This is a genomic window from Pelomonas sp. Root1217 (assembly GCF_001425705.1).
GTDB lineage: Bacteria > Pseudomonadota > Gammaproteobacteria > Burkholderiales > Burkholderiaceae_C > Pelomonas.
The window spans coordinates 1,276,719-1,333,809 of sequence record NZ_LMDC01000001.1; the positions used below are offsets into that span (position 1 = coordinate 1,276,719).

Genomic DNA, 57,091 nt, shown 5'->3' on the forward strand with positions numbered 1-57,091 from the left:
GCAGACCTCGAAGCCGTCCATGCCGGGCAGCTCGACGTCGAGCAGGACCAGGTCGGGGCGGTGCGCCTCAGCCAGGCGCAGCGCATCTTCGCCATTGGTCGCGAAGCTGATCTGCGCGAAGCCCTTGAGCAACTGGTCCAGATATTCGATGGCCGCTACGTCATCGTCGACAACGAGCAGATGGATGAGGCCGGCACGCTCGGCCGGCGTGCGGGCCGTGGCGGCGGCTGGGCCCCAGATCAGGTGCCGTTGGGGTAACTGGCGCGCGCCGCGGGGGCTCACCGTGGTGGTATTCATCATGTTCTCTCCCTGAGAATCAATCGAATCAGCGGCCGCCGTGCCGGGCAAGCGCATCGGCCAGGCGGCCGGCGAGCTCAAGGATGTCCAGCGGCTTGGTCCAGTAGTCGTCGAAGCCGGCCTGCATGGCCCGCTCGATCTGGCCCGGCGTCGCGTCGGCGGACAGCGCGATGCACAGCGTGCCGGCCAGGGCGGCGTCCGCGCGCAGCTCCCGGACGACGTCCAGGCCCGACAGGCCCGGCAGGTTGATGTCGGTCAACACGACCACGGGTTTCTGGGTCTTGGCCAGGGCCAGGCCGGCGCGGCCGTCGCCAGCGTGCAGCACGCGCCAGTCGGGGCGGTCGCGCAAGGCCTCCTGCACCAGCAAGGTGTTGAGTGGCTCGTCCTCGATATAGAGCAGGGTGAAGGCATCGTCGGCCTCGGCGCCCGCGTCGAAGCGGCTGGGGCGACCGGGCTCGGCGCGGTCGACGTCCAGCAGGCCGTCAACGAGCTGGTGCAGGCGCTTGGCGGAGTCCAGCACCCATTCGATGCGCTCCTGCTGGCGCGGCGTCAAGGGCTCTTCATGACTGAGCAGCAGCAACTGGCTGAAGCCGATGACGGCATTCAGCGGCGTGCGCAGCTCATGGCTGGCGCGCGACAGGAAAGCGCTCTTGGCGGCGCTGGCCTGTTCAGCGGCGAATTTGTCGCGGCGCAGGTTCTCGATCTCGATGTGCTCGTCGACATCGGCGATGAAGCCATGCCAGAGCACGCCGCCATCGGCCTGCAGCGAGGGGCTGGCGCGGCCGGAACGCCAGGCCGGCCGCTCGGCATCGGGCAGGCAGACGCGAAACAGCCGCTGCCAGGCCTGCTGGTCGGCTTCGGCCTCACGCATGGTTCGCAGCAGCCCAGGCAGGTCCTCGGGGTGCACGCGCTCGGCGAAGGCACGCAGGCCTTGGAGCTGCAGCGGCGCCATGGGGCCGAAGACGTGCTCGGCCTGGCCGCTGATGAAGCCGAGTTCGCCACCGTAGCCGGGTGCGCTGCGGTACTGGAACAGCATGCCGGGCGTCTCGCTGCTGAGGCGGCCGAGCAACTCGGCCTGTGCCTGCAGATGGGTGCGGCTGGCGAGCAGGTCGACATGCTCGCGGCGGTGGGCGAACCACGCGCCGACCGCGTTGGCGATGTCGGCCAGCAGCGTGGCCTGCACGGCGTCCAGGCGGCGCGGCACGGTGTCGCCCACGCACAGGGCTCCCAGCGTCAGGTTGCCCAGGCGGATGGGCAGGCCGGCATAGCTGCGCAGGCGGGTTGCACCGATCACCCAGGGGCTGGTGGCGAAGCGAGGATCGGTCGTGGCGTCGGGCACCTCGAACAGCGTCTCGCCGAGGATGGTGTGGGCGCAGAAGGAGGCCTCGCGCTCGCAGTCGACCACCTCGGTGCCGTAGCGGGCCTTGAACCACATGCGGCGCTCGCCGACGAGGCTGATCAGCGCGATGGGATAGCCGAGCAGGTGAGCGGCGCAGCGCACCAGGCCGTCGAGCACGGCGTCGGGCTCGGGCTGGGCGGGCGGCTGGCTCAGGCCCAGCTCGGCCAGGCACTGCAGGCGCTCGGCCTCGTTGGCGGGGAGTTCATGCGCCCGCATGGACGGCCTGTGAACATGGAGAAACGGGCATCTGGGACTTTCGCCGACCGAGGGCCGGTGACTGTCAATCTAGGTGCCCCGACCCGGCGGCGCTGCCGGGAGTTCTGGATGCCGGTCGCCGGGACGCCCGGGTTGGCGCCGCTCAGGCGTCGTTGCTGATCAGACCGTGACGTATTGCCAGCTTGACCAGGGCCGTCACGTCGGACGCGCCGAGCTTGGCCATCAGCCGGCTGCGGTAGCTGTCCACCGTCTTGGGCGACAAATGCAGAGCGGTGCCGATCTCGTTGCTGGAATGGCCGTCGACGACCATGGTGACGACCTGGCGCTCACGCACCGACAGCGCCGCGAAGGGGTCGTCGCCCGCGCCTTCAGCCAGCGCCCGCGCGGCAAGCTCGCCCACGCCCTGACCAAGATGGCGGCGGCCACTGCGCAGGGCCTCGATGGCCTGCAGCAGTTCCTCCGATGGCGAGCCCTTCAGCACATAGCCGCTGGCGCCCAGCTTGAGGGCCATGCCGACGTGGCGGGGCTGGGCCGACATGGTCAGCACCAGGGGCCGGACGGGCAGGTGGCGGCGCTGCAGTTCGGCCAACAGCTCCATGCCGGAGCGCGGGCCCAGCGACAGGTCGACCAGGACGATGTCGGGCGTCAACTGCTGCAACTCGGCCAGGGCGGCGGTGATGTCGCCGCTGTCGCCGACGACATCGTGGCCAGCCTCGGTCAGCAGCGCGCGCAGGCCCTGGCGCACCATGGCGTGGTCGTCGACGAGGTAGATGCGGGCGGCTTGTGTCATGTCAGTCGGTATTTGCGGGCCGAGCGCCGGGCCGCTCCCTAGCCGGCCCGCCTTGGGCGATGTGCTTGCCGGTCAATCCGGCAAGCATCGCCGTCCCCGCGGGGGACCGGCCAAGGTACTCCTTGGGCGAGGGGCTTCATGCTAGCCAGCGCAAGATGAGTTGGGTGCCGCCGCCCTCGCGCGGGCCCAGTTCCAGCGCCGCGCCGATGGCTCGAGCGCGCTCACGCATGCCGATGAGGCCGAGGTGGCCGGGCCGACGCTCGAAGTCGGCGTCCAGGCCGCTGCCGTCATCGGCCACGCCGAGTTCGATCTCCTGCGCGCAGCCGTAGAAGCTGAGGCGGACCTCGGTAGGCCGGGCGTGGCGCAGCGCGTTCTCAAGGCCTTCGCGGGCGATCATGAACAGAGCGTACTCGACCTGCATCGGCCAGCGCTGCAGCAATAGCTCGTCCTCCGCGTCCAGCACCAGGCGCACGCCCGGATGCAGGGCGCGGCGCTGAGCGATCTCGTTGTCCAGCGCCGCGGCCAGGCCTTCGTCCTCCAACAGCGGCGGGCGCAGGTCGACGAGCACCTGGCGCACCTCGCGCAGGGCCTGGTCGACGAGGCCGCGGGCCTGCTGGCGGGCCTCGGCCGCGCCCAGGTCCAGCGTCAGGCGCAAGGCCGTCAGCGTCTGGCCGAGCTGGTCGTGCAGGGCCTGGGCCAGGCGCTGGGTGGTGCGGCGCTCCTGGTCCATCAGCTGCTCGGCCAGGGCCGACAGCGCGGCCTCGGCGTCGACCTGCACCGAGATGTCGACGACGGCGCATAGCAGCAGCGCCCGGCCCGCCAGGTCGACGGGTTCGGCGACGAGCTTGGCGTGCAGGCGGCAGCCCGAAACAGGGTGCAGTTCGCGGTCGTCGATCTCGGTGCGGCCCTCCGTACCGGGCAGCGGCGCCAGGCCCAGGGCCTCGGCGGTCTGGCCGACAACGGACAGCGTCGGCCAGCCGAGCAGGCGGCCGAGCTCGTCGTTGGACTCGATGACGGTCTCGCTGGCGACGTCGAACAGCGCGATGCCAACCGGCACCGTGTGGAAGAGGGCGCGGAACTTGGCCTGGCTGTCGGTCAGCGCCTGTTCGGTGAATTTGGCAATCGTGATGTCGGACAGCGTGGCCAGCACGCGGGCCGGCTGGCCGCGTGCGTCGCGCTCGGTCCAGCCGCGGCAACGCAGCCAGCGTGTCGCGGCGCCGGCCAGGCGCAGGTCGATGTCCAGCGGCGCGCCGTGTTGCAGATGCGACTGCAGTGCGGCCCGCCACTGTCCCTGGTCGTCGGTTTGCAGCTGTTCGGCGAGGCGGCCGGGGCGATCCAGCAGGGTCAGGGCACGGGGCGACAGGTATTCGCTGTCGGCAGCGATATCCCATTCCCACAGGCCATCGGCAGCGCCTTGCATGGCCCGGGCATACCGCGCCTGTTCGGCGTCGACGCTGCCGAGGTCGCGGGCCATGCACAGCCAGCCCGTGCCGTCCGGCAAGGGGGCGATGCTGGCCTCGAAGCGGGCCAGGCGGCCACTTTGGGTGCGCAGCGCATAGCGCAGGCGCTGGGGGCTGGGCGCGCAGGCTGCCGCGAACTGCTGCGCCAGGGCGGGCGGGCCGATGCTTTGCAGCGATCGACCCTGCAGCGTTGCCCAGGGTGCGTGCAGATCGGGGTGATCCGGGTGGTTGCAGGCCGCGAAACGCAGGTCGGGCCCGATCAGGAAGCACAGGTCCGGCAGGGCGGCTGCGATGGCCGGCGCAGCCTGCGTCCAAGGCTCGCGGTCCGGCGTTTCAGGCATCGCTACAGCGTACCGTAGCTGTGCAGGCCGGACAGGAACATGTTGACGCCCAGGAAGGCGAAGGTCGTGACCAGCAGGCCCACCAGCGCCCACCATGCCGAGGCCATGCCGCGCAGGCCCTTCATCAGCCGCATGTGCAGCCAGGCGGCGTAGTTGAGCCAGACGATCAGGGCCCAGGTTTCCTTCGGGTCCCAGCTCCAGTAGCCGCCCCAGGCCTCGGCGGCCCAGAAGGCGCCCAGGATGGTGGCGATCGTGAAGAAGGCAAAGCCCAGCGCGATGGCCTTGTACATGAGGTCGTCGAGCTGGGGCAGGTCGGGCAGGCGCGCCGTCAGGTGGCCGCGCAGCGCGACGGCAATGCCCAGGAAGGCGGCGACACCGGCGATTTTGTAGGCCCAGCCCTGCAGGCCGGCGACGGTGGCGGCCTCCAGCGTGGCACCGAAGCGCACCGCCAGGATCAGGCCGACGATGCCCAGCGGCATGGCAACGAGGCCGATGACGAGGGCGCGCGTCGTCGCTGTCTTCAGCAGAAAGGCCAGGGCCACCATGGCCGCCAGCGCGAAGCTGCCATAACCGACGAAGTTGGCGGGCACGTGGATCTTCATCCACCAGCTCTGCAGCGCCGGCACCAGCGGCTGGATCTCCTGGGCCTCGCGGGCCAGCGTGTACCAGAGCAGGAAGCTGACCGCGCCGCTGACGACCAGCATGACGTAGGCGCCCAACGAGCGCGTCGCGAAGCGGGCCTCGTAGTAGAGGTAGAAGGTCGTCGTCAGCCAGCAGAACAGCACGAAGACTTCGTAGAGGTTGCTGACGGGGATGTGGCCGATGTCGGCGCCGATCTGGTGGCTCTCGTACCAGCGCACCAGCGTGCCGACCAGGGCCATGAAGACGCCGCCCCAAGCCAGCTTGGAGCCGACCACCTCGGCCACGCTGTTGCGGCCGGCGCCGGTGAAGAAGCCGCCCCAGTAGAAGAGCATGCTCATGTAGAACAACAGGCTCATCCACAGGATGGCGCTCTGGCTGGACAGCATGTACTTCAGCCAGAACACCTTCTCTCCGGCGGCCAGGTCGGCGCCGAAGCCGTCGGTGTGCTGGGCATACAGGCCGATAGCGATGAGGGCGGCCGCACCGACGGCGACGCTCAGCCAACGCAGCGGCTTCCAGAACCAACCCAGCGCGATCAGCGCCGGCATGGCGCACAGCAGGATGCCCTGCTCGTAGCCGTCCATGCTGGCGTGATAGCGGCTGAAGGCATAGCCGCCGCCCAGCAGCACGAGGGCGGCGAACAGCCAGTCGAGGGTGTCACGGCGCTGCAACGCGTGACGGCGCGGCAGGTCGAAGGTGGTGGTGTTCATGAGGGCTCCTTCAGCACGGCGGCTTTGAGCTGGGCGAACATAACGGCGTTGTCGGGCGACTCACGGGTGCTGGACATGGCCATGCGCACCTGCGATCCGCCCGGGTCGGCGCTGGGAGTGAGCCAGACCCACAGCCTACGCTCCTTGATGTAGAGCATGGAAAAAACACCGACGATGAGCAGGAGGGCGCCCAGATAGACCAGTTTCTGGCCCGGCGCGCGGGCGACCTGGAAGACGCTGGCCTGCACCTGCTCGAAGTTCTCCAGCTGCAGCAACGTGGGCGACGGGTAGTAGAGGCTGTCGGACAGGGACAGCACGGCCTGGGTCATGAAGCCCTGGGCGGCGGCGTCGGTGCTGGCGGGCTTGAGGCCAGCGCGCTCGCGGGCAATCTGGTGCAGCTCGAACAGGCTGCCGTTCAGGATGCGCAGCAGGACCTCGGAGACGCGCTGGCGGTCGGCCTCGGGCACGTCGCGTTCGATGAACTGCGACAGCGCCGGCAAGCCACCCTTGACCTCGTCGCCGGGCTTGGCGGCGGCGCCGGAGAACAGCGTCAGCGCGCGCTGGGCGGTCAGCTGCAGCTGCGGCGTCAGCTGGGGCTGGTTGGGCGGCGTGGCGGCGACGGCATAGCGGCGCGCGGCGGCGTCACGCAGGGCAGGGTCGGCCAGGGCCTGGCGCAGGCGCAGCCAGCCGCCCAGCTCGCCGTTTTCGTCAGCCGGCATGCGCAGATAGCGGAAGGTTTCGGCCGGGGTGTCGCGCACGCCGGCGAGGAAGAGCTTCTGCCCGTCCAGCTCGACCGGCAGCATGTAGTTGTTGTATTCGCGGGCCTGGCCGGCGGCGTCGCGCAGCTTGTAGCTGAAGCTCGGGCCGACGTTGTGCAGGGCTTTGTCGCCCGCGGACTTGGCGCCGCTGCCCAGGTGCTTGCCAAGAGATGCGCCGAGGTCGACCTTGCGCACGTCGGCGCCGCTGGCATTGGCGCTGTCGCCAGCCAAATTCTCGACATTGATGACGCGCAGGCCGTCGAGCTCGAGCGTCTGTTCGCCAAAGGCCATCTTCGTGCCGACGCGGCCGGCAAGCTTCACCGGCGTGCCGGTGCCGGCCAGCGGCATGGCCTTGAGTTCGAGCTTGCTGCCGCCGTCCTCGAAGCTGCTCTGGTAGATGGCCAGGCCCTTGTGGATGACGGGTTCGTTGACCTTGACCGTGGCCTCGCGCAGCGTCGCGCCGTCGTGGATGACGATGTCGCTGGCAAAGCTCTTGGGCATGCCGGTCGGGTAGTAGTCGACCTTGAACTTCTTCAGCTCGATGTCGAAGGGCAGGTCCTGCAGCACGACGCCGCTGGGCAGGCTCAGCACGGCGATGCCCTGGCGCTGGCCCTCGGGGACCGAGACGTTGCCGCGAAAACTCGGGTTGCCGGTGGAGAGCCGGTGTTCGGGGCGGATGTCGGACACGAAGCCCGAGCCGGTATAGAGCTGCTTGCCCTGGGCCCACATGGCGAGCTTGACCATGGCATTGCCGTCAAGCACGCCGCCAATGAGGATCAGCACGATGGCCGAGTGGGCGCAGAGGTAGCCGATCTTGTTGGCCGCGCCGCGGCGGGCCGCGATCATGATGCCGTTGTCGCGCCGCTGCACGCGGGCCTTCCAGCCGTGGGCCGCCAGCGTGTTGCCGATCTCGGCCAGGGCCATCGAAGGGTTGCTGGGCAGCTCGCCGATGGCCTTGTGGTGGTGCGCCTGCAGGGACTGCTCGCGCACGCCCTCCTTGTAGCTCTTCAGGTCAACCAGGATCTTGGGCGCGTTGCGGGCAATGCAAAGGCTGGTTGAGAGCACCAGGAAGGTCAGGATGACGAGGAACCAGGGCGCGCTGTAGACCGTGTAGAGCCCCAGCTTGCCGAACACGTCGGCCCAGAAAGGGCCGAACTGGTTGACGTAGTTGCCCATGGGCTCGCTCTGGCGCAGCACGGTGCCGATGACCGAGGCGATGCAGATCACGCTGAGCAGCGTGATGGCGAAGCGCATGGACGCGAGCAGGTCCAGCAGTTCGCGGGCGGCGGATTGGCGGTGGGAGGACGAAGACATCAGTTGTCCGTGGCGCTTTCGGGCTGAGCGCCGGGCCGCTCCCAAGCCGGCCCGCGCTGGCGATGTGCGTGCGGCTCAATGCCGCGCGCATCGCCGTCCCCTCGGGGGACCGACCGGGCTCGCTCGCGTTCAGCGGTGCGAGATTGGGCGAGGGGTTGGTTCATGTCAACAAAAAAGGCCGGTGGGGTTCACCGGCCTTTGTTCCTCAAGGCAAGCGCCGCGTTCAGCGCAGGCCGGCGATGTAGTCGGACACGGCCTTGATTTCCTTGTCGTTCATCTTGGCGGCGACGGTGACCATGACGGGATTGTTGGCACGTGCACCGCTGCGGAAGGCGGTCATCTGGGCCTCGACATAGTCGCCGTGCTGGCCGCCCAGGCGCGGGTACTGGACCGGCAGGCCAGAGCCGTTGGCGCCGTGGCAGCCGGCACAGGCCGGCACATTGCGCTCGGCAATGCCACCGCGGTAGATCTTCTCGCCCAGGGCAACCGTGTCCTTGTTCTTGGCGAAACCCGGCTTGGCGGTCTTGGCGGCGTAGAAGGCGGCCACATTGCGGATGTCATCTTCGGACAGCGGGGCGGCCATGCCTTGCATGACGGGGTTCTTGCGCTTGCCGCTCTTGAACTCGGTCAGCTGCTTGGCCAGGTATTCGGCGTGCTGGCCCTGCAGGATGGGGTTGGCGGGGCTGCCACGCGAGCCGTCAGCGGTGTGGCAGGCTGCGCAGACCTGGGAAGAGATGGCACCGCCTTTGCCGAGGTCGGGCTTGGCAGCAACAGCGGCGGGCTCGTTCGCGTGAGCCGTGGCGGCCAGCAGCAGACTCGACAGGAGGAGGGCGACAGTCTTCATGGATTTATACGGTCTCAAAGGGCGTAACCCGAGAATTTTACAATGCTGAACCACAGCGTCCGAGCTAGACATGACCGACAAGATTCCTGAGGCCGTGCCGGCCGAGCCCCTCACCGAGAAGCTCGCCCTGTCCTGGACGCATACCGCGCGCTTCCTGACCACCGCCAGCCAACTGGTGCATCTGCCCGCCACCGAGCTGCCCGAGATCGCCTTCGTCGGCCGCTCCAACGCCGGCAAGTCCACCGCCATCAACACGCTGGCCCAGCAAAAACGCCTGGCTTTCGCATCCAAGACGCCCGGCCGCACCCAGCACATCAACCTCTTCGAGCTCGGCCCCAAGGACGCGGCCGACGCCCTGTTCGCCGACTTGCCGGGCTATGGCTATGCCGCCGTGAACAAATCGGCCAAGCTGCGCTGGCAAAAGGTCATGGCCGACTACCTGGAAGTGCGCCGCAGCCTGTCGGGCGTCGTGCTGATGGTCGATTCCCGTCTCGGCCTGACCGATTTGGACAAGCAGCTGCTGGAGTTCGTCGCTGCGCGCGTGGCCACGGGTGAGATCAAGTTGCTGGTGCTGCTCACCAAGTCCGACAAGCTCAATCGGAAGGAGGCGGACGCGGCGTTGCGCGCGACGACGGAGTTCCTGGCCGGCATGACCACCGAAGAGTCCGACGTGGCCGTGACGCTGTTCTCGGCGCTGAAGAAGAGCGGCGTCGGCGACGTCGCTTTGGCTCTTCACGAATGGGTCCACGCCGCTGGTGGAATGACTGCGGCGGCGTAGCCAGCCGCTCCCTCGCGCGGCCGCCGCGGAACCGGCTTTGCCGGGCCGCTGGCGGCGCCCCCTTGAGGGGGAGGCGCGTGAGCGCCTCGGGGGTGGGCCATCACCCGCCGTCGAGGTCGCTCATCAGCGTGTCGACGGCGCGCTGGACGACGTTGTCATCCTCCAGCGCCGTGATGAGGCCGTTGGACAGCAGGGCCTCCAGCGCGCGGCGGGTCAGTGGCAGGCGTTCGTCGGAGTCGCGACCGACGAAGAGCAGGAACTGCCGGCCCTCGCTGATCCAGGCGATCTGGGCGGTATGCCAGACGCCCTGGATGAAGAGGTGGAACCAGCGGCCGATCTGCAGGCCATCGATCCAGCGTTGCAGCGCGGCGCGTGCGGCCGGCGAATCGGACTCGCTGTAGAGCTGCACCGGCACGGTCGGCAGCTCGCCGCGGTCGACGTCGACGCTGAGCCAGTGCGAAGGCACCTGGGAATCACGTTCCTCCATCAGGCGCTTGACGATTTCATCGGCCGAGGCGGGCGCATTGCTGGCCGCGGCCGAGACAGGCGGCGGCGCGGCGGGGCGGCGCTCGGCCGGGTCCAGTGCCGGCAGGCCGCGCAGCAGGCGGGCATGCTGGGCCATCAGCTCGGACAGCGCCGGCTCGCGCTTGGCCTCGGCGAGCTGGATGCTGTCGCAGCCGGCAACCAGGCTTTCGATGAGGACAGGCAGGCGCATGCGCAGGGCCTCGCGGTCGGCGAGGTCTCGCGGCGTGGTGAGGCTGTCGAGCACGCCGTCGACCATCTCCATCGCGACATGGGCTTCGCGCGAGTCGCGGCCGTGGCGCACCATCGCTTCGACGATCACGTCGACCCAGGCGGTCTGCAGGAAGCGGTGCATGCGTGGGCCCAGGGGGGCGCCGGCAATCTGGTGGTCGATCTGGTCGCGGATCAGCGCGCGCCAGTCGCTGCGCAGCTGCTCGCGCTCCAGGGCGGCCAGCGCCACGGCGTTGCGTTCGCCGCTTTGGCGGGCCTGCTGGTCGATGTGGGCATCCACGCGGGCCAGCACCTGCTGGAAGAGCAGGGCCGTGGGCGTCGGCGCGTCAACGAGGAGCTGGGCCTCGGCTTCCATGAAGCGCAGGAAGCCGACCAGGCGGGTGTCGTCGGCGCGCTCGAAGGCCATGCCGTGGGCAGCGACGCGGTTCAGCAGCGCCCAGGTGGGGTGGTCCTGGCGGCGCAGCAGCATGCTGTCGCTACGGGCCAGGCGCACGACGGCGATCTGAAGGCGGGCGAGCAGGGCCTTCAGCGGTGGCAGCAGGCGCGGATCGGCCAGGATCTGGTCGTAGAGCCGGCTCAGCATGTCCGGACCGGTCGAGCGCACGAAAGGTGCCGGGGCGAGTGGGTCGCGCTGCGTGGCAGGGCTGTGCGATGCCAGGCCTTGCGGCCGGGAGTTGACCGCGTCGACGCGGCGCGACAGGCCGTCCAGCGTGCCGTGTGCGGTCGGCCGCGCGCCGATGCCATGGGCGGCCGCCAAACGCTGGTGGGCCAGCGGGTCGGTCTTGGCATGGCCGTGGGAGGCAACCATGTCGCTGATGTCGGCGGCGTGCAGCGTGGCGCAGGCCTGGGTATAGAGGCGGTTCAGCGCGCGGGCCAGCGGTGTGGCGGCGACGCGCATCAGCTCGTACTGGGTCTGGGCACCGATCGGGCTGGATGCCAGGGCATGGTGCAGCGCGTGAGCGTAGAGGGCTGGGCGCAGCGGGTTGTCACGCTCACGGGCGCGAGCGATGCCGCGCAGCGCGGCGAAAAAATTGCCGATCTGGTGGAGCTCGGCCCGGCTCATGTCTTCGGCCGCATGGGCGACATGGGCGATCGCCACATCCTGGAGCGCCTGATGTTCGTCGACGAGGCTGAGGCTTTCCAGGCCACCGAACTGCGCGGGCGCGCGGTGCATGGGATCGTCGCCGCGGCGGCCGGCCTGCAACAGCTCGATGAGCTTGCCCTCGAAATCGGCCGCGAAATGCGGGCGCACCTTGCGCCAGGCCTCGCGCAGCGGATAGTGCTGGGGCTGGGCGTCGAGTTCATCCTGCACGCTGTGGAGCAGGTCGCGGGCCATCGGACCGGCTTCGGTCAGGGCATGGTCGAGCAGTTGATGGGGATGCGGGCTGAAGGGCATGGACGCTGTGGAGGGGCGTGGTGAGATTATCCGGCGCCAAGCTGGTGCACCCCGACGTGTTGCCCACTCTTACTGACCCCTCAATCACATGGCAAACGCCGCACTTCAGAACCTTTTCACGCTTTTTCAGGCCGGGCGCCATGCCGAGATGGCCGCGCAGGCCCGCGCCTTGCTCATCGAGCATCCGCAGGATGGCGCCTTGTGGAAGGCGCTGTCCGTGGCTCAGCAGATGCTGGGAGAGGACGCGCTGCCGGCCCTGGACCGGGCGATGGCCCTGCTGCCGGGCGATGCCGAGCTGGCGGCCAACCTGGGCGCGCTGCTGGCCCAGCGGCAGCAGTGGCCAGAGGCTCGTGCGGCCTATGAGCGGGCGCTGAAGCTGCAGCCGCGCCTGGCGGGTGCGCACAACAACCTCGGCAATGCATTGCTGGCCCTGGGCGAGCCGGCCCAGGCTCTGGCGGCCTTTGATGAGGCCTTGGTGCTGCAACCGGGACTGGTGGCCGCTCAGGGCAACCGGGGGCGGGCGCTGCTGGCGCTCGGTCGTCACGTCGACGCGGCACGGGCCTTCGAACAGGCGATCAAGGCGCGGCCGGCGGACGCGGCCCTGCGCGGGCACGCCGCGACAGCCTGGGCCGCAGCCGGACGCCTTGGCGAAGCGGTCGCGATGCAGCGCGAAGCCGTGGCTCTGGCGCCGGCGGATCTCGCCCACCGCTTTGCGCTGGGCAACCTGCTGAAGGAGAGCGGCGACGCGGCGGGTGCGGTTGATGCCTGGGAGGCCGTGCTGGCGTTGGATGCCGGCCATGCAGAGGCCGCTTGCAATCTGAGCCTGCTGCGGCCGCAGCGCGGCGAGGCGGTGTTGACGGCCGCCCTGGCCGCGGGCCTGACCGGCGAACGCCGGGCGGCGGCGCTGGCCAACCTGGGCGGGCTGCGGCTGCGCGAGGGACGGCATGCACAGGCTGTGGCCGCCTACCGTCAGGCGCTGGACGACGCGCCGACGTCGCCCCAGGCTTTGAGCAACCTCGCCCAGGCTTTGAAGCAGCAGGGCCGCCTGGACGAGGCCGACGCGGTGCTGAGCCGCCTCATCACCCTTGAGCCGACGCTGCTGACCGCGCGCAGCGACCGTTTGCTGCTGCGCGCCTATCGCCAGCAGGGTGGCCAGCAGGGTGCCGAGCTGCGGCGCGAGGCGCTGGCCTTCGGTCAGGTGGTGGCGGCGCCTGCCGTTGCTCGGCGCACGGTCGCAGCGGGGCCTTTGCGCGTCGGCCTGGTGTCGGCCGATTTGCGCGGTCATCCGGTCGGGCGGCTGGCCGAGGCCTGGCTGCCAGTGCTGGCGCGGCGTTGCGAGCTTTTCGTCTACGCCAACCATGGTGCCGACGATGAACTGACCCTGCGGCTGCGGGCCGCAGCGCCGCGTTGGCTGCACGTAGCCGGCTGGGATGACGCGGCGCTGGCGCAACGCATCGCGGCCGATGGCATCGATGTGCTGGTCGACCTGAACGGCCACACGGGCGGTCATCGCCTGGGCGTGTTCGCGCGTCGGCCCGCCCCGCGCCAGTTCTGCTGGCTGGGTTATGCCGGCAGCACCGGCCTGGCCGAGATGGATGGCTTCATCGGCGACCGCTGGCTGTTGCCTGAGGGCGCCGAAGCTGGCTTTGCAGAGCCCTTGCTGCGCCTGCCTGACAGCTTCACGGTCTATGCGCCGCCCGCCGAGGCGCCTGCCGCGGCCATGCGCGATGGCCCCCTGTGCTTCGGCAGCTTCAATGCTCTGCACAAGCTCGGCGACGAAGTGCTGGCGCTGTGGGCGCACGTGCTGGCGGCAGTGCCTGGCAGCCGGCTGCTGTTGAAGGCGCCCGGCCTTCAACATGAGGCCGAGCGCGCGGCATTGCTGGGCCGCTGGCCGGGTGACGTGGCACGGCTGGACTTGCGGGGTCCGGGGCCGCTGGCCGACTATCTTGCGGACTTTGGACGCGTCGACATCGCCCTGGACCCCTTCCCGCACAGCGGCGGCATGACGACGCTGGATGGGCTTTGGATGGGCGTGCCGGTGTTGACGCTACCGGGGCCTGCGCCGATCTCGCGCCAGGGACTGAGCTTCATGCAGACGCTGGGGTTGGCGTCGGACTGGGTGGCAGCAGATGCGCAGGACTATGTGCAACTGGCGGCACGCCGGGCTGGTGACCGTGCCAGCCTGGCTGAGCTGCGTAGCGGCCTGCGCGAGCGCGTGGCGGCCAGCCCCCTGGGCGACCCGGAACACTTCGTCGAGGCCTGGCTGGCCCTGGTGCAGGCATGATGCGCGCCGTCGCAATCGCCCTCTCACCCATGAAGTGCCTTGTCGGTTTCAGCCTGGCCTGCGCGGCCACCCTCGTGCACGCCGATGACGCGGCGCCCCAACCGTCCGGTCTGCCGCTCTGGGAACTGGGTGTGGCCGCCGGCGCGTTGTCGCAACAGGCTTATCCAGGGGCTGATCAACAGGTGACGCGCACGCCGCTGCTGCCGTATGTGATCTACCGCGGCAAGGTGTTGCGGGCAGACGGTGAGGGCGCCGGGTTGCGTGCGGTGCGTACCGAGAGCTTCGAGCTGGACGTGTCGTTCGCTGGCTCGCTGAGCGCCGGCGGCAAGGAGCTGCGGGCGCGTGAGGGCATGCCACGCTTGCGCTCATTGGTGGAGTTCGGGCCCGTGGGGCGCTGGTACCTCAATGGCCGGGGTGCCGTCGACCGTGTCACTTTCGAGCTGCCGCTGCGCGGCGTGTTCGAGGCAAGCGACCCGCGCCGGCATCGCGGCATGAGCCTGGAGCCAGAGCTGGGGCTTGAGCGGCGTGCCAGGTCCGGCTGGAGCTACGGCCTCAGCGCGGGTTTGCTGTTCGGCGACCGGCGCCTCGCGGCGACGTATTACACCGTCGAGCCCGGTGAGGCGCTGCCCGATCGGCCGGCCTATGGGGCCTGCGCGGGGCTCATTGCCTGGCGGCTCAAGGGCGGCGTGTCGCATCAGCTGACGCCGGATGTGCGTGTTTTCGCCTTCGGCCGCGTCGACAGCGTGGCTGGCGCCGCGAACCGCGACAGCCCACTGGTGCGGCAGACCACTGGCGCGAGTGTCGCCATCGGGCTGACTTATACGTTCGCGCGCTCAGCTGCTCGCGCGAGCGACTGAGATGGAGGCCATGAAAAAAGGGGCTGCTCGCGCAGCCCCTTCGTTTGTCAGCGACGAGTGAGTCGCCGGCGTGGACTTACATGTCCATGCCGCCCATGCCACCCATGCCACCCATGCCACCAGGCATGCCGCCGCCGGCCGCTTCTTCCTTCGGCGACTCGGCGACCATGGCTTCGGTCGTCAGCATCAGCGATGCGACAGACGCGGCGTTCTGCAGCGCAGTACGCGTCACCTTGGTCGGGTCCAGAATGCCCATTTCGATCATGTCGCCATAGGTGTCGTTGGCCGCGTTGAAGCCGTAGTTGCCCGAACCAGCCAGCACGGCGTTGACAACGACGGAGGCTTCGCCACCGGCGTTGTAGACGATCTCGCGCAGCGGGGCTTCGATGGCGCGCAGGACCAGCTTGATGCCGGCGTCCTGGTCGGCGTTGTCGCCCTTGATGGCGCCAGCGGCTTGCTTGGCACGCAGCAGCGCGACGCCGCCACCAGCCACGATGCCTTCTTCAACGGCGGCACGCGTGGCGTGCAGCGCGTCTTCGACGCGGGCCTTCTTTTCCTTCATCTCGACTTCGGTGGCAGCACCGACCTTGATGACGGCCACACCGCCGGCCAGCTTGGCCACGCGCTCTTGCAGCTTCTCGCGGTCGTAGTCGCTGGTGGCTTCCTCGATCTGGATGCGCACTTGCTTGACGCGCGCTTCGATGTCGTCGGCGGCGCCAGCGCCGTCGATGATGGTGGTGTTTTCTTTGCCCACTTCGACGCGCTTGGCCTGGCCGAGGTCGGCCAGCGTGACCTTCTCCAGCGTCAGGCCGACTTCCTCGGCGATGACCTTGCCGCCCGTCAGGATGGCGATGTCTTCGAGCATGGCCTTGCGACGGTCACCGAAGCCAGGCGCTTTGACGGCAACGACCTTCAGGATGCCGCGGATGGTGTTGACCACCAGCGTCGCCAGGGCTTCGCCTTCGACTTCCTCGGCAATGATCAGCAGCGGACGGCCGGCCTTGGCCACTTGCTCCAGCGTGGGCAGCAGGTCGCGGATGTTGCTGATCTTCTTGTCGAACAGCAGCACGAAGGGGTTGTCCAGAATGGCGGACTGCTTCTCGGGGCTGTTGATGAAGTAGGGCGACAGGTAGCCGCGGTCGAACTGCATGCCTTCGACGACGTCCAGTTCGCTGTCCAGGCTCTTGCCGTCTTCGACGGTGATGACGCCTTCCTTGCCGACCTTGTCCATCGCCTCGGCAATGATGCGGCCGACTTCGGAGTCGCTGTTGGCCGAGATCGTGCCGACCTGGGCGATTTCCTTGGAAGTCGTGGTGGCTTTGGAGGCCTTCTTCAGCTCGGCGACCAGGGCGGTGACGGCCTTGTCGATGCCGCGCTTCAGGTCCATCGGGTTCATGCCGGCGGCCACGTACTTCATGCCTTCGCGCACGATGGCCTGCGCCAGCACGGTGGCGGTCGTGGTGCCGTCACCAGCGTTGTCAGACGTCTTGGAAGCAACTTCCTTGACCATCTGCGCGCCCATGTTCTGCAGCTTGTCCTTCAGCTCGATTTCCTTGGCCACGGACACACCGTCCTTGGTCACGGTGGGGGCGCCGAAGGAGCGCTCGAGCACGACATTGCGGCCCTTGGGGCCCAGGGTCACCTTGACCGCATTGGCCAGGATGTTCACGCCTTCAACCATGCGGGCACGGGCCTCGCCGCCAAAGATCACGTCTTTTGCTGCCATTTGATTCTCCGAATACTTAAATTGGGGTCAGAGTCGATTAATTCGACTCACGATCAACGAGGCCAACGCGTCACGGGGTGACGGGCTGTCCCCGTGTCATTACTTTTGAACCACGGCGAAGAGGTCTTCCTCGCGCATGACCAGCAGCTCGTCGCCGTCGACCTTGACGGTCTGGCCGGAATACTTGCCGAACAGCACGCGGTCGCCGACGACGACGTTCAGCGCCACGAACTCACCCTTGTCGTTGCGCTTGCCCGGGCCGACGGCCAGGACTTCACCTTGATCGGGCTTCTCGGCGGCGTTGTCGGGGATGACGATGCCCGAGGCGGTCTTGGTTTCTTGCTCCAGACGGCGAACGATCACGCGATCGTGCAGGGGGCGCAGCTTCATGGAATCTCCTTGAGAGTTGGAACCGGAGCGGCCGCGGCAATCGCGGCTCACCGAAAAAATGGGGCCGCGGAATCGGCCCATTTCGTTAGCACTCGAATGTGTTGAGTGCTAGCAGACACGCATTATAGGGACGGAGTATGGCGATTCAAGCCTTGCGCGTTGAGCTCTTGTCCCGTCCGCCGTCAGCGGGGCCTGCCCGGATTGAGCTGGCCATGCTGACGTTCATCGCAATGAAAAACGACCGCCGCGGCGGTCGTTCTTGCAGGGGAGAGGCGCTTAGCGTGCAGCGCGGCGGCGGCTCCAGCCCAGGCCGCCAAGGGCCCCCAGGACCAGGGCGATGCTGGCAGGCTCGGGCAGGCGGCCGGTCGGGTCGGACGTCTTGAAGCTGATGTCGTCAAGCAGGACCGTCTGGTCCGTTGCCGAGAAGACGACCGAGCGAGCGACGCCCTGGAACGACAGCTCGAGCAGCGAGGACCAGTTGCAAAAGGTCAAGGTGCTGGTGCACGGAGAGCCGGCAAGACCCGACAGGCCCAGGCCCAGGTCCTTGCCATTGGCGTCGAACAGATTTAATTCATTGCCGACGCCGTCGAAGACATGAACCGAGAGGTTGATCGCTGCGACGCTGCCCGAATAGACAAAGGACAGGCCTTCAAAGCGGTCGGACAGGCTCAGAGTCAGGCTCTTGCTGATCGCCGGGGCCGGCTTTGTCCAGTCCTGGGCCAGCAGCAGTGCGCCACAGCTGCCCGAGCGGAAGAAGCTGATGTCGCCAGAATCATTGTTGGGGCCGTACGTGCAGGCTTCGGAGGTCGCCGTCCATGCCGCGCCACTGCCGGTAACGCCCTTGGCGGCGTAGCGGTTGGTCAGCAGCTCGGTGGCTTGCACGTCCTCGAAGTCCAAGAAGACCGCGCCGGCCATCGCCGATTGCATGGTGGCCGTCAAGGCGAGTGCCAGAAGTTTGCTCGTCGCGCGCATGGCGTTCTCCGTCCGGGTTTGTTCGAGTTGGGGTGTTGCACGGACTGTAAACAAGCACCTTCATGCCCGGCCGCGTTGCGCCCCTTCAGTTGAGGGGGAGTCAAGTACCTAGGGGCCGCGTTTAGGGGGTGCAGCACTGCCGCCAGAGCGAAATCCGGGCGCGGGGCGGCTCGAGCTGCTGGAATAAAGGCCTTGGCTACACTGCCGCTGGTGGAAACCAAATGGCTTGAAGACTTCGTCAGCCTGGCCGAGACGCGCAGCTTTTCCCGCTCCGCCCAGCTGCGCCACGTGACCCAGCCGGCGTTCTCGCGCCGCATCCAGGCCTTGGAGGCCTGGGCCGGTGTCGACCTGGTAGACCGTTCGTCCTACCCGACGCGGCTGACGGCCGCGGGCGCCACCTTGCTGGCACAGGCGGTCGAGCTGCTCGGCAACCTGCAGGCGACGCGCAACATGCTGCGCAGCCACCAGGCGGCCGACCAGGACATGATCGAGTTCGCCGTGCCGCATTCGCTGGCGTTCTCCTTTTTCCCGCACTGGCTGATGGGGCTGCGGCGTGGTTTCGGTGCCATCAAGTGCCGGCTCAACGCAGCCAATGTGCATGACGCGATGCTGCAGCTCAGCGAAGGCAACTGCGACCTGCTGCTGGTCTATCACCACGCCAGCCAGCCCTTGCAACTGGATCCTGGGCGCTACCAAATGGTCTCGCTGGGCCACGAGACCCTGTCGCCGTATGCCAAGGCGGACGCGCAGGGCGAGCCGTTGTTCCGCCTGCCGGGGCGGCCGGGCCAGAAGATCCCCTTCCTCAGTTACGCGTCGGGCGCCTACCTCGGCCGCCTGGTCGAGCTCATCGTCAAGGAGGCCGACTGCGCGCTGAACCTGGATGCCATCTACGAGACCGACATGGCCGAAGGCCTGAAGGCGATGGCGCTGGAAGGCCATGGTTTTGCCTTCCTGCCCGCCAGCTCGGTGCAAAAGGAGATCGCCAGCGGCCGCCTCGTGCCTGCCGCTGCGCCGGGCACCTTCAGCGTCAGCATGGAGCTGCGCATCTATCGCGAAAAGCCCGAGCTTTCGCGCCGGCTCAAGCCTGCCTCCTCGGCGTTGTGGGACTACTTGTCGTCGGCGGCATGACCTCATCCCGCTTGCGCATGCATCGTGTAAACCCGTATTCGGGCTGAGCGTGCGGCGTGGTCTGCTCACGTCTGTTATCGATATCCACTTCCTGTTGTTGGAGTCTCCATGAAGAAAGTTCTGCTCGTCGCGGCCCTGTTCGCCGGCGTTTCGGCCGTGCATGCCGAAGACACGCTGAAGAAGATCAAGGACAGCGGCGCGATCACGATGGGCGTGCGCGAATCCTCGGGCCTGTCCTACACCATCGGTGATGGCAAATACGTCGGCTACCACATCGACGTCTGCGAACATGTCGTCGCCGACCTGCGCAAGCAACTGGGCACCAAGATCGAGGTCAAGTACCAGCCGGTCACGTCGGCCAACCGCATCCCGCTGACGGTCAATGGCACGGTCGACCTGGAATGCGGCTCGACGACCAACAACGCGGCCCGCCAGAAAGACGTCGCCTTCGCCGTGACGACCTATGTCGAGGAAGTGCGCATCGCGGTGAAGGCCAACTCCGGCATCACCAACATCGGCCAGCTCACCGGCAAGACCGTCGCGACGACGACCGGCACGACGTCGGTGCAGACGCTGCGCAAGCATGAGCGCGCCAACGGCGTGGACTTCAAGGAAGTGTTTGGCAAGGACCACGCCGACAGCTTCCTGCTGCTGGACTCCGGCCGCGCCGATGCCTTCGTCATGGACGGCTCCATCCTGGCCAAGAACATCGCCACGTCCAAGAACCCGGCCGACTTCAAGATCGTCGGCGAGGTGCTGTCGGTCGAACCCATCGCCATCATGATGCGCAAGGACGACCCGGGCTTCAAGAAGGCCGTGGACGACAGCATCAAGGGCATGATGAAGTCGGGCGAGATGGCCAAGATCTACGACAAGTGGTTCATGCAGCCCATCCCGCCGACCAACACCAAGATCGGCCTGCCGGTGTCCTCCGCGACCAAGGACGCCTGGGCCAATCCCAACGACAAGCCGATGGAAGACTACGCGAAGAAGTGATTCGCGCATCGACCTGAACCACCGCAAAGCGGGTGCCTGGCACCCGCTTTGCTTTAGCTAAGAGGCTTGAGGAGAGGGCCATGAGTTGGGACTGGCAGTTCTACTGCAATGACACCGCCACCGGGGAGGCCGTCGCCGGCTGCTTCGGCCCCGGCGGCAAGGAGCAGACCTATTTGCAATGGATGCTGGGCGCCTGGGGCTGGACGCTGAGCGTCTCGCTGCTGGCCCTCGTGCTGGCGCTGGTGGTCGGTTCGCTGATCGGCATTGCCCGCACGGCACCGAACAAGTGGTTGGCGCGCTTCGGCGAGGCGTGGACCGAGCTCTTCCGCAACATCCCGCTGCTGGTGCAGGTCTTCCTCTGGTACCACGTGCTGCCTTCGCTCTTCCCGAGCCTGCGTGAGGCCGTGCCGCCCTCGGTGCTGGTGGTTTTCGCGCTGGGCTTCTTCACCAGTGCGCGCATCGGCGAGCAGGTCAAGGCCGGCATCAAGACCCTGCCCACCGGCCAGCGCTACGCCGGCCTGGCCATGGGCCTGACGCTGCCCCAGACCTACCGCCACGTGCTGCTGCCGATGGCGTTCCGCATCGTCATCCCGCCGCTGACGAGCGAGAGCATGAACATCGTCAAGAACTCCGCGGTGGCCTTCGCTGTCAGCATCCCGGAGCTGGCGCAGTTCGCGCAGCAGGCCTCCGAGGAGACGTCTCATTTCGAGGAGATCTACATCCCCGTCACCGCGCTGTACTTCATCTCAGCCTTCGCCATCAACCGCATTGCCAAGTTCATCGAGGCGCGCGTGCGCATCCCTGGCCAGTCGGGAGGCAAGTGATGCTGAATCTCGACTATTCCTTCGTCAACTGGCAGGTCGTCCAGAGCTTTGTCGCCAAGGGTTTCTGGTTCTCCATCCAGCTGACGCTGGTGGCCATGATCGGCGGCATCATCCTCGGCACGCTGCTGGCGATGATGCGGCTGTCCAGCAAGCCCTGGCTGTCGGCGCCCGCGGCCTTCTACGTCGACACGCTTCGCTCTATCCCGCTGGTGATGGTGATCCTGTGGTTCTTCCTGCTGATCCCCAAGCTGGTCGGGCCGCTGGGCGGCCAGATGTCGGCCTTCATCACCTTCACGCTGTTCGAGGCCACGTACTACTCGGAGATCATGCGCGCCGGCATCCAGTCGGTGTCCAGGGGCCAGGTCAACGCCGGCTATGCGATGGGCATGAGCTACGGGCAGACGATGAAGCTGGTCGTGCTGCCCCAGGCCTTCCGCAACATGCTGCCGGTGCTGCTGACCCAGACCATCATCCTGTTCCAGGACACCTCGCTGGTCTACGCAGTGGGTGAGTACGACCTGCTCAAGGGCTTCGAGGTGGCCGGCAAGAACTTCAACCGCCCCGTCGAGACCTATCTGGCCGCCGCGGTCGTCTACTTCGTCATCTGCTTCGGGCTGTCCCGCATCGTGCGGGAGCTGCAGAAGAAGATTGCCATCATTCGCTGAGGTCACGCTGTGATTGACATCAAGAACATCTCCAAGTGGTACGGCAGCTTCCAGGTGCTGACCGACTGCACCACGTCCATCAAGAAGGGCGAGGTCGTCGTCGTCTGCGGGCCCTCGGGCTCGGGCAAGTCGACGCTGATCAAGACCGTCAATGCGCTGGAGCCCTTCCAGAAGGGCGACATCGTCGTCGACGGCATCTCCATCGCCGACCCCAAGACCAACCTGCCCAAGCTGCGTTCGCGCGTCGGCATGGTGTTCCAGCATTTCGAACTCTTCCCACACCTGTCAGTGACCGAGAACCTGACCATCGCGCAGATCAAGGTGCTGGGTCGCTCGGCAGCCGACGCCAAGACCCGCGGCCTGAAGATGCTGGACCGCGTGGGCCTGAGCGCCCACAAGGACAAGTTCCCGGGCCAGCTCTCCGGCGGCCAGCAGCAGCGTGTGGCCATCGCGCGGGCGCTGTCGATGGACCCCATCGTCATGCTGTTCGACGAGCCGACCTCGGCGCTCGACCCCGAGATGGTCGGTGAGGTGCTGGACGTGATGGTGCAGCTCGCCCAGGAGGGCATGACCATGATGTGCGTGACCCATGAGATGGGCTTCGCCAAGCGCGTCAGCAACCGCGTCATCTTCATGGACGCCGGCAAGATCGTCGAGGACTGCAGTAGCACCGACTTCTTCACCAAGCCCGAGGAGCGCTCGCCGCGCGCCAAGGACTTCCTCGCCAAGATCCTGCAGCACTGAGCGCGCTTCTCACCTGGAACGGCGGCCCGTCAAGGCCGCCGTTTTTCGTTCACAGGAACATGCCGCCCGAGGCCTCCACACGCTGGCCGGTGATCCAGCCCGCGCCCGGGCGCATCAGCGCGGCCGCGGCGCCGCCGATGTCCTCGGCTTCGCCGACGCGGCCCAACGCCGTGACCGAGGCGACAAAGCGGTTCAGCTCCGCGTTGTCGCGCACCGCGCCGCCGCCGAAGTCGGTCGCGATCGCGCCCGGTGCCAGCGTGTTGACGCGAATGCCGCGCGTGGCCAGCTCCTTGGCCTGGTAGCGGGTCAGCACTTCCACCGCGCCCTTCATCGCCGCGTAGGCGGCGTAGCCCGTGATGCTGAAGCGCGCCAGGCCGCTGGAGATGTTGAGCACGCGGGCACCCGTTTTTTCACCGGTCGCCAGCAGCGGCAACAGGGCCTGGGTCAGGAAGAAGGGGCCCTTGAGGTGGATGGCAACCATGCTGTCGAACTGGGCCGGCGTCGTCTCTGCAAAGCTGGCGTGGGCGCCGGTACCGGCGTTGTTGATGAGGCCGTCGAGCTGGCTGGCGCCCCAGGCCTTCAGGCCCGCGCTCACCCGCTCGACGAAGCCCGGAAAGCTCGCCGCGTCAGCGACGTCCAGCGGCAGGGCCAGCGCGCGGCGGCCCAGGGCCTGGATCTGTGCGACGACGGCATCCGCCGCCGTGGCGGCTTCACGGTAGGTCAGCACGATGTCGTGGCCGTCGCGGGCCAGGGCCAGTGCCATCTGGGCACCGAGGCCGCGGCTGCCGCCGGTGATCAGGGTGATGGGGGATGTGGAAGTCATGTCAGCTCCGTCAGAGGGGTTGTGGGGACGGGCTGAAATTTATTGTTCACCCCAGAATGGATAAAGTCGCCGCAACTGAAATGACTGTGCTCTGAATGCCTTCCAATCTTGACCTGGCGGCGCTGCGTGTCTTCCTGCAGGTGGCCGAACTGGCCCACTTCAGCCGGGCCGCCGACGAACTGGGCCTGCCCAAGGGCCGGGTCAGCCAGGTGGTGCGCGACCTGGAGGCGCAGCTCGGCACACGGCTCTTTCAGCGCACGACGCGGCGGGTCAGCCTGACCTCGGACGGCGAGCTGCTTGCGGAGCGGGCCCGCGCGCTGATGGCGGATGCCGGCGAGATCGAGGCGCTGTTCCAGCAGGACCAGCAGCTCTGCGGCCGGCTGCGCGTGGACATGCCGGTGCGCCTGGCGCTGGACGCCGTGCTGCCGGCCCTGCCGGAATTCCTGGCCGCCCACCCTGGCGTGACCGTGGAGCTGAGCTGCACCGACCGCCGCGTCGACCTGGTGGAAGAGGGCTTCGACTGCGTGCTGCGCGTGGGCGCCGTTCACGACCCACTGCTGGTGGCGCGGCCGCTCGGGCAGATGCGCATGGTCAACGTGGCCAGCCCCGGCTACCTCGCCGCGCACCGCACGCCGGCCACGCCGGACGACCTGGTCACGCAGGGCCACCATCTGGTGCACTACAGCCAGAGCTGGGCCGACCGCCGCCCGCGATTCGACTGGGTGGACGCCAGCGGGCAGGAGCGCACGCTGACCCTGCCGTCCCGTGTCACCGTCAACAACACCGACGCCTACCAGGCGGCCGCGGTGGCCGGCGCGGGCATTGCGCAGTTCCCTCTTCAGGGCGTGCGCCACCTGTTGGCCGACGGCCTGCTGGTGCAGGTGCTGGAGGGTTTCGATGCCGCGCCGCTGCCGGTACGGCTGGTGATGAGCCAGCGCCGCCACACGCCGCGCCGGGTGCGCGTGTTCATGGACTGGCTGGCGGAGCGGCTGGCCGACCGGCTCGACCCCGAGAACCTGACCCCTACAGCTTGACCGGGCCGTCAATGGCCGTGCCGGCCACCGCCGCCTTCGCCTGCTGCTGGCGCACGCGGTCCAGATAGCCTTCCGACCGCTGCAACTGCTCCTGGATGAGCTTGTTGTTGGTGCCCATCGTCTCGATGGCCTTGCTGCGGAAGTTGTCCATCGCGTCCATGGCCTGGAAGGTCTGGTCGAACATCGACTGGATCTGCTGGATGCCCAGCATGGGGTTGGACGAGAACTCGGCCGTCGCGTCGACATGCTGGTTCAGCGCCGTGCCGGTCTGCTGGATCAGGTCGCCGATGGTCTTGTTGACGCCCTGCAGCATCTGCATGACCTCGATCTGGTTGCCGGTGGCGCGCGCCACGGTCTGGGCAACGGCCAGGGCGCTCATGCCGGTGGTGGCCACGCGGTCGCAGCCGATCATCATTTCGCGCCCGGTCTTTTTCAGCACGTCCAGCGCCAGGTAGCCGTTCACGCAGACGGCCTGCTGGGTCTGGATGTCGGCCAGGTTCTGACGGGCATAGAACAGCACCTCCTGCTCCAGCGCCTTGGCCTTCATCGGGTCGGTCGGTTGCAGCTCCTGCACGCGCGTGGCCAGGCGCTCGTCCAGCACACGAGCAAAGCGCGCGGCGGCGGCGAGCTTCTGCATCGCCTCCCAGAGCTTGCTGCGCGTGGCCTCGACGTCGATGACGTCCTTCTGGATGTCGTCCTTGGCCGCGTAGAGCTGGGTCATGGCCGTCTGCAGCTGCGAGCTGGCGGACTGGAAGCGGCGGAAATAGGCCTCCAGCTTGTTGCCGAAGGGAATGATCCCGAGCAGCTTGCGCGGCTGCAGCAGGTCGCCGTCCTTGCCGGGGTTGAGCTCGTCGAGCTGGCCGCGGATGGCCGCGATGGCCTTGTAGGCCGGCGTGTCCGTCGCGCCGACGAAGTTGCGCTGCATCAGGCTGCCCTGCATCAGGCCGGCGGCCAGGCTGATCTCCTGGCGGCCGAGCTGGAAGGCGCTGTCCAGCTTGGCCTTGAAGGGTTCGCTGTGCAGGTCTTCCTTTTCGAGCGCCTCGATGAAGCGCTGTACCTGCGCGTCCACCTGGCTGCTGACCTCGGCCTTCAGCGGCACGGCCTCGACGGCGGCGGCCGGTTGCACCGGCGTGATGACCTCGGGCGGGGTCAGCGTGAAGGTGGGGGCAGCGGTCGCGGTGGTCGTCGTGGTGTTCATGCGATGTCCTTGTTGCCGAACTTCTGGTTCAGGAATTCACTGTGGCGCAGGAAGGCCTGGGCGTCCTGCGAGGCGAGATCGTCGCCGAGCTGCTCGACCTTGGTCTCCAGCTCGGCAAGCACGCCCTCGAAGGTGGTCTGGGCCGTCTTGCCGTTGGCCAGCAGCTTGGTGGTGGCGAACTGAGGCGGGATGCTGAGGTAGGTGTTGAGCGCCTGCGGCAGGTAGCTGATGGCGATGTGGCGGGCGTGGAAGGTCTCCTGCAGGCTCAGGTGGCCCTTGCTGCGCTCCCACTGGTCGAGCAGGGCTTCCAGGCGCTGGCAGAGCTGCTTGATGCGCTGGGCCAGGGCGCTGGGGATTCGGCCGCCCGGGTTGTGCTCGGTCAGGCCACGCACGCCGGCGAGCGCCCGGCCCATGGCCTCGCGGGCATCGCCCTCGTCCTCGAAGTTCAGCGCCTCCCACTCGTCCTCGCGCGTGCTGGGCCAGCCCCACCAGAGTGCGCCGCCGACCAGGCCGACGACGTAGCCCAGGGCCGCCACACCCAAGCCCCAGCCACCGAGAAAGCCCAGGCCCTTGAGCACCAGCACGGCGGTCGCCGCCAGCAGACCGCACCAATTCGCTGGCGCGTTCAGCCATCTCAACAACCCGCTCATTGGTTGACCCCCACGGCGCTGCGCGCCTGCCCCCCGAGGGGGCGCTCGCCACTTCGGAACGGCCGTGCGTGGCTCATTGGTAAGCCCGGATGTCCTTGAACACCGCATACAGCGGCGTCTTGCGCGCATCGAAGACGCGGCCGCCGGTGATCTCCACCAGCGCCTTCAGGTCGCCCGCATCGGCCTCGCCGAACAGCACCATGAAGACCGGGATGCCGCGCACGTCCTCGGGCAGCTGCTCATAGGCGCGCCGGAAGTCGTCCAGGCGCCGGCCCATGTTGCTCTTGCCGTCGGTGAAGGCGACGACCGAGTACTGGTAGTCGGGGTTGCGCTTGCGCTCCTCCAGCATCTGCTCCAGGCCGGCCAGCACCGCGTCGTACAGGGCGGTGCCACCGGCCATCTGCAGGCCGTCGGCGGCGTCGCGCACGCGCCGCAGCTCGGCCAGCTTGGCCTCGGTGTCGGTTTGCGGCTGCACGCCCTTGGCCACCTTGCTGCCGGCCGGGATCTGGAAGGGCACGGGCTCGCGAGGCTTGTCGCTGAAGGGCAGGAACCACAGCCGCTCGCGGTTGGTCAGCTTGGCCACGCGGCCGGTCAGCGAGGCGTCGGCGCCGGCCAGGTAGTGGATGGCTTCGACAAGCTGCTCGCGCCGCTTGCCCTGCATGCTGCCGCTGGTGTCGAGCACGAAGGTGCTGGCGATGGGCTTGCGGAACTCGTTCAGGTAGGCGTCGATGAGGCCATCGGCCAGCTGGCGGTCCGGCGAGAAAGGCAGCTCGACCTGGAAGCCGCGCGCCGGCAGGATGTCGGCCACCTGCGCGGCCACCTCGGCGCGCATCGGCCGGCGCAGGGTCTGCCGGGCCAGCCACAGCTGTGCCGCGTCGCCCTTCAGGTACTCGACGACCTTGAGGTAGTCGGCGCGACGGGCCTCGTTGAGCAGCATCAGCGGATAGTCGGCCGTGGTCACGCCCTCGAAGGGGTAGATCAGGTGCAGCGGTTCGCGCAGCTTGCCGCTGGCGTTCAGCGTCAGCAGCCAGCTCTCGTAGTTGATGAAGGCGTTGGCGCGCGTGCCCTGCTGCTTGATGAACTGCTCGGCGAGATACGTGGAGTTGTCGCCCACGATCTTGTAGCCCTTCAGGAAGTCGGCAATCGCGCCGCGGTCCACGTCGGCGGCGGAAAGCGCCTCGCCTTTGCCGCCGGCAGCCGCGACGACGCCCAGCAGGGCCATGAAGCCCTGGTTGCTGGTGGCCGGGTTGGACAGCGCGTACTGCAGCTTGCCTTGCTTGGCGGCACGGGTGATGTCGGCCCAGGTCAGCTTGGCGTCGGGCTTGTCCCAGCCGTTCTTGGCCGCATCGCTCTTGCTGACGCCTACCGCCATGGGCGACAGCATGATCTTTTCCTGCAGCTTGACCTTGCCCTGGCCGGCCGCGTCGCTGAGCAGGTATTTGGCGTTGGCGAACCAGGCCACGTCGGGCTTGGGCTTGCCGGCGCTGTCACCGCTGAGCACCTCCTGCGTGCTCTCCATCGTGCCGCCGAAGCGAAACTGCACGTCGATGCCGGTGGCGGCCTTGATCTGAGCGGCCAGCGGCTCGATGTCCTTGAGGTCGCTGGTGGCCAGCACCTGCAGCGTGGCACTGGTGGCGGCCGGTGGCGGCGCCACGGGCGTGGCGGGTTCCTCGGCTTTCTTGCCGCAGGCGGCCAGCAGCGTGAAGCTCAACAGCAAAAGGGCACGGCGCGCGATCCTGGTCACTGGTTCATCTCCCGGCTGACGATGTCGATCATTTCAAACATCAAATCGAACCCTGGCGGGTCGATGACCTGGTTGAGCTTGACGTCCACCGCCAGGCCGGCCGTCTTGGCGGCCTCGGCAAAGGCAGCCGTGTCGCCGGTGCGAAAGCCCTGCTCGAGTGCGACTGCCTGCAGCGTTTTGTTCGTCGCCAGCAGTTCGGCCAGCTGCTTGCCGCGCTCGTTCAGCGCCACCAGCACCCATTTGTTGACGATGGTCGGCTGCGGGTACATCAGCACCATCTCGGGCCGCACGCCGCCCTTTTGCGCCTGGGCCACCATCTGCGCCTCGTAGATGAAGGTCATCGGCGTTTTGCCCATGCCGATGGACAGGTAGTCGTCGAAGGCACCGTTGACGTAGTTCTCCTGGAAGCCCTGGCGCTTGAACAGCTCGGTCAGCTGCGTCGCGTACTTCTGCGCCGCCGTGCGGTCGGCCACCACGTCGCCGTTGAGCGCCGCCGAGGTCAGGGCCAGGTACATGGCCGCGGAGTTGCTGCGGCGGATGTCGGTGGTGCTCACCAGCACGCTGCGCGACACCGCGTAGTCGCCACTGGCCTTCAGGTCGCGCCAGCGCTGCTTGGCCAGCATGGCCTGGGTGAGCTTTTCCATGTCCAGGCTGTAGACCTTGGGCGCCTGTGCCTTGGCCATGCCGTTGGCGGCCAGGATCTTGGCGACCGGCTCCCAGGAGGCGACGACCAGCGGCGTGTGAAAGGGCGAGGTCTGGGTCGCCGTCTTGCCGGCCTTGCGGGCGGCGTCGGCAATCATGTTGGCGGCGACCACGCCGCTGGCGATGAAGAAGTCGGGTTGGTCGGCCGCGCCGATCTTCGCCGCCATGTCGCGGCTGCCCACGCGGGCCACCTGCACCGGCAGCTTGGCGCCAGCCAGCAGCTTGCTCACCCTCTCGTCTTTGAAGAACGCCTCCACGTCGACGGCGATCAGCCCCTTGAGCGGCTCAGCGCTCGCGACGGCCGCCTGCTCCTGGGCGATCTGCCTGGTTTCGTCATTGGCGCGCAATGCAAAAAACAGGGCGCCGCCGAACAGCGCCAACAGGACCACGGTGCCGGCCAGGCGTTTTGCGGTGTTCATGAGGGGGTGCAAGCTCCTTTCAATGAGATGCGCAGTGTGCCTGCACCGGGCGGGGTGCGGCGGCGACAATCCGGTTTTATGACCCAAGCTCCCATACAGCTCACTATCACCCGGCCTGACGACTGGCACTTGCATCTGCGCGACGACGCGGCGCTCGCCAGCGTGCTGCCCTACACGGCGCGCCAGTTCGCCCGCGCCATCGTCATGCCGAATCTGCGCCCGCCGGTCACGACGGCCGCCCAGGCGGTGGCCTATCGAGAGCGCATCCTGGCCGCGTTGCCTGAGGGCCTGGACTTCCAGCCGCTGATGACGATGTACCTGACGGACAACACGCCGCCGGACGAGATCAAGCGCGCCAAGGATGCCGGCGTCGTCGCGCTCAAGCTCTACCCGGCCGGCGCCACCACCAACAGTGATGCCGGCGTGACCGACCTCAGCAAGACCTACCAGACGCTGGAAGCCATGCAGCGCGAGGGCCTGCTGTTCCTGGTGCACGGCGAGGTGACCGACGCCGACATCGACGTCTTCGACCGCGAGGCCGTCTTCGTCGACCGCGTCATGACGCCGCTGCGTGCCGCCATGCCGGAGCTCAAGGTGGTGTTCGAGCACATCACGACCAAGGAAGCCGCCGAGTACGTGACCGCGTCCGACCGCTTCACGGCTGCGACCATCACGCCCCAGCATCTGCTCTACAACCGCAACGCCATCTTCACCGGCGGCCTGCGCCCGCACTACTACTGCCTGCCGGTGCTCAAGCGCGAGGAGCATCGCCAGGCGCTGTTGAAGGCCGCGGCCTCCGGCCTGCCCAAATTCTTCCTCGGCACCGACAGCGCCCCGCATGCCGCCCAGCTGAAGGAGAGCTCGGTCTGCGGTGCGGGCTGCTTCACGGCCATCTCGGCGCTGGAGCTGTATGCCGAAGCCTTCGAGGGCATAGGCGCGCTGGACAAGCTCGACGCCTTCGCCGGCCACCACGGCCCCGACTTCTACGGCCTGCCGCGCAACACCGGCACCGTCACTCTGAAGCGCGAGCCCTGGACCCTGCCCAGCGCCGTGCCCTTCGGTGAAGCGCAGTTGAAGCCCCTGCGCGGCGGCGAAACCCTGAACTGGAAACTCATCGCATGAAGAAAGTTGCTTTTCTCGTCGACTTCGACAACGTCGCCACCGACGTCATCGAGCAGGCCCTGCAGATGGCCTTCAAGGACTATGAAGCCGTCCACATCCGCCGCGCCTACTGCAACGCCGAGCAGGCGCAGACCCACCAGGCTTTCCTGAAGCGCCTGGGCCTGCGCGCCATCGTCAATCTGGCCATCGGCAAGAACTCGACCGACATCGCCATGGCCGTCGACGCGATGGACCTGGCCATCACCGAGAAGCCCGACGTCATCGTGCTGGTCTCGTCCGACAGCGACTTCGCGCCGCTGGTGCTGCGCCTGCGCGAGAAGGGCGCCTGGCTGCGCGGCTTTGGCCAGTACGGCAAGACGGGCGACGGCGTCATCGCCATCTACGACCAGTTCAACGAGCTGGCCCATGACAGCGGCAAGACCACTGCCAGGCGCGAACCCGCCCGAAAGACGGCAGCGCGCCGGCCTGCTGCGAAGAAGGCCGCTGCGCCGGCCAGGACGGTGCCGCCCCCCGTGGCCAAGCCTGCTCCCGTTCCCGTTCCCGTGCCCGCCGCCAATGCGGCCGCCGAGCCGGCACCGAAAGCGGCACCGAAGCCGAGCACCAAGACGGCGCCGGCGCCAGCCGCCCCCGTGGACGCCAATGTCGCCGCGGCCAGGGAGATCAACGCCATCCTGGCCGTGCTGCCCAAGCTGGCCGACGGCCAATGGCATGACCTTGGCGCCGCCGCCAAGGCGCTGAAGGAGGCTGGCCTGCTGCCCAAGACGGCAGCGTCGACCAAGCTCTTCCGCAAGCACCCCCAGGCCTTCCAGTTGCAGCCGGCCAAACAGCCCAACCAGGTTCGCTTCGGCCACGGATGATCCCGAATGCTTCAAGGGCGCCACGCGCTGACGAACGGCTCCGCGGCGCAAAGCAGCTAGCATCGGCGGCCTCCACCGGAGGTCTTGCTTGCTGAAGTCCTGTCTGAAGTCCTTGCTGGGTGCGGCGTTCGCCGGCCTGGCCCTTGCCGCTGCTGCGCAATCGCCGCCGCCCGCGCCCGCCATCGCGCCCAACCCGCAGCAGCCACAGGCGCAGCCCCCGCAGCCGCCGACCGTGTCGGCCAGCGCCCGGCGCTTGTACGAGCGCAGCAAGGGCCAGCTGCTGCAGATCCGCACGCTGCTCAAGACCCAGGACAGTCAGGCCTCGGTGGGTTCGGGCTTTCTCGTCAGCGACGACGGCCATGTCGTCACCAACTACCACGTCATCAGCCAGTTCGCGTTGGAGCCCGACAGCTACCGGCTGCGTTACGCAACGACCGACGGCCAGGGCGGGGCGCTGGAGCTGCTGGACTTCGACGCCCGCCGTGACCTGGCCCTGCTGCGCGCCGTCGATGACGGCAAGGGCGGGGGGCTCAAGGGCCGCGGCGCGCTGGCCTTCCGGCCGCAGAACCAGCCGCTGGCCAAGGGCGAGCGCATCTATTCCATGGGCAACCCGCACGACGTGGCGTTTGCCGTCGTCGAGGGCAACTACAACGGCCTGGTGGAGCGCAGCTTCGACCCGTTGATCTATTACGCCGGCGGCATCAATCCCGGCATGAGCGGCGGCCCGGTGCTGGACGAGGACGGCCTCGTCGTCGGCGTCAACGTGTCGACGCTGCTGTTCGCCCAGCAGGTCAGCTTCCTGGTGCCGGGCGAGTTTGCCGAGAGCCTCGTCAAGCGCAGCCTCGCCGCCAAGCCCATCCGCACGGCGGCCTGGAGCCGGCTGCGCGACCAGCTGACACGCTACCAGGACGAGCTCGTCACCCGCTTCCTGGCCGCCCCCTGGGAAAGCGCCAATCACGATCGCTACCGCCTGCCCGTGCCCAAGCAGGACTTCATGCGTTGCTGGGGGCGCGGCACCTCGGCCGACACCAAGGGCCTGGACTTCGAGCGATCGCAGTGCCGCATGGACCATGCCCTGTTCGTCAGCGGCAACCTGCAGACGGGCTGGCTGGACATGTCCCATGAGGCCTATGACGGCAGCAAGCTCGGGGCGCTGCGCTTTGCGCGCCAGTACACGGGGAGCTTTCGCAACGAGCGCCTGGGGAGCGCTGACAAGTCGCGCACCGCGCCGTACTGCAAGGAGCAGTTCGTCGATCGTGATGGGCTACCGCTGCGCGCCGTCGTTTGCCTGCGCGCCTACCGCAAGCTGGACGGCCTGCATGACCTCAGCGTGCTGGTGACGACGGTGGACTCGCCCACCGAAGGCGCCCTGGGCCGCTTCGACGCCCGTGGTGTCAGCTTCGACAACGCGCTCAAGCTGGCGGCGCATTACCTGGAGGGCTTCGCGTGGACCAAGAGCAGCAAGACCAAGTGACGCCGGCTGCCCCCGTGGTGGCGCCCGCCACGCCTGCTGCTGCCGTCGTCGAGCTGCTGGGCCGCGATGGCCGTGCCGCCCTCGTGCAGCGCGTGACACACTGGCCGGTGCGCATTGGCCGCTCGCCGGCCTGCGACATCGTGCTGGACGACGGCCACCTCGCCGCCGAGCATGCCGAGCTGCAGCTCGCTCTCGGCGGGGGCGTCAGGCTCAGGCTGCTGGACAGCCGCAATGGCGGCAGCGTCGCTGGCAAGCGCCTGGCTGCCGGCGAGGAGGCGGCCCTGCCCGAGGGAGGTGCCTTCCAGCTCGCAAGCTGCTCGCTGCGCTTGCGCACCAGCGCCGACGCGCTGGCGCCCGAACAGTTGATGGTGATCCACCCGGTGCGCCACTGGGCCCTGCTGCCGCTGCTGCTGCTGTCCCTGGTGTTCTTCCAATGGCTGGACCGCTGGAGCGCCGTCGACCCCGACGCGCGCTGGATCGACTACGCCTCGCCCTTGCTCGGGCCACTGGCCTTTGTGCTCGGCTGGGCCGGGCTGTGGTCGCTGGCCAGCCAGCTCTTTCACCATCGCTTCCCGTTCACGACGCATCTGCGCCGTGCCCTGGTCGTCATCGTCACGCTGCAGGTGCTGGAGTGGCTGCTGCCGGCGGTGGCCTATGCCTTCTCGTGGCCGCGGCTGATGGTGGTGGAGTCGCTGGCCACGCCGGTGGCTGCTGCGGCGTTGGTTGCCTGGCATGCCGGCCTGGTCTGGCCGGGCGCGCGGCGCATCCTGAACGGCGGCATCGCGGCCCTGCTGCTGCTGTTCCTGGGCCTGCAGGTGGGCAGCCGCCAGGAACAGCAATACGTCTTCGGCCCGCCCTACCTGGCCAGTTTGCCGCCGCCGGCGCTGCGCCTCGTTTCGCCGCAGCCGCCTGAAACGCTCATCGAATCGTTGAAGCCGCTGAAGGCCGAACTGGCCAGGCAGGCGCGCAAGGACAACGAGGGCGCCGTGGACGACGAAGTCGGCGCGGGCGAGTGATCAACCTGCCGGCAGGAAGCCGTCGACCGACAGGTAGCGTTCGCCCGTGTCGTAGTTGAAGCCCAGCACCCGCGCATTCGCGGGCAGCTCGGGCAGCTTCTGCGCGATGGCGGCCAGCGTGGCGCCGCTGGAGATGCCGACCAGCAGGCCTTCCTCCCGGGCGCAGCGGCGGGCGTATTCGCGTGCGGCCTCGGCCTCGACCTGGATGACGCCGTCCAGCAGCGCCGTGTCCAGCACCGCCGGGATAAAGCCCGCGCCGATGCCCTGGATGGGATGCGGGCTGGGCTGGCCGCCGCTGATGACCGGCGAGGCGCTGGGCTCCACCGCATAGACCTTGAGCTGCGGCCAGGCGCTTTTCAGCACCTGGGCGCAGCCGGTGATGTGGCCGCCGGTACCGACGCCGGTGATCAGCGCGTCCAGGCCGTCGGGGAAGTCACGCAGGATTTCCTGGGCCGTCGCCTTGACGTGAATGGCCGGGTTGGCGGCGTTCTCGAACTGCTGCGGCATCCAGGAGCCCGGGTGCTGCTCCAGCAACTCGCGGGCGCGGGCGATGGCGCCCTTCATGCCCTTCTCGCGCGGCGTCAGGTCAAAGCTCGCGCCGTAGGCCAGCATCAACCGGCGCCGCTCGATGCTCATGCTGTCGGGCATGACGAGGATGAGCTTGTAACCCTTCACTGCCGCCACCATGGCCAGGCCGACGCCGGTGTTGCCCGAGGTCGGCTCGATGATGGTGCCGCCGGGCTTGAGCAGGCCCTGCGCCTCGGCCTCCTCGATCATCGACAGCGCGATGCGGTCCTTGATGGAGCCGCCCGGGTTGCTGCGCTCGGACTTGACCCAGACCTCGGCGCCGCTGAACAGGCGCTGCAGGCGGATGTGCGGCGTGTCGCCGATGGTGTCGAGGATGCTGGCGGCTTTCATGAGGGCGCTCCTGTCCGTGGGATGGGGAGCAGTGTGCCAGCCTACTTCTTGCGCGGCTCGGGCAGCCCCTTATCGCCCTGCCTAAGCCGGCCGTCGCGCATCAGGCCCACGCCGATGGCCACCGCACGGGCGGCGCGCTTCACCTCTTCCTGCACATCGGTGTCCTTGTCCAGCGCCTCGTGACTGGTCGCATAGGGTTCGTAGTAGCCGATGTAGCGGTCCAGCCGGGCGCCGAAGCCGGCGTCGATGAGGCCCATCCAGTCCAGCCAGTCCGACAGCGCGCGGCGCGTGCCCTCGATGCCGGCCACGTCACCGTGCACGACCACGCCGTAGACGCGGCCCGCCAGGTGTTGCGGGTAGTCCCAGCCCTTGAGCTCGATCTCGCGGGCGAGTTCGGGTTTCTTTCCCTGGGTCGACGTCGGATCAGGGTTGCCGCCGTCGGCGCAAACGAGGCGGTCCATCATCAGCTTCAGCGGGCTGGTGGCCTGGTACCAGTGCACCGGCGTCAGCAGCAGCACGCCATGGGCCTGTACCCAATGCTCGTAGATCTCGGCCATCCAGTCATTGGTCTGGCCGTTGGCGTGGTTGGGATAGCAGCTGCACGGCCAGTGGCACAGCGGCATGGCAGTGGACACGCAGCCCTTGCAGGGGTGGATGTGGCGGGCGTAGTCCGATGTCAGCCGGCTCAGATCCAGCACTTCCACCTTCATGCCTTCGGCCTCGCAGACCGTGCGGGCGATCTGCGTCAGCCGCCACGTCTTGGACATCTCGCCGGGGCAGCTACCGTCGTTGCGCGGCGAGGCGTTGATGACGAGGACGCGCGACGGCGTGGTGCGGTCAGCCCATTGCGCCTGCGCGGCGTTCAGCCGCAGGTGCAGGTCCCGCCATTCGCGCGACAGGTCGTAGTCGGGATCGGCAAAGCCCGCACCGGCCTTCACCGTGATCGGCGCCTTGCGGCCTTCGTCGAAAGCTTGCCAGGCGATCTGCTCCAGCCTTGCAAGCGCGTCGCGCTCCGCATCAAAGGCGGGGTCGACGAAGCGTTGCCGGAAGCGTTCGCCGAACTCCTGGCGGCCCATGATCTGCGCCTGGCCGGTTCGCACGGGTGAAGTCATGACGGAATCTCGGTAGTGGACGTGGCCTCGGGCAAGCCACATGCCCGGGGCTGCGATACTCACTCCCGTGAAGCAAGCCAGACCGCCGCTGGGGCAAGCATGGAAACATGGCCCTGGAGGAAGGTCCGGACTGCATAGAGCGGCGTAGCAGCTAACGGCTGCCCGGCGAGAGCCGAGGATCAGAGCAACAGAGACGAGTCGGTCGTCCGGACCTGCGAAGGGGCGAAAGCCACTTCGCAAAGGTTCCTTCCTGTGGAGAGCGTGCTCTTCGCGGGAAGCGAGGGACGGGCAGGGCGCAAGCCCTGCGGGATCGGTGACGCAGTCACCGAGACCGGGTGCAACGGGCAATCTCTACGCGCAGCAACACCAAGTAGGCCAGCGTTGATGCGGCTCGCAGAGCTGGCGGGTAGGTGGCACCGAGCCGGGCAGTGATGCCCGGCCCAGAGGAATGGCGGTCACGCCGTCCGAACCGCAAGGGGAGGGCGGTGCACAGAATCCGGCCTATCGGCTTGCTTCACTCTTTTCTTGCCGCTTTCTTTCGGCTGAACGGCCTCGGCTCGATAGACTGCCGCGCATGAATCCCGATGCCAGCCGCCTCTGGCGCGCGCCTCGCTGGGCCCTGTCCGTGCTGTTGGCCTGTTTGGCCATGGTGGGCCCCTTCTCCATCGACACCTATCTGCCCGCTTTCGCCGGCATCGGTGCGGCGCTGAATGCGACGCCCGTGGAGATGCAGCAGACGCTGTCGGCCTATCTCTTCGGGTTCGCCTTCATGAACCTCTTCCACGGTGCGCTGTCGGACTGCTTTGGCCGCCGGCCCGTGGTGCTGATCGGACTGGCCGCGTTCACGGCGGCCAGTATGGGTTGCGCGGTATCGGGCTCCATCGGCCAGTTGGTGTTCTGGCGCACCGTGCAGGGCATGTCGGCCGGTGCCGGCATCGTCGTGTCGCGGGCCATCATCCGCGACATGTTTCCGCCGGCGGATGCTCAGCGCATCATGTCCCAGGTGACGCTGTTCTTCGGCGTGGCGCCGGCGATTGCGCCGATGGTCGGCGGCTTCCTGTTCGTGCACGCCGACTGGCATTCGATCTTCTGGTTCCTGACGGCCGTCGGCGCGGCGCTGCTGGTGTCCAACTGGCGGCTGCTGCCGGAGACGCTGCACGCGAACATGCGCCAGCCCTTCCACGTCGGCACCTTGATGCGCGAATACTGGCGGCTGTGCAGCAGCGCCAAGTTCATGATGCTGGTGCTGGCCAGCGGCATCCCCTTCAACGGCATGTTCCTCTACGTGCTGGCGGCGCCGGTCTTCCTTGGCGAGCATCTGCATTTCGAAGCGACGCAGTTCTTCTGGCTGTTCCTGTGCACCATCGGCGGCATCATGGTCGGCGCCGCGGTGAGCGGGCGGCTGGCGGGCAAGATGAGCCCGAAGCGGCAGATCATGCGCGGCTTTCGCATCATGGTCGCGGTGTCGGCCGTCAACGTCGCGCTGAACCTGTTCGCGCCGCTGAGCGCCTGGTGGGCGCTGCCGCTGATCGGTCTGTTCTCCTTCGGCTGGGCGCTGATGGTGCCGGTCGTCACGCTGCTGGTGCTGGACCAGGTGCCCGAGCGGCGCGGCATGGCCTCGTCGCTGCAGGCCAGCATCGGCTCGGCGGCGAATGGTTTGGTGGCCGGCGTGCTGGTGCCGCTGGTCATGCACTCGACCATTGCCCTGGCCCTCACCTCGGCGGGGCTGATGATGGTGGGCCTGGTGGCCTGGTACGGCGTCAGGCGTTCCATCCCGAGCTGATCTGTGCCAATCTGTGCCAATTGACCAGGATCGGCGGCACATGTCGTTTGCGGCGCTCAAGCCGGCCGCCGGCTTGCCGAAAATCAACGGATGAAAACGCGCGTGACTCTTGCCGCCTGCCTGCTGGCGCTGGCGGCCCAGGCCGAGGAGACCAAGGAACCCGTGGAGGTGCTGCGCCAACGCCTGGCAGACCGCCTGTCCACGAAGGCCGAGGGCACGGCCACCGCCAAGCCGGCGACCAAGGCCGGCAAACCGACCAAAGCCGTAGCCGCCAAGCCGGTGCATTGGGGTTACACCGGCGATCTCGGACCGGAGCACTGGGCCGAGCTCACACCCGAGAACAAGCTCTGCGCCGTCGGCACGCGCCAGAGCCCCATCGACATCCGCGATGGGCTGTCCGTTGAACTGGAGAAGATCAGCTTCGACTACCGCACCAGCAGCTTCTCGGTGCAGGACAACGGCCACACCATCCAGGTCAATGTCGCTGCCGGCAACGGCCTGACCGTCATGGGCAGGCGCTATGAACTCGTGCAGTTCCACTTCCATCGCCCGAGTGAGGAACGCGTCAATGGCAAGCAGTCCGACATGGTGGCCCACCTGGTGCACAAGGATGCGCAAGGGCGTCTTGCCGTCGTCGCCGTGCTGCTGGAGCGTGGCCCCGACAACAAGCCCCAGCCGGTGATCCAGGCGGTCTGGGCCAATCTGCCGCTGGAAAAGGGAGAGGCCCTGGCGGCTCAGACGCAGATCGACCTGAACCAGCTGCTTCCGGCCGATCAGGGCTACTACACCTACATGGGCTCCCTGACGACGCCGCCCTGCAGCGAAGGCGTGCTGTGGATGGTGCTGCGCCAGCCCGTCGCCCTGACGGCCCAGCAGCTCGGCATCTTCGCCAAGCTCTACCCGATGAATGCGCGGCCGCTGCAGGCCGGTTCGGGGCGGCTCATCAAAGAGTCGCAGTAGCCCCTCGCCCAGTCTCGCGCCGCTGAACGCGGGCGAGTCTGGTCGGTCTTGCTGACCGCGCAGCCGGCAGAGCGGCTGCTCTTCGGCAGGCACGACAAGTCCACAGGACTTGACGTGTCCGGCCTCAGCCCCCGAGGGGACGGCGATGCTTGCCGGCTCGACCGGCAAGCACATCGCCATGGCGGGCCGGCTAGGGAGCGGCCCGGCGCTCGGCCCGAAAACGCGCTGTCTCAGGCTCCGCGTCTGCTTGTCTTGCGTGCGCCGGATAGCCAGTCGTGCAGCGTCGCGAACAGCTGCTCGGCGACGACCGGCTTGGCGACGTGGTCGTCCATGCCGGCATCCAGGCAGCGCTGGCGCTCGTCATCGAAGGCATTGGCTGTCATGGCGAGGATGGGCAGTTCGGCGCCTTGAGGCAGGCGGCGGATGGCGCGCGTTGCGTCCAGGCCATCCATGATGGGCATCTGCACGTCCATCAGCACCAGGGCGTAGTCACCGGCCTTGACCATGTCGACGGCCTGCTGCCCATCGGCGGCGACGTCCACCGCCAGGCCGGCACTGCCGATGAGAGCGACGGCCACCTCCTGGTTGACGGGGTTGTCCTCGGCCAGCAGGAGACGGCGCGGCTGGGCTCGTGCCAGTTCGGCAAGCCGTTCGCGCGCCGAATGCGGCCGTGGCGCCGCTACCGGCACCACCGGCGTCTGGCTGCCGGCCTCCACAGGCAGCGTGAACCAGAAGGTACTGCCGCGGTTCAGGACGCTGTCGACGCCGACATGGCCGCCCATCAGCTGGGCCAGGCGCCGGCAGATCGCCAGGCCCAGGCCGGTGCCGCCATAGCGCCGCGTCGTGGAACTGTCGGCCTGCTCGAAGTCGCGGAACAGCCGCGCCTGTGCGTCCGGGGCGATACCGATGCCGCTGTCCTGTACCTCGAAGCGCAATGCCAGCGCCGGGGCGGGCTGGGTCTCGTCGAGCCGCGCGGCCAGGCGCACGAAACCGCTGTCGGTGAACTTGACCGCATTGCCGGCGAAGTTCAGCAGCACCTCGGAGATGCGCTGCGGGTCGCCGATGAGCACGCGATTGCCCAGCTCCGGCGCAACGTCGGTCTCGACACGCAGCCGCTTGGCCGCGGCGGCCTGGGTCGTCATGTTGGCGATGTTGTCCAGCACCTCGCCGACGGTGAATGCGCGCTGCTCCAGCCTCACCTTGCCCGCCTCGATCTTGGAGAAATCCAGCACGTTGTTGATGACGCTGAGCAGGTGCTCGGCCGCATTGGCGACCTTCTGCAGGCGCTGTTGCTGTTCGGGCTCGATGGTATCGCTCTGCGCCAGATAGGTCAGCCCGATGATGGCGTTCATCGGCGTGCGGATCTCGTGGCTCATGTTGGCAAGGAAGGCGCTCTTGGCCAGGCTGGCGGCCTGGGCGGCCTGGGTGGCCTCCGCCAGCTCGGCGGTGCGCGCCTCGACGAGTTCCTCGAGGTGATGGCGGTAGCGCTCCAGCTCCAGCGCGTCGCGGCGCTGGCGCGAGATGTCAGTCAGGAAGCCGTGCCACAACACGCTGCCGTCGGCTTCGCGCTGGGCGATGGCATTGCCGTAGATCCAGCGCTCGCTGCCGTCGACCTGCGGCGTGCGGAACTCCTGCTGCCAGGGGCTCAGGTTGCGCGCCGAGGCCAGCAGACTCTCGCGCACGGCGGCGCGGTCGTCGGGGTGGATGCGCTCGAACCAGGGCGTCGCGCTGCGGCTCAGCTCGGCACTGCCGAGCAGGAAGTATTCGCGCACCGCCTCGCTGACATAGGCGAACGAGAACTCGCCGTTGACGGCCAGGCGCAGCTGGTAGACGACGCCGGGCACCGTCTCGGCCATGCCGCGCAGGCGTTCGATGAGATTGCGCTGGGCATCGAACTGCTGCTGCAGCGCGTCGCGCATGTGCTCGAGGTGGCCGCCGAGCAGACCGATCTCGTCCTGGCGCGTGTGCTCGAGCTTGGCGTTGAAGCGGCCCTCGGCGAGGTCGTTGGCGAAGTCGCCGAGCTCGCGCAGCGGGCGGAACAAACGCGAGTTCAAGAGCCACAACACCAGGGCCAGCGAGGCCAGCAACTGGCCGCCGACGGTCGCGCCGTAGAGCCAGCGCTGGCGCAGCACGGCCGTCGTGCTGAGGTGGTCGTCGATCTCGATCTGGATGTGGCCGATGCGTGTCGCGCCGCGCAGGATGTCGCGCTCGCCGGTCAGTGTCTGGCCCAGGCGGCGCTCGGGCAGGTGGTTCTCGATGAAGGGCAGGCCCTGGGAGGCGTCGCTGACGCTGACGCGCACGACCTCGGGGGACTTGACGATGGCCGAGACGACCTCGCGTGCGGCCACCGCGTCCAGGTTCCACAGCAGTTCGGGCAGGCTGCTGGCGAGCACGTCCAGCTTGGCGTCGAGGTCGCGCTGCAGCGCCTGCTCGGCGACCTTGGACTCGCGCAAGCCGATGAAGAGGCCGCCGACGATGAGGGCCGGCAGCAGCAGGCCGATGCTGGCGCCGAGAGCCAGCGCGGCAAAGAGCGAGGACGAAGGCTTGCGGCTCAAGATGAACTCATGGGTGCACCCTTGGCGCGATGCGCTGGCCCGCCAAGCGGGAGCTGAGCGCCTTCAGGCGGCCGGGCGGCTCTCATGCTGCCATGAGATTGGCGAGTCCAAAGCAAAACGCGCCACGACGCGTGGCCACGTGGCGCGTTTCGTGGTGCACGAGCGTCAGCCCTTGCCCAGCAGGGCGGGCTTGAGCGAAGAGTCGACGGGCTTGTCGCCCAGCCAGATCTTCAGGATGGCATTGTAGAAATTGACGTCCTTCATCGGCTCGCCGATCGGCTTGCCGTTCAGAGCCATGACGGTGCCGGTGTCCGGAATCCAGTCCACGGTGATGACGTCACCCTTCTTGCCCTGCGGGATGTTGACGAAGGCCTCGCCGAATTGGGCCAGCTGGTTGACGAACTTGGAGCGCTCGGCCTTGTCGGTGTTGGCCGTGATGCCGGCCATGAAGGCCTGGCCCAGGTCGTCACCGGTCACCTCGCGCAGCAGGCCGAGGCTGAAGCGGCGCGGGCCCTGGGTGTCCAGCACGCCGGCCGTCGTGTCCTTCTTCTCGGGCAGGTAAAGCACCAGGGCATAGACCTTGACCACGATGCGCACGCGCACACCGGCGCCGTTGACCTTCAAGTCCTTGCCGGCGACCTTGACGGTGTCGTCGAACTTGAGGCCGCCCACTTCGATGGCCTGCGCTGCGCTGCCCAGACTCAGGGCGAGGCTCAAGCCGGCAATCCATCGGATGGCGTAGTTCGTCTTCATGCAGTCTCCTGATCTTTTTGAGGATGGGGATGATCGCGCCTTCAGCGCGCCGCCTCGAGCTTGAAGAGGCTGACGACCTCCTCGAGGCCATGGGCCTGATCGCGCAGCGAGTCGGCGGCAGCGGCGGCTTCTTCCACCAGTGCGGCGTTCTGCTGCGTGCTCTTGTCCATGTCATGGATGGTATGCGTGACGCGCTCGATGCCGGAACTCTGCTCGGCGCTGGCATGGGTGATCTCGCCCATGATGTCGGTCATGCGTTGCACGCTGGCCACCACGCCCTGCATGGTGTTGCCGGCCTGGGCGACGAGCTGGCTGCCCTGGGCCACCTTCTCGACCGAATCGCTGATGAGCCGCTTGATCTCCTTGGCTGCGTCGGCGCTGCGGCCGGCCAGCGAGCGCACCTCGCCGGCCACCACTGCGAAGCCGCGGCCCTGCTCACCGGCGCGCGCGGCCTCCACAGCGGCGTTCAGCGCCAGGATGTTGGTCTGAAAGGCGATGCCGTCGATGACGCTGATGATGTCGACGATCTTCTTGCTCGAGGCGTCGATGCTGCCCATGGTCGTCACGACCTTCGCCACCACGGCGCCGCCTTCGCCGGCGACCTGCGAGGCGGCCTTGGCCAGCTGATTGGCCTGTTGGGCGTTCTGCGCGTTCTGCTGCACCGCGTCGGTCAGCGTCTTCATGGCCGACAGCGTCTGCTCCAGCGACGCCGCTTGCGCCTCGGTGCGCACCGACAGGTCCATGTTGCCGCTGGCAATCTCGCTGGACGCCGAGGCGATGGACTCAGTGCCCTCGCGGACGCGGCCAACGATGCCCTTGAGGCTCTCGTTCATGTCGTGCAGGGCCTGCAGCAGCTCGCCGGTCTCGTCGCGGCTGCGCACCTCGATTTCGCTGGTCAGGTTGCCCGAGGCCACCTTGCGTGCCACAGCGACCGCGCCGCGCAGCGGGTTGACGATGCCACGCGTGATCAGCACACCGGTCAGCACGCTGGCGGCGATGGCGGCCACGGCCAGGCCGAGGAGCAGCAGGGCTGTCTTGTTGGCCACGCGGTTGGACTTCTCGCCGGCCGCATCCATGCCGGCGTTGCGAGCCTCGACCAGCTTCTCCAGCGCGGTCATGTACTTGATCTGGGCGGCGCGCACCGAGAACTGGAACTTCAGCGGCGCGCCTTCGGTATCGCCGGAAGCCACCGTTTTCACAAAGGAGGCCTGAGCCGGCAGGAACTTGGCACGCGCTTCCTTGACCGCCTTGAGCTGCTCCTGGCTGGCTTCGTCGGTCAGCAGCGGCTCCAGCTCCGCCATGGTCTTTTCATGCGCGGCCATCTGTGTGGCGACCGTGTCGAGTTCCTTCTTGATCTGCTCCTCGCCGCTCATGATCAACGTCGTCATCATGCTGCGCACAGCGTCGCCCAACTCACCCTTGGCCTTGTTGGCCAGGGCCACGGCCTTGTAGTCGGTGCTGAGCAACTGGCTGATCTCGCTGTTCAGCGTCTGGATGCCGAAGTAACCCAGCAACGTGATGGCGATCAGGCAGGCGGTGACGACGGTGAAGCCGGCAAAAAGGCGTTGTCCGATACGCATATGGGACAAGAAATTCATTGGGGGCCGCCTCGGTTTTGATATTTCGTGGGAGCCCCCGGTTTTAGTTCTTGGCTGAAGGGGCTGAAACAGCATGAAATTTCAGCAGAAATCACCGGGGTGAGTGCATTCTGAGCGGTCAGCCGGCGAGGCTTGCCGTGATTTGTGCGGCAAAACCCTGTCAGACATAGCTCGGGAAGGTGGCCCTGAGCGTGCGATTCAACCGGGGGCAAACGCCACACCGAAACGCCCATTACTTCAAGCAGCACTTCTCAATATCTTGGCAAGTCCTTATTTATCAACAAGATTTTTTATCAGTGCTGTATAAATTAACAGCTATTGCTAAGTACTTGATTTCATTGAAAAAACTCGTGCCGAACCTTGACCGGCAGGGGTCTGACCCTTAAAGTGGGAGGAAGTGTCGTTTCGTGGTGAAAAGTGTCGGAAATCGTCTTTCAGGGTGCCTCCAACTTGGCCTTAGATGCCAAGGGCCGCCTGAGTGTGCCCAGCCGACACCGGGAGGTGCTGCAGTTGATCTGCCAGGGCCGCCTGACCGTCACCAAGCACCCGGATGGCTGCCTGATGCTGTTTCCGCGCCCGACCTGGGAGCTGTTCCGTGACAAGGTCGCCGCCCTGCCGATGTCGGCCTCAGGCTGGAAGCGTGTTTTCCTCGGTAACGCGATGGATGTCGACATCGATTCGGCGTCGCGCGTGCTGGTCTCGCCCGAGCTGCGCAAGAGCGCCGGGCTGAAGAACGACGTGATGCTGCTGGGCATGGGCAGCCACTTCGAGCTCTGGGATGCCGAAGCCCATGCCGCCCACGAGGCCGAGGTGATGGCCGGCCCGCTGCCCGACGCGCTCAAGGACTTCAGCTTCTGATGGGCGCCGAAATGAACGAGAGCGCCCAGTTCAGCCATACCACCGTGCTGCTGAACGAGGCGGTCGACGGCGTGCTCTCGCGCCCCGACGGCGTCTACGTGGACGGCACTTTCGGCCGCGGCGGCCATTCGCGCGCGCTGCTGGCCCGGCTGGCCCCGGAAGGCCGCCTCATTGCCATCGACCGCGACCCCGAGGCGATTGCCGCCGCGGCCGCCATCACCGACCCGCGCTTCTCCATCGTCCACAGCGCGTTTGCCGACATGGCCGATCAACTGGCAGCACTGGGCGTTCATCAGGTGGATGGTGTGCTGCTGGACCTGGGTGTGTCCAGCCCGCAGATCGACAACCCTGAGCGAGGCTTCAGCTTTCGCTTCAACGGCCCCCTGGACATGCGCATGGACACGACGCGCGGCCAGAGCGCAGCGGACTTCCTGGCCCGCGCTGACGAACGCGACATTGCAAGAGTGATTCGAGACTATGGCGAAGAACGGTTTGCTTCACAGATTGCAAAGGCGGTTGTTGCTGGCCGGGAAGCCGGCACGCCGCTCACGCGCACCGACGAGCTGCGCGAACTCGTGGCTCGCGCGGTCAAGACCCGCGAGCCCGGCCAAGACCCGGCGACCCGCACCTTTCAAGCCCTTCGGATTCATGTCAATGGCGAGCTTGAGGAGCTTGAGCAGGGCCTGAACGCCGCGCTGCGCCTGCTGGCACCGGGTGGGCGCCTTTCCGTCATCAGCTTCCATTCGCTGGAGGACCGGCGCGTCAAGACCTTCATCGCCGAGCGCAGCAAGGCCGTGTTCGACCGCCGCGCGCCGTTCGCCGAAGCCGCGCCGCTGATCCTGAATGCGCTGGGCCGCATCAAGCCCAGCGAGGCCGAAGTCGCCGCCAACCCGCGCGCGCGCTCGGCCGTGTTGCGTGTTGCGGAGCGCACCGACGCGCCGCTGCCGCCGGTCACGTCCAGGCGCTGACATGGCCAAGCTCAACTTCATCCTCATCCTGGCCGTGCTGGCCAGCGGCGTCGTCCTCGTGCATAGCGCCTACGAGTCGCGCCGCCTGTTCGCCGAGCGCGACAAGGCCAAGGCCGAAGGCCAGCGCCTGGCTGCCGATGCCGAACGCCTGGCCGCCGAGCGCCATGCGCAGGCGACCAACTTGCGCGTCGAGCAGGTCGCGCGCGAACGCCTGAGCATGCGCGTCATCAGCCCGGCCGTGGTCGCCTCGGGAGTAGGCCAATGAGCGCCGCGCCGGGCCGCCCCAAGCAAGCTCGCCGAAGGGTGCACCAATGACCAAGGCGCCCAAGTCCGGCGCCCGGGCCCTCGGTTCGGGCAAAGGCGTCAGCTATTCCACGAGCCCGCTGCTGGCCTCCAAGACGCCGCCGTGGCGCTCGCGCTTTCTGGTGGCCCTGGTCGGCCTGGCCTTCCTCGGCTTGCTGGCGCGCGCTGTCTACGTGCAGGTGCTGAACACCGACTTCTTCCAGAAACAGGGCGAGGCTCGCTACGCGCACACGTTGGAGCTGCCGGCCAGCCGCGGCCGCATCAATGACCGAACCGGCCAGGTGTTGGCCGCGAGCGTCGCCGTGCCGTCGATCTGGGCCATCCCCAAGGAAGTCGACGCCGACGCTGACAAGCGCCGCGCTTTGGCCAAGGCCCTGGGCCTGTCCAACAAGGAACTGGACGCCAAACTCAATCCCGAGACCCGCTTCGTCTGGCTCAAGCGCCTGGCCGACGATGAGACCGCCGCACGCGTGAAGGCCATCGGCTTGAAGGGCGTGTTCCAGGACCGCGAGTACCGCCGCAAATATCCCGAGGGCGAGGCGGCGGCGCACGTTGTCGGCTTCACCAACGTCGAGGATCGCGGCCAGGAGGGCATCGAGCTGGCCTTCCAGAAGGAGTTGCAGGGGCGCGACGGCTCGCGTTCGGTCGTGCGCGACCGCCTGGGCCGCGTCGTCGAGGACATCGGCGACGTCGTGCCTGCCGCCAATGGCCATGACGTCGATCTGTCCGTCGACTCCAAGGTGCAGTTCTTCGCCTACCAGCGTATCCGCGACGCAGTGGCCGAGAACAAGGCCAAGGCCGGCTCCGTCGTCGTGCTGGACGCGCAGACCGGCGAGGTGCTGGCCCTGGCGAACTTCCCGAGCTATGACCCCGGCAACCGCCAGAATCTCTCGGGCGAACAGCTGCGCAACCGCGCGCTGACCGACGTCTTCGAGCCCGGCTCGACGATGAAGCCCTTCATTGCCGGCCTGTCGATGGAGACCGGCCGCACGACGCCAGACAGCCTCGTCGACACCGGCAACGGCAAATACGCCTTCCAGGGTGCCGTCATCAGCGATACCAAGCCGCATGGCGTGATCCCGGTGCGCGAGGTCATCAAGTTCTCCAGCAACATCGGCGCCACCAAGCTTGCGATGCAGATGCAGCCGCGCGAGATGCATGAGATGTTCACGGCCATCGGCCTGGGCCAGCGGCCGCAGATCAGCTTTCCCGGCGCGGTGACCGGCAAGCTGCGGCCGTACAAGACCTGGCGGCCCATCGAGCAGGCGACGATGAGCTATGGCTACGGCCTGTCGGCGTCGCTGTTCCAGCTGGCGCGGGCCTACACGGTGTTCGCGCGCGACGGCGAGATCGTCCCGGTCAGCATGCTGCGTCAGCCGCACGACCATCCGGTCGCCGGCATCCGCGTGTTCTCGCCCAAGGTCACCCAGGACCTGCGCCTGATGCTGCAGGCCGCCGCCGGCCCGGGCGGCACGGCGCCCGAGGCCCAGGTGCCGGGCTACAGCATCGGCGGCAAGAGTGGCACGGCCCACAAGCAGGAGGGCCGCGGCTACGCCAGCCACAAATATCGCTCCTGGTTCGTTGGCATCGCCCCCATCAGCAAGCCTCGCATCGTCGTCGCTGTCATGGTCGACGAGCCGACCGCTGGCGTTTACTACGGCGGCAAGGTCGCCGGCCCGGTGTTCAGTCAGGTCACCGCCCAGACGCTTCGCTTACTGGGCGTGCCGCCCGACCTGGACGTGAAGAGCCAGATCGTTGCCAACCAGAAGGCTGTGGCCACGGAAGAAAGCTTCTGAACATGCTCACCCGCCTTAAATCCCCCGATGCCGCCGCTCGCTGGCTGTCTGAATGGTGCACCGGCACACTGCGCACCGACAGCCGCCAGGTCCGACCCGGCGACGCCTTCATCGCCTGGCCCGGCTATGCCCGCGACGGCCGCGAATTCGTCGCAGCGGCGTTGGAAGCCGGCGCCTCCACTTGCCTGGTTGAAGAGGCCGATGTCGAGCGCTTCGGTTTTGTCGATGCGCGCGTGGCTTCGCTGCCTGGCCTGAAGGCCCGTACCGGCGAGATCGCCGCCACCTTCTTCGGCAAGCCGACCGACACGCTGGACGTCATCGCCGTCACCGGCACCAATGGCAAGACTTCATCCGCCTGGTGGATCGCCCAGGCTTCGGCCCAGCTCGGCAAGCGCTGCGGCGTCGTCGGCACACTGGGCATCGGCGAGCCGCCCAAGCTCGACTACAACGGCCTGACCACGCCCGACCCCGTGCTGCTGCAGGCGGCCTTCGCTCGCATGCGCGACGAGGCCTTCTCGGGCTGCGCCATCGAAGCCAGCAGCATCGGCATCGTGGAGGGTCGTCTGGCCGGCACCGGCGTGCGGGTCGGGGTGTTCACCAACTTCACGCAGGACCATCTCGACTACCACCGCACGATGGATGCCTACTGGGCGGCCAAGCGTGCGTTGTTCGCATTCCCCGGTTTGCGCGCCGCAGTCATCAATCTCGATGATCCGCAAGGCGAGGCCCTCGCCGCCGAGTTGGTCGCCCTTGATGTCTGGACCACCGGCGTCGCACGCCGCGACGCGCGGCTGACGGCCCGTGGCCTTCACTACACCGGCGAGGGCCTGGCCTTCACGCTGCACGAGGGCGAGGAAGCCCTGCCGGTACAGACGGGCCTGATCGGCGACTACAACGCGGCCAACCTGCTCGGTGTGGCCGGCGCCTTGCGTGCCCAAGGTGCCGCCCTGGCCGACGTGGCGCGCGTGCTGGGCCGCGTGACGCCGGTGCCGGGCCGCATGCAGCGCGTCGGCAATGGCCGGGAGCTGCCCCAGGTGGTTGTCGACTACGCGCACACACCAGACGCATTGGACAAGGCGCTGTCCGCCCTGCAGGGACTCGCCCAGGCGCGTGGCGGCGAATTGGTCTGCGTGTTCGGCTGTGGCGGTGACCGCGACCGCGGCAAGCGGCCGCAGATGGGCGCCATCGCCGCCCGGTTGTCGGGTCGCGTCGTCATCACCACCGACAACCCGCGCACCGAAGCGCCGGCCCAGATCCTGGCCGACATCGCCGTTGCCGCGCCCGATGCCATCGTCGTCGAGGCTCGCGAGGAAGCGATCCGCGCCGCGGTGATGAACGCCGGCTCGCGCGACATCGTGCTCATCGCGGGCAAGGGCCACGAGGACTATCAGGAAGTGAACGGCGTGCGCCGGCCCTTCTCGGATGTTGGCGAAGCGCGCGCGGCGTTGCTGGAAAGGGCGGGTCTGTGAACCTGTTTTTGACGCTGTCCGAGGCTCAGGCGCTGCTGCCGGGATCGACGCTGGTCGGCGACGGCGCGACCGGCTTTGCCCGCGTGCATAGCGACACGCGCACGCTGCGGACGGGCGACCTCTTCGTCGCACTGCGTGGTGAACGCTTCGACGCCAACGACTTTCTCAGCGAAGCCAAGGCCTCGGGCGCCGTTGCGGCGCTGGCCGAGCGTGGGCTTGCCGAAGCCGGTCTGCCAGGCCTGCTTGTGCCTGATGCGAAGGCGGCACTGGGTCAGCTCGCCGCCGCGTGGCGTCGCCAGCAACAGCTGCCCGTCATTGCTGTCACGGGCAGCAACGGCAAGACGACGACGACGCAGATGATTGCAAGCATCCTGCGCGCCTGGGTGGGCGAAGCGGCGCTCGCGACCGAAGGCAACTACAACAATGACATCGGCGTGCCGCTGACGCTCTTGCGCCTGCGCCATGACGACGAGACCAGCCACCGCGCGGCGGTTGTTGAATTGGGCATGAACCACCCCGGCGAGATCGCACCGCTGGCGGCGATGACGCAGCCCACCGTGGCCCTGGTCAACAACGCGCAGCGTGAGCACCAGGAGTTCATGGCGACCGTCGAGGCCGTGGCGCGCGAGAACGGCGCAGTCATCGAGGCGCTGGCCGCCAGCGGCTGCGCCGTCTTCCCGGCCGAGGACGCCTGCGCGCCGATCTGGCTGGAACTGGCCGGTTCGCGCCCGCACCTGAGCTTTGCGCTTCGCGGTAAGGCTGACGTGACGGGCGATGCAGCCTGGATCGGCACGCACTGGGCGCTGGAGCTGCACACGCCCGCCGGCACCGCGCCGGTCGCCCTGCATATGGCTGGCGAGCACAACGTGCGCAACGCGCTGGCGGCGGCGGCCTGCGCGCTGGCCGCCGGTGCGCCGCTGTCCGCAATAGCGCAGGGCCTGGAAGTCTTCCGCGCCGTCAAGGGCCGCTCGGAACTGAAGACCGATGCGCGCGGCCGCACGCTGATTGACGACAGCTACAACGCCAATCCCGACAGCGTGCGCGCCGCCATCGACGTGCTGGCCGGCATGCCGGGCGAGGGCTGGCTGATCCTCGGCGACATGGGCGAGGTGGGCAACGACGGCCCAGCCTTCCACCGCGAAGTGGGTGCCTATGCCGCCGAGCGCGGCATCGCCCACTTCTGGACGGCCGGCAGCGCCGCCCGCGACGCCGCAGCGGCTTATGGCCCGGGGGCCCGCGCCTTCGACAACGCGGCTGCCCTCATCGCGGCCCTCAATGCGCAACCCAGCGTGGCCCAGACCCTGGTCAAGGGCTCGCGCTTCATGAAGATGGAACAAGTGGTCGCCGCACTGCAAACCACGACTGGAGACCCGCATGTTGCTTAGCCTCGCCCAGTGGCTGCAGGGCCTCTATCCTGACCTGGGTTTCCTGCGCCTGTTCCAGTACATCACGTTCCGTGCCGTGATGGCCGCGATGACGGCGCTGCTGATCGGCCTGGCCTTCGGCCCCTGGGTCATCCGCCGCCTCACCGAGATGAAGATCGGCCAGCCGGTGCGTGCCTATGGCGTGCAGGCGCACCTGGCCAAGACCGGTACACCAACGATGGGCGGCGTGCTTGTGCTCATCGGCATCGGCGTTTCGACGCTGCTGTGGTTCGACTGGAGCAACCGCTTCGTCTGGGTCGTCATGCTGGTCACCATGGGCTTCGGTGCCGTGGGCTGGGTGGATGACTGGCGCAAGGTCGTCGACAAGAACCCGGAGGGTATGCGCAGCCGCGAGAAGTTTTTCTGGCAATCGCTGATCGGCCTGGTCGCCGCGCTGTACCTGGCCTTCAGCGTGTCGGAGACGAGCTTCCTGGGCGTCGTGCAGCTGTTCTTCCGTTGGGTCTCCAGCGGCTTCTCCACGGAGCTGCCGCCCAAGGCCGACCTGCTGATCCCCTTCTTCAAGACCATCAGCATGCCGCTGGGCGTCTGGGGCTTCGTGGCGCTGGCCTATTTCGTCATCGTCGGCACCAGCAACGCGGTCAACTTCACCGACGGCCTGGACGGCCTGGCCATCATGCCGGTCGTGATGGTCGGCTCGGCGCTGGGCCTGTTCGCCTACCTGACCGGCTCGTCGGTGTTCTCCAAATACCTGCTGCTGCCCTACATCCCGGGCTCCGGCGAGTTGCTGATCTTCTGCGCGGCGATGGCCGGCGCGGGCCTGGCCTTCCTGTGGTTCAACGCCCACCCGGCGCAGGTGTTCATGGGCGACGTCGGCGCGCTGGCGCTCGGCGGTGGCCTCGGGACGCTGGCCGTCATCACGCGCCAGGAAATCCTGCTCGGCATCATGGGCGGCATCTTCGTCGCCGAAGTGCTGAGCGTGATGCTGCAAGTGAGCTGGTTCAAGTTTACGAAGAAGAAGTTCGGCGAGGGCCGGCGCATCTTCAAGATGGCGCCGCTGCACCACCATTTCGAGAAGAGCGGCTGGAACGAGACGCAAGTCGTCATCCGCTTCTGGATCATCACGATGCTGCTGTGCCTGGTCGGCTTGGCTAGCCTGAAACTGCGGTGAGCGCATGAAGCTGGACCTGCCGCAACTCGTCGATCAGCGCGTGCTCGTGCTGGGCTTGGGTGATTCCGGCCTGGCCATGGCGCGCTGGTGCGCGAGCTTCGGCGCCAATGTGACGGTGTGGGACTCGCGAGCCCAGCCGCCCCAGCTCGGAGCGCTGGGCGAGACGGCGGCCTTCATCACCGGCGAGCTGACGGCCGAGGTCGTGAGCAGCTTCAACGCGGTGCTCAAGAGCCCAGGCCTGTCACCGCTGGATGTGCGCTTGGCGGCTGTCTACGCCCACGGTCCCGCCGTGCGCGGCGAGTTGGATCTGTTCGCCGACGCGCTGGCTGCGTTGAAGGCCCAGCATGGCTACGCGCCCGCCGTGCTCGCCATCACCGGCACCAACGGCAAGACGACGACGACCTGCATGACCGGCCTGCTCGTCGAGCGCGCAGGCAAGCGAGTCGCAATCGCCGGCAATATTGGCCCGACGCTGCTGGACACGCTGACCGGGGCGCTGGCCAAGGAGCCCGATCCGGCACCGATCGAAACGCCGGCCGAAGCCATCGCCGAGGCGATCGAGGATGCGCCCGTCGAGGGGGAAGCGATCGAAGAGGCTGGAGTGCTGCCTGACGAGGACACGCCGCTGCCGATTGACCCGCCGCCGCCGCGCGGCCCGGTCTTTGAGACTCTGCCCGAAGTCTGGGTGCTGGAGCTGTCCAGCTTCCAGCTTGACGGCGTGTCCAACTTCGAACCCACGGCCGGCGCCGTGCTGAACCTGACCCAGGACCACCTCGACTGGCATGGCGACATGGCCGCCTACGGCCGTGCCAAGGCGTGCATCTTCGGCCGCGAGGCCGTCATCGTCGTCAACCGCGACGACGCCGACGTCGAAGGACTGGTGCCTGCGCCTGTCTTCGTCAAGGGCAGCCGTGGCAAGGCCGGCCGCACGGTGTCGCGCCAGGTCGTTCGCTTCGGCCTGAACCCGCCCAGGGCCGCCGGCGATTTCGGCCTCGTGGACGAAGGCGGCCTGACCTGGCTGGTGCGTGCCCTGGAGCTGGACCCGACGATCAAGCGCAAGAAGAGCGACGAGGCGGAGCCCCTGATCATCCAGCGCCTGATGCCGGCCGACGCGCTGCGCGTGCGCGGCCGCCACAACGCCGCCAACGCGCTGGCCGCACTGGCCCTCGCGACGGCAGCCGGCTGCGAGCTGGCCCCCATGCTGCATGGCCTGCGTGAATACCGTGGCGAGCCGCATCGCGTCGAGCCCGTGGGCAGCATCGACGGCATCGAGTTCTTTGACGATTCCAAGGGCACGAATGTCGGCGCCACGGTTGCCGCCATCTCCGGCCTGGGCGCCGACCGCGCGCCGGCCAAGCTGGTGCTCATCCTTGGCGGCGACGGCAAGGGTCAGGACTTCGCACCGCTGGCCGACGGCGTCACCCGCCATGCCCGCGCCGCAGCGCTGATCGGCCGCGACGCGCCACAGATCGAAGCGGCGCTGGCCTGCACGGGTGTGCCCATGCAGCGCCACGACACACTCGAAGCGGCGACGACCTGGTGCCTGAGCCAGGCGCAATCCGGTGACAGCGTGCTGCTGTCTCCCGCCTGCGCCAGCCTGGACATGTTCCGCAACTACGCCCATCGCGCCGAGGTCTTTGTCGCCACGGTGCAGCAGCTCGCCGACGAGCGGGGGGTGGCTCTGTGAACGCCGTGCTGGGTGGGTTCACTGCCAGGCTGCAATCGCTGTGGAAGAAGGGCGACGCCGAGGACGCCAGCGTGCCGGTGCGCGACTGGGTGTCTACCTCGGCGGGGCGACCGACGCAGCTGCAGGGCTTCGACATCACGATGGTTTGGGTCGTGCTGGCGCTGATGGCCTTTGGCCTCTTGATGGTCTATTCAGCCTCCATCGCGTTGCCCGACAACCCGCGCTTCGCCAAATACCTGCCGACGCATTTCCTGACGCGCCACATGGTCGCCATCGGTTTCGCGCTGGTCGCCGGCCTGGTCACCGTGCAGATCCCTGTTGCGATCTGGGAGCGCTGGGCGCCCTGGGTCTTCGTCGTGGCGCTGGTGTTGCTGGTCGCCGTGCTGATCCCTGGCATCGGCAAGGTCGTCTACGGCGCGCGCCGGTGGATCCCACTGGGGGTCATGAACTTTCAGCCGTCGGAGCTCGCCAAGTTCGGCATCGCGCTGTACGCGGCCAACTACATGATGCGCAAGATGGACGCCCGGGAGAACTTCTTCCAGGCCGTCACGCCGATTGCGATTGCGCTGGCCTTCATCGGCCTGTTGCTGCTGGCCGAACCGGACATGGGCGCCTTCATGGTCATCGCAGCGATCGCGATGGGCATCCTGTTCCTGGGCGGTGTCAACGGCCGCATGTTCCTGCTGATCACGCTGGTGCTGGTCGGCGCCTTCGTGCTGATGATCAGCTTCAGCGAGTTCCGCCGCGAGCGCATCTTTGCTTACCTCAGCCCCTGGGACGAGAAATACGCGCAAGGCAAGGCCTACCAGCTGACGCACAGCCTGATTGCCTTCGGCCGCGGCGAGTGGCTGGGCCAGGGCCTGGGCAGCAGTGTCGAGAAGCTGCACTACCTGCCCGAGGCGCACACCGACTTCCTGCTTGCCGTCATCGGCGAGGAGCTGGGCTTTGCCGGCGTGGCCGTTGTCATCCTGGCCTTCTTCTGGCTGACCCGGCGCTGCTTCCTGATCGGCCGCCAGGCCATCGCGCTGGACCGGGTGTTCGCGGGTCTCTACGCCCAGGGCATCGGCATCTGGATGGGCGGGCAGGCCTTCATCAACATGGGCGTCAACCTCGGCGCGCTGCCGACCAAGGGGCTGACGCTGCCGCTGCTGAGCTTTGGCGGGTCGGCGATTCTGATGAACTGCGTGGCGCTGGCCGTTGTCTTGAGGATTGATCTCGAGAACCGGCAAATGATGCGGGGAGGCCGGTCATGAGCCGTGAAGGCCGTGGTGCATGGCGGGCCGAGCGCTGGGCCGCTCCCGAGCCGGTCGGCATCCCCTCGGGGGATCGGCCAACGTACCCGTTGGACGAGGGGCTCCAATGAGTGAGCGCCACCTCGTCGTGATGGCGGCCGGCACAGGCGGCCACATCATTCCCGGCCTGGCAGTTGCGGAGGAAATGCAGCGCCGCGGCTGGACCGTGTCGTGGATCGGCACGCCGACCGGCATGGAGAACCGCCTGGTGCCGGCACGCGGCATCGAGCTGGATGCGCTGCCTTTCGCCGGCCTGCGCGGCAAGGGAATCAAGCATGCGCTGCGTGGCATCGTCGGGTTCTTCAAGTCGCTGAGCCTGGCCCGTCGCGTCTATGCGCAGCGCCGTGCGACGGCTGTGCTCGGCATGGGTGGCTATGTCTGCTTGCCCGGCGGCCTGACGGCGGCCTTCACCGGCCGGCCGCTGATGCTGGTCAATGCCGACGCGGCGATGCTGAAGAGCAACCTCGCGTTGAAACCTTTTGCGCGCCGGATTGCGTTCGGCTTCGACGGTGCCGCGGCGGCTTCGACGTCGGGCGCCATCGTCAGCGGCAATCCGGTGCGCGCCGAGATCGAGGCTTTGCCGGCGCCGGCCGAGCGCATGGCCGAGCGTTCGGGCCCGCTGCATGTGCTGGTGCTGGGCGGTTCGCTGGGCGCACGCGCGCTGAACGAGGCCGTGCCGCAGGCGCTCGCGCTTTGGCCGCAAGAGCAGCGGCCGCTGGTGCTGCACCAGTCGGGGCAGGACCATCTCGGCGCCGTCTGGCAGGTCTACGCCGACGCCGGCCTGTCGGCGGAGGTGCGCCCCTTCATCGACGACATGGCCGCGGCGCTCGCCTGGGCCGATGTCGTCGTCTGCCGCGCCGGCGCCATCACCGTCAGCGAGCTCTGCGCGGCCGGCTGCGCCGCGGTGCTGGTGCCGCTGGTGGTCAGCACCACGTCGCACCAGCGCGACAACGCCGTCTTCATGGCGCAACACGGCGCTGCCATCCACCTGCCGCAGGGCGAATTGACGCCGGCAAAGCTGCACGAACTGCTCAGCGGCATGGACCGCGGCGCCCTGCTCGCAATGGGCGAGAAGGCGCGCTCGCTGGCCCGTCCTCGCGCGGCCGCCCGTGTGGCCGACGAAATTGAGGGAATGCTGAAATGAGCGTGAAGGCCGTAGTGCATGGCGGGCCGAGTGCCGGGCCGCTCCCAAGCCGGCCCGCATCCCCGCGGGGGATCGGCCGACGTACGCGTCGGACGAGGGGCTGACATGAAGCACGCGGTTCAACGGTTGCACTTTGTCGGCATCGGCGGCGCGGGCATGAGCGGCATTGCCGAGATCCTGCACAACCTCGGCTTCACGGTCAGCGGCTCGGACGCCGTCGAAAGCGCGACGACCGAGCGCCTGCGCGCTCTGGGCCTGCGTGTCGAGATCGGCCACGCGGCACCGAACATCGGCGATGCGCAGGCGCTGGTCACGAGCACCGCCGTGGCTGCTGACAACCCCGAGGTACAGGCGGCCCGCGGCCGCCAGGTGCCGGTCGTACCGCGCGCCGTCATGCTGGCCGAGCTGATGCGGTTGCGCCGCGGCATCGCTATCGCCGGCACGCACGGCAAGACGACGACGACATCCCTGGTCACGGCCATCCTCGTCGAAGCCGGCCTGGACCCGACCTTCGTCATCGGCGGCAAGCTCAACGCCGCCGGTGCCAACTCGCGCCTGGGCAAGGGCGAGTTCATCGTCGTCGAGGCCGATGAAAGCGATGCCTCCTTCCTGAAGCTGAGCCCCGTGCTGTCCGTCGTCACCAACATCGACGAGGACCACATGGACACCTATGGCCATTCGGTTGAGAAGCTGCACGCGGCTTTTGTCGAGTTCCTGCATCGCATGCCCTTCTACGGCGCGGCGGTGGTCTGCGCCGACGATCCCGGCGTGCAGGCCATCCTCGGCCGCATCGAGCGGCCCGTCGTCAGTTACGGCCTGTCCGCCGGCGTCAGCGTGCGTGCCATCAACGTGGAAGCGCTGGCCGGCGCGCAGATGCGTTTCAGTTGCCAACGTGAAGGCGCGCCTGACCTGGACGTGCTGCTCAACCTGGCCGGCGAACACAACGTGCGCAATGCCTTGGCGGCCATTGCCATCGCGATGGAACTGGACTGCCCGGACGAGGCCATCCAGAGGGCGCTGAAGAATTTCTCCGGCGTCGGCCGCCGCTTCGAGAAGCATGGCGAATGGCCGGCGGCCGATGGTGGCCGTTTCGAGCTGATCGACGACTACGGCCACCACCCGGTCGAGATGGCCGCCGTGCTGGCCGCCGCGCGCGGCGCCTATCCAGGCCGCCGCCTGGTGCTGGCCTTCCAGCCGCATCGCTACACGCGCACGCGGGACTGTTTTGCCGACTTTGTGCGAGTGATGGGCGGCGCTGACGTCGTGCTGCTGACCGAGGTCTATTCGGCGGGGGAGTCGCCTATCGAGGGTGCGACCGGTACGGCGCTGGCGCAGGCCGTCGGCACGCCGAACTTCGTGGCCGGTGTGGCCGACATGCCTGCGGCGCTGGCCCAGTTGACCCGCGATGGCGACGTCGTCATCGGTATGGGCGCGGGCTCGATGAGCAGCCTGCCGAGTCGCGTCGCGGCGCATTTCCAAGGAGGCGCAGCATGAAGTCGCCTGTTGATCTGAACATCGATGCCAAGGCGCTCGGCAAGGTCGCCGTGCTTTTTGGCGGTCACAGCGCGGAGCGGCCGGTGTCGCTGATGAGCGGCAGCGGTGTCCTCGCCGCGCTGCAATCCATCGGCGTCGACGCCCACGCCTTCGATCCCGCCGAGCGTCCGCTGCACGCGCTGAAGGATGACGGCTTTGCGCGCGCCTTCATTGCGCTGCACGGCCGTGGTGGCGAGGACGGCACGATCCAGGGCGCCCTGGAATGGCTGGGCATTCCCTACACCGGCTCCGGCGTGACCGCCTCCGGCGTGGCGATGGACAAGACCATGACCAAGCGGCTGTGGACCAACGAGGGCCTGCCGACGCCGCAATACCTCGCCTTGTCCCGCGCTGAATTGACTCGCGAGCGTATCCGTACGATTCCCGACACGCTCGGCCTGCCCGTCGTCGTGAAGCCGCCGCACGAGGGTTCGAGCATCGGCATCACCAAGGCCGCCGGCTATTCCGACATGCAGGGCGCTGTCG

48 protein-coding genes and 1 other RNA gene (2 of these 49 only partly in view) are annotated in these 57,091 nt (G+C 67.8%); 28 read left to right on the top strand and 21 right to left on the bottom strand.

The features are described from left to right. From ASC95_RS05740 to ASC95_RS05770, 7 genes are all read right to left on the bottom strand, one after another. A protein-coding gene (locus ASC95_RS05740) for a hybrid sensor histidine kinase/response regulator (protein ID WP_235537699.1) crosses the window boundary here: on the bottom strand, positions 1 to 300 show its 5' end (the start). Its footprint begins 1,254 nt before the window's first position; 300 of the gene's 1,554 nt are visible here — the first part of the coding sequence; its start codon is at positions 298 to 300; its stop codon lies off the left edge, out of view. Between the two features lie 25 nt (positions 301 to 325). Next, a complete protein-coding gene (locus ASC95_RS05745) occupies positions 326 to 1,912 on the bottom strand; it encodes a response regulator (RefSeq protein WP_057296759.1) in 1,587 nt (528 codons plus the stop codon). A 142-nt stretch (positions 1,913 to 2,054) separates the two neighbouring features. Next, on the bottom strand, positions 2,055 to 2,702 hold the full coding sequence (locus ASC95_RS05750) for a response regulator transcription factor (RefSeq protein ID WP_057296760.1): 648 nt from the start codon (positions 2,700 to 2,702) through the stop codon (positions 2,055 to 2,057). Positions 2,703 to 2,838: 136 nt separating this feature from the next. Next, positions 2,839 to 4,503 (bottom strand): histidine kinase, encoded by a 1,665-nt coding sequence (locus tag ASC95_RS05755; RefSeq protein ID WP_057296761.1) that lies wholly within the window; start codon positions 4,501 to 4,503, stop codon positions 2,839 to 2,841. A 2-nt stretch (positions 4,504 to 4,505) separates the two neighbouring features. Then, complete coding sequence (ccsB, locus tag ASC95_RS05760; RefSeq protein ID WP_057296762.1) at positions 4,506 to 5,855, bottom strand: c-type cytochrome biogenesis protein CcsB; 1,350 nt, start codon at positions 5,853 to 5,855, stop codon at positions 4,506 to 4,508. Then, positions 5,852 to 7,927, bottom strand: a complete 2,076-nt coding sequence (locus ASC95_RS05765; protein ID WP_057296763.1) for a cytochrome c biogenesis protein ResB — start codon at positions 7,925 to 7,927, stop codon at positions 5,852 to 5,854. The genes ccsB and ASC95_RS05765 overlap by 4 nt, the downstream gene beginning before the upstream one ends. Positions 7,928 to 8,150: 223 nt before the next feature. Further along, a complete protein-coding gene (locus ASC95_RS05770; RefSeq protein ID WP_057296764.1) occupies positions 8,151 to 8,771 on the bottom strand; it encodes a cytochrome c in 621 nt (206 codons plus the stop codon). 70 nt (positions 8,772 to 8,841) lie between these two features. Between ASC95_RS05770 and yihA the strand changes: the two genes are divergently transcribed. Further along, a complete protein-coding gene (yihA, locus tag ASC95_RS05775; protein ID WP_057296765.1) occupies positions 8,842 to 9,549 on the top strand; it encodes a ribosome biogenesis GTP-binding protein YihA/YsxC in 708 nt (235 codons plus the stop codon). 100 nt (positions 9,550 to 9,649) lie between these two features. Here the strand turns inward: yihA and ASC95_RS05780 are convergent, their stop codons facing one another. Beyond that, complete coding sequence (locus ASC95_RS05780) at positions 9,650 to 11,698, bottom strand: DUF1631 family protein (RefSeq protein WP_057296766.1); 2,049 nt, start codon at positions 11,696 to 11,698, stop codon at positions 9,650 to 9,652. An 88-nt stretch (positions 11,699 to 11,786) separates the two neighbouring features. Between ASC95_RS05780 and ASC95_RS05785 the strand changes: the two genes are divergently transcribed. Both ASC95_RS05785 and ASC95_RS05790 read left to right on the top strand, forming a co-directional pair. Next, positions 11,787 to 13,982, top strand: coding sequence for a glycosyltransferase family 41 protein (locus tag ASC95_RS05785; RefSeq protein ID WP_057296767.1), 2,196 nt, complete (start codon positions 11,787 to 11,789; stop codon positions 13,980 to 13,982). Continuing rightward, positions 13,979 to 14,839, top strand: a complete 861-nt coding sequence (locus ASC95_RS05790) for a MipA/OmpV family protein (RefSeq protein WP_057296768.1) — start codon at positions 13,979 to 13,981, stop codon at positions 14,837 to 14,839. Before ASC95_RS05785 ends, ASC95_RS05790 begins: the two co-directional genes overlap by 4 nt. Before the next feature lie 76 nt (positions 14,840 to 14,915). Here the strand turns inward: ASC95_RS05790 and groL are convergent, their stop codons facing one another. The 3 genes from groL to ASC95_RS05805 form a co-directional block, all read right to left on the bottom strand. Further along, positions 14,916 to 16,565, bottom strand: coding sequence for a chaperonin GroEL (groL, locus tag ASC95_RS05795; protein ID WP_057296769.1), 1,650 nt, complete (start codon positions 16,563 to 16,565; stop codon positions 14,916 to 14,918). A 99-nt stretch (positions 16,566 to 16,664) separates the two neighbouring features. Next, positions 16,665 to 16,955, bottom strand: a complete 291-nt coding sequence (locus ASC95_RS05800) for a co-chaperone GroES (protein ID WP_056202831.1) — start codon at positions 16,953 to 16,955, stop codon at positions 16,665 to 16,667. A 276-nt stretch (positions 16,956 to 17,231) separates the two neighbouring features. Next, positions 17,232 to 17,927, bottom strand: coding sequence for a PEP-CTERM sorting domain-containing protein (locus ASC95_RS05805; RefSeq protein WP_057296770.1), 696 nt, complete (start codon positions 17,925 to 17,927; stop codon positions 17,232 to 17,234). Positions 17,928 to 18,137: 210 nt separating this feature from the next. Between ASC95_RS05805 and ASC95_RS05810 the strand changes: the two genes are divergently transcribed. The 5 genes from ASC95_RS05810 (at position 18,138) to ASC95_RS05830 (ending at position 22,284) form a co-directional block, all read left to right on the top strand. Then, a complete protein-coding gene (locus ASC95_RS05810) occupies positions 18,138 to 19,055 on the top strand; it encodes a LysR substrate-binding domain-containing protein (protein ID WP_057297064.1) in 918 nt (305 codons plus the stop codon). A gap of 108 nt (positions 19,056 to 19,163) precedes the next feature. Further along, positions 19,164 to 20,051 (top strand): amino acid ABC transporter substrate-binding protein, encoded by an 888-nt coding sequence (locus tag ASC95_RS05815; protein WP_057296771.1) that lies wholly within the window; start codon positions 19,164 to 19,166, stop codon positions 20,049 to 20,051. 80 nt (positions 20,052 to 20,131) lie between these two features. Further along, on the top strand, positions 20,132 to 20,875 hold the full coding sequence (locus ASC95_RS05820) for an amino acid ABC transporter permease (RefSeq protein WP_057296772.1): 744 nt from the start codon (positions 20,132 to 20,134) through the stop codon (positions 20,873 to 20,875). After that, complete coding sequence (locus ASC95_RS05825; protein ID WP_057296773.1) at positions 20,875 to 21,540, top strand: amino acid ABC transporter permease; 666 nt, start codon at positions 20,875 to 20,877, stop codon at positions 21,538 to 21,540. The genes ASC95_RS05820 and ASC95_RS05825 overlap by 1 nt, the downstream gene beginning before the upstream one ends. A gap of 9 nt (positions 21,541 to 21,549) precedes the next feature. Next, entirely contained in the window at positions 21,550 to 22,284 is a 735-nt protein-coding gene (locus ASC95_RS05830) for an amino acid ABC transporter ATP-binding protein (RefSeq protein ID WP_057296774.1), read from the top strand. 49 nt (positions 22,285 to 22,333) lie between these two features. Here the strand turns inward: ASC95_RS05830 and ASC95_RS05835 are convergent, their stop codons facing one another. Next, complete coding sequence (locus tag ASC95_RS05835) at positions 22,334 to 23,107, bottom strand: SDR family NAD(P)-dependent oxidoreductase (protein WP_057296775.1); 774 nt, start codon at positions 23,105 to 23,107, stop codon at positions 22,334 to 22,336. A gap of 95 nt (positions 23,108 to 23,202) precedes the next feature. Here ASC95_RS05835 and ASC95_RS05840 point away from each other — a divergent pair, with 95 nt between their 5' ends. Further along, a complete protein-coding gene (locus tag ASC95_RS05840) occupies positions 23,203 to 24,141 on the top strand; it encodes a LysR family transcriptional regulator (protein WP_057296776.1) in 939 nt (312 codons plus the stop codon). On the opposite strand, the gene ASC95_RS05845 is transcribed toward ASC95_RS05840, so the two are convergent. The 4 genes from ASC95_RS05845 to ASC95_RS05860 form a co-directional block, all read right to left on the bottom strand. Further along, the gene (locus ASC95_RS05845) at positions 24,131 to 25,339 is read right to left on the bottom strand and encodes a toxic anion resistance protein (RefSeq protein WP_235537700.1); all 1,209 of its coding nucleotides are present in this window, start codon (positions 25,337 to 25,339) and stop codon (positions 24,131 to 24,133) included. The genes ASC95_RS05840 and ASC95_RS05845 overlap by 11 nt on opposite strands. Further along, the gene (locus ASC95_RS05850) at positions 25,336 to 25,977 is read right to left on the bottom strand and encodes a hypothetical protein (protein WP_057296777.1); all 642 of its coding nucleotides are present in this window, start codon (positions 25,975 to 25,977) and stop codon (positions 25,336 to 25,338) included. The genes ASC95_RS05845 and ASC95_RS05850 overlap by 4 nt, the downstream gene beginning before the upstream one ends. Before the next feature lie 85 nt (positions 25,978 to 26,062). Further along, a complete protein-coding gene (locus ASC95_RS05855; protein WP_057296778.1) occupies positions 26,063 to 27,733 on the bottom strand; it encodes a VWA domain-containing protein in 1,671 nt (556 codons plus the stop codon). Next, positions 27,730 to 28,854, bottom strand: a complete 1,125-nt coding sequence (locus ASC95_RS05860; RefSeq protein WP_057296779.1) for a hypothetical protein — start codon at positions 28,852 to 28,854, stop codon at positions 27,730 to 27,732. The genes ASC95_RS05855 and ASC95_RS05860 overlap by 4 nt, the downstream gene beginning before the upstream one ends. 78 nt (positions 28,855 to 28,932) lie before the next feature. Here ASC95_RS05860 and pyrC point away from each other — a divergent pair, with 78 nt between their 5' ends. From pyrC to ASC95_RS05880, 4 genes are all read left to right on the top strand, one after another. After that, entirely contained in the window at positions 28,933 to 29,976 is a 1,044-nt protein-coding gene (gene pyrC / locus ASC95_RS05865; RefSeq protein WP_057296780.1) for a dihydroorotase, read from the top strand. After that, positions 29,973 to 30,833 (top strand): NYN domain-containing protein, encoded by an 861-nt coding sequence (locus ASC95_RS05870; RefSeq protein ID WP_057296781.1) that lies wholly within the window; start codon positions 29,973 to 29,975, stop codon positions 30,831 to 30,833. Before pyrC ends, ASC95_RS05870 begins: the two co-directional genes overlap by 4 nt. An 88-nt stretch (positions 30,834 to 30,921) precedes the next feature. Continuing rightward, positions 30,922 to 32,307 (top strand): serine protease, encoded by a 1,386-nt coding sequence (locus tag ASC95_RS05875; RefSeq protein WP_235537701.1) that lies wholly within the window; start codon positions 30,922 to 30,924, stop codon positions 32,305 to 32,307. Then, positions 32,304 to 33,323 (top strand): FHA domain-containing protein, encoded by a 1,020-nt coding sequence (locus ASC95_RS05880; RefSeq protein ID WP_057296782.1) that lies wholly within the window; start codon positions 32,304 to 32,306, stop codon positions 33,321 to 33,323. The genes ASC95_RS05875 and ASC95_RS05880 overlap by 4 nt, the downstream gene beginning before the upstream one ends. Here ASC95_RS05880 and cysK read toward each other — a convergent pair whose 3' ends face one another. Together cysK and ASC95_RS05890 are read right to left on the bottom strand one after the other, a co-directional pair. Continuing rightward, positions 33,324 to 34,241: a cysteine synthase A gene (cysK, locus tag ASC95_RS05885; protein ID WP_057296783.1), complete on the bottom strand. Its 918-nt coding sequence runs from the start codon at positions 34,239 to 34,241 to the stop codon at positions 33,324 to 33,326. Positions 34,242 to 34,282: 41 nt separating this feature from the next. Further along, entirely contained in the window at positions 34,283 to 35,353 is a 1,071-nt protein-coding gene (locus ASC95_RS05890) for a flavodoxin family protein (protein WP_057296784.1), read from the bottom strand. A 69-nt stretch (positions 35,354 to 35,422) separates the two neighbouring features. Between ASC95_RS05890 and rnpB the strand changes: the two genes are divergently transcribed. The 3 genes from rnpB (at position 35,423) to ASC95_RS05900 (ending at position 38,096) form a co-directional block, all read left to right on the top strand. Then, an RNA gene (gene rnpB, locus ASC95_RS07160) (RNase P RNA component class A) lies at positions 35,423 to 35,873 on the top strand. 54 nt (positions 35,874 to 35,927) lie between these two features. Then, positions 35,928 to 37,136 carry a multidrug effflux MFS transporter gene (locus ASC95_RS05895; protein WP_057296785.1) on the top strand — a complete coding sequence of 403 codons (1,209 nt, stop codon included), beginning with the start codon at positions 35,928 to 35,930 and terminating at the stop codon, positions 37,134 to 37,136. Positions 37,137 to 37,226: 90 nt separating this feature from the next. Beyond that, positions 37,227 to 38,096 (top strand): carbonic anhydrase, encoded by an 870-nt coding sequence (locus tag ASC95_RS05900; protein ID WP_082567505.1) that lies wholly within the window; start codon positions 37,227 to 37,229, stop codon positions 38,094 to 38,096. Between the two features lie 230 nt (positions 38,097 to 38,326). Here ASC95_RS05900 and ASC95_RS05905 read toward each other — a convergent pair whose 3' ends face one another. The 3 genes from ASC95_RS05905 to ASC95_RS32325 form a co-directional block, all read right to left on the bottom strand. Then, complete coding sequence (locus tag ASC95_RS05905; protein ID WP_057296786.1) at positions 38,327 to 40,651, bottom strand: ATP-binding protein; 2,325 nt, start codon at positions 40,649 to 40,651, stop codon at positions 38,327 to 38,329. A 165-nt stretch (positions 40,652 to 40,816) separates the two neighbouring features. Continuing rightward, the gene (locus ASC95_RS05910; RefSeq protein WP_057296787.1) at positions 40,817 to 41,404 is read right to left on the bottom strand and encodes a chalcone isomerase family protein; all 588 of its coding nucleotides are present in this window, start codon (positions 41,402 to 41,404) and stop codon (positions 40,817 to 40,819) included. Positions 41,405 to 41,445: 41 nt separating this feature from the next. Then, positions 41,446 to 42,984, bottom strand: a complete 1,539-nt coding sequence (locus ASC95_RS32325) for a methyl-accepting chemotaxis protein (RefSeq protein ID WP_304440594.1) — start codon at positions 42,982 to 42,984, stop codon at positions 41,446 to 41,448. 444 nt (positions 42,985 to 43,428) lie between these two features. Between ASC95_RS32325 and ASC95_RS05920 the strand changes: the two genes are divergently transcribed. The 12 genes from ASC95_RS05920 to ASC95_RS05975 all read left to right on the top strand — a co-directional run. Continuing rightward, positions 43,429 to 43,860: a division/cell wall cluster transcriptional repressor MraZ gene (locus ASC95_RS05920; protein WP_056203596.1), complete on the top strand. Its 432-nt coding sequence runs from the start codon at positions 43,429 to 43,431 to the stop codon at positions 43,858 to 43,860. A gap of 11 nt (positions 43,861 to 43,871) precedes the next feature. Beyond that, entirely contained in the window at positions 43,872 to 44,828 is a 957-nt protein-coding gene (gene rsmH / locus ASC95_RS05925) for a 16S rRNA (cytosine(1402)-N(4))-methyltransferase RsmH (protein ID WP_057297068.1), read from the top strand. Position 44,829: 1 nt separating this feature from the next. Further along, positions 44,830 to 45,093, top strand: coding sequence for a cell division protein FtsL (gene ftsL, locus ASC95_RS05930; protein WP_057296789.1), 264 nt, complete (start codon positions 44,830 to 44,832; stop codon positions 45,091 to 45,093). A 46-nt stretch (positions 45,094 to 45,139) separates the two neighbouring features. Further along, positions 45,140 to 46,927, top strand: a complete 1,788-nt coding sequence (locus ASC95_RS05935; protein ID WP_057296790.1) for a penicillin-binding protein 2 — start codon at positions 45,140 to 45,142, stop codon at positions 46,925 to 46,927. 2 nt (positions 46,928 to 46,929) lie between these two features. Next, positions 46,930 to 48,396, top strand: coding sequence for a UDP-N-acetylmuramoyl-L-alanyl-D-glutamate--2,6-diaminopimelate ligase (locus ASC95_RS05940; protein ID WP_057296791.1), 1,467 nt, complete (start codon positions 46,930 to 46,932; stop codon positions 48,394 to 48,396). Then, positions 48,393 to 49,781 carry a UDP-N-acetylmuramoyl-tripeptide--D-alanyl-D-alanine ligase gene (gene murF, locus ASC95_RS05945; protein WP_057296792.1) on the top strand — a complete coding sequence of 463 codons (1,389 nt, stop codon included), beginning with the start codon at positions 48,393 to 48,395 and terminating at the stop codon, positions 49,779 to 49,781. Before ASC95_RS05940 ends, murF begins: the two co-directional genes overlap by 4 nt. Beyond that, positions 49,771 to 50,949: a phospho-N-acetylmuramoyl-pentapeptide-transferase gene (gene mraY, locus ASC95_RS05950; protein ID WP_057296793.1), complete on the top strand. Its 1,179-nt coding sequence runs from the start codon at positions 49,771 to 49,773 to the stop codon at positions 50,947 to 50,949. Before murF ends, mraY begins: the two co-directional genes overlap by 11 nt. Positions 50,950 to 50,953: 4 nt before the next feature. Next, entirely contained in the window at positions 50,954 to 52,636 is a 1,683-nt protein-coding gene (gene murD / locus ASC95_RS05955; protein ID WP_057296794.1) for a UDP-N-acetylmuramoyl-L-alanine--D-glutamate ligase, read from the top strand. After that, positions 52,633 to 53,889 carry a putative lipid II flippase FtsW gene (gene ftsW / locus ASC95_RS05960; RefSeq protein WP_057296795.1) on the top strand — a complete coding sequence of 419 codons (1,257 nt, stop codon included), beginning with the start codon at positions 52,633 to 52,635 and terminating at the stop codon, positions 53,887 to 53,889. The genes murD and ftsW overlap by 4 nt, the downstream gene beginning before the upstream one ends. Before the next feature lie 106 nt (positions 53,890 to 53,995). Next, positions 53,996 to 55,072, top strand: coding sequence for an undecaprenyldiphospho-muramoylpentapeptide beta-N-acetylglucosaminyltransferase (murG, locus tag ASC95_RS05965; RefSeq protein WP_057296796.1), 1,077 nt, complete (start codon positions 53,996 to 53,998; stop codon positions 55,070 to 55,072). Between the two features lie 105 nt (positions 55,073 to 55,177). Then, entirely contained in the window at positions 55,178 to 56,566 is a 1,389-nt protein-coding gene (murC, locus tag ASC95_RS05970) for a UDP-N-acetylmuramate--L-alanine ligase (protein ID WP_057296797.1), read from the top strand. Next, positions 56,563 to 57,091, top strand: partial view of a D-alanine--D-alanine ligase gene (locus ASC95_RS05975; RefSeq protein ID WP_057296798.1) — the 5' portion only. It continues 449 nt past the right edge of the window; the window shows 529 of its 978 coding nt (coding positions 1-529); its start codon is at positions 56,563 to 56,565; its stop codon lies beyond the right edge, outside the window. The genes murC and ASC95_RS05975 overlap by 4 nt, the downstream gene beginning before the upstream one ends.

Coding starts and splice junctions, on each gene's coding strand:
- cysK (WP_057296783.1), bottom strand. CDS start 34,241: ATGAAAGCCGCCAGCATCCTCGACACCATCGGCGACACGCCGCACATC.
- ASC95_RS05785 (WP_057296767.1), top strand. CDS start 11,787: ATGGCAAACGCCGCACTTCAGAACCTTTTCACGCTTTTTCAGGCCGGG.
- murC (WP_057296797.1), top strand. CDS start 55,178: ATGAAGCACGCGGTTCAACGGTTGCACTTTGTCGGCATCGGCGGCGCG.
- ASC95_RS05780 (WP_057296766.1), bottom strand. CDS start 11,698: ATGCCCTTCAGCCCGCATCCCCATCAACTGCTCGACCATGCCCTGACC.
- ASC95_RS05765 (WP_057296763.1), bottom strand. CDS start 7,927: ATGTCTTCGTCCTCCCACCGCCAATCCGCCGCCCGCGAACTGCTGGAC.
- ASC95_RS05790 (WP_057296768.1), top strand. CDS start 13,979: ATGATGCGCGCCGTCGCAATCGCCCTCTCACCCATGAAGTGCCTTGTC.
- ASC95_RS05800 (WP_056202831.1), bottom strand. CDS start 16,955: ATGAAGCTGCGCCCCCTGCACGATCGCGTGATCGTTCGCCGTCTGGAG.
- ASC95_RS05870 (WP_057296781.1), top strand. CDS start 29,973: ATGAAGAAAGTTGCTTTTCTCGTCGACTTCGACAACGTCGCCACCGAC.
- ASC95_RS05825 (WP_057296773.1), top strand. CDS start 20,875: ATGCTGAATCTCGACTATTCCTTCGTCAACTGGCAGGTCGTCCAGAGC.
- ccsB (WP_057296762.1), bottom strand. CDS start 5,855: ATGAACACCACCACCTTCGACCTGCCGCGCCGTCACGCGTTGCAGCGC.
- ASC95_RS05745 (WP_057296759.1), bottom strand. CDS start 1,912: ATGCGGGCGCATGAACTCCCCGCCAACGAGGCCGAGCGCCTGCAGTGC.
- mraY (WP_057296793.1), top strand. CDS start 49,771: ATGTTGCTTAGCCTCGCCCAGTGGCTGCAGGGCCTCTATCCTGACCTG.
- ASC95_RS05820 (WP_057296772.1), top strand. CDS start 20,132: ATGAGTTGGGACTGGCAGTTCTACTGCAATGACACCGCCACCGGGGAG.
- ASC95_RS05935 (WP_057296790.1), top strand. CDS start 45,140: ATGACCAAGGCGCCCAAGTCCGGCGCCCGGGCCCTCGGTTCGGGCAAA.
- ASC95_RS05835 (WP_057296775.1), bottom strand. CDS start 23,107: ATGACTTCCACATCCCCCATCACCCTGATCACCGGCGGCAGCCGCGGC.
- ASC95_RS05805 (WP_057296770.1), bottom strand. CDS start 17,927: ATGCGCGCGACGAGCAAACTTCTGGCACTCGCCTTGACGGCCACCATG.
- ASC95_RS05770 (WP_057296764.1), bottom strand. CDS start 8,771: ATGAAGACTGTCGCCCTCCTCCTGTCGAGTCTGCTGCTGGCCGCCACG.
- ASC95_RS05900 (WP_082567505.1), top strand. CDS start 37,227: ATGAAAACGCGCGTGACTCTTGCCGCCTGCCTGCTGGCGCTGGCGGCC.
- ASC95_RS05755 (WP_057296761.1), bottom strand. CDS start 4,503: ATGCCTGAAACGCCGGACCGCGAGCCTTGGACGCAGGCTGCGCCGGCC.
- ASC95_RS05910 (WP_057296787.1), bottom strand. CDS start 41,404: ATGAAGACGAACTACGCCATCCGATGGATTGCCGGCTTGAGCCTCGCC.
- murD (WP_057296794.1), top strand. CDS start 50,954: ATGAAGCTGGACCTGCCGCAACTCGTCGATCAGCGCGTGCTCGTGCTG.
- ASC95_RS05750 (WP_057296760.1), bottom strand. CDS start 2,702: ATGACACAAGCCGCCCGCATCTACCTCGTCGACGACCACGCCATGGTG.
- ASC95_RS05940 (WP_057296791.1), top strand. CDS start 46,930: ATGCTCACCCGCCTTAAATCCCCCGATGCCGCCGCTCGCTGGCTGTCT.
- ASC95_RS05860 (WP_057296779.1), bottom strand. CDS start 28,854: ATGAACACCGCAAAACGCCTGGCCGGCACCGTGGTCCTGTTGGCGCTG.
- rsmH (WP_057297068.1), top strand. CDS start 43,872: ATGAACGAGAGCGCCCAGTTCAGCCATACCACCGTGCTGCTGAACGAG.
- ASC95_RS32325 (WP_304440594.1), bottom strand. CDS start 42,984: ATGCGTATCGGACAACGCCTTTTTGCCGGCTTCACCGTCGTCACCGCC.
- murG (WP_057296796.1), top strand. CDS start 53,996: ATGAGTGAGCGCCACCTCGTCGTGATGGCGGCCGGCACAGGCGGCCAC.
- ASC95_RS05815 (WP_057296771.1), top strand. CDS start 19,164: ATGAAGAAAGTTCTGCTCGTCGCGGCCCTGTTCGCCGGCGTTTCGGCC.
- pyrC (WP_057296780.1), top strand. CDS start 28,933: ATGACCCAAGCTCCCATACAGCTCACTATCACCCGGCCTGACGACTGG.
- groL (WP_057296769.1), bottom strand. CDS start 16,565: ATGGCAGCAAAAGACGTGATCTTTGGCGGCGAGGCCCGTGCCCGCATG.
- ASC95_RS05845 (WP_235537700.1), bottom strand. CDS start 25,339: ATGAACACCACGACGACCACCGCGACCGCTGCCCCCACCTTCACGCTG.
- ASC95_RS05890 (WP_057296784.1), bottom strand. CDS start 35,353: ATGACTTCACCCGTGCGAACCGGCCAGGCGCAGATCATGGGCCGCCAG.
- ASC95_RS05895 (WP_057296785.1), top strand. CDS start 35,928: ATGAATCCCGATGCCAGCCGCCTCTGGCGCGCGCCTCGCTGGGCCCTG.
- yihA (WP_057296765.1), top strand. CDS start 8,842: ATGACCGACAAGATTCCTGAGGCCGTGCCGGCCGAGCCCCTCACCGAG.
- ASC95_RS05840 (WP_057296776.1), top strand. CDS start 23,203: ATGCCTTCCAATCTTGACCTGGCGGCGCTGCGTGTCTTCCTGCAGGTG.
- ftsL (WP_057296789.1), top strand. CDS start 44,830: ATGGCCAAGCTCAACTTCATCCTCATCCTGGCCGTGCTGGCCAGCGGC.